The sequence below is a fragment of the Geothrix fuzhouensis genome (assembly GCF_024609325.1).
Taxonomy (GTDB): domain Bacteria; phylum Acidobacteriota; class Holophagae; order Holophagales; family Holophagaceae; genus Geothrix; species Geothrix fuzhouensis.
The window spans coordinates 500,314-557,174 of sequence record NZ_JANHMQ010000002.1; the positions used below are offsets into that span (position 1 = coordinate 500,314).

Here is a 56,861-nt window from a genome sequence, read left to right on the forward strand (position 1 = left end):
GTTGGTGGACCGGCGGGATCTGGTCCGAGAGTGATCCCGTTCGGCTGGAACGGTCACGCCGGAACTTGCATCGGAATCGCCTACGCCTTCCTTGGGAACAGCTTCTCGAACTCGGGCTCGTCGTGGAGGAGGGCCAGATCGGGATCGCGCCAGGCCCAGTCGGAGTCTCGGTAGCCCACTCGCCAGGCTTTGCCGAGCGCGTCGAGCGCGTCGCCCTTCTGGTGCATCTTGCAGAAGGTGCAGGCCGCGTTGTAGAGGATCAGCGGTTCGTTGGGGCGGAGGGTCATGGCCAGCATCGCCTCTCGTTTGGCTTCCTCGGCACGCCCCAGCTCGGCGTAGTAGGAGGCGACGAGGCCGCGGGCCCGGGCGTCCTCGGGCACTTCCCGCAGATGGGCCTCAAAGGCCTGGACCGCCCGGATCCTCAGGTTGCCCAGAGCCTCCTTTTTGGCCAGAGCCCCCAGCGCATTCATGATGGGAGGGTAGACGTTGTAGTCGGTTCCGCTGGCCTCGATCGCCTCCTCGGCCATGGCGGCGATCTCCTGGTACTGGCCTGATCCGAACAGGCAGCGCAGCAGCAGGTAATAGGCCCCTTCGCAGTCACGCTTCCGGGAGACCACGCCACGGACGATCTGGGCCGCGTCGAGGTTCTCGCCCCTGGAGTAGAGGATCCAGGCCTGCGCCACCATGACCTCGGGCAGATCGGGCCGCAGCGCCACCGCCTTCTCCGAGGCTGCGCGGGCCCGCTCGATCCAGGCCGGCTCACGCTCGTACAGCCAGTAGCACTGGGCGCAGACGTTCGCGATGGCCGCGTGGGCCTGGGCGAAATCGGGATCCTGTCGCACCGCATCATTGAACATCTCGAGCGCAAACTCGAGGTCCTGGCGGGTCAGGCGGCGGGCGTAGCTCCGCCCCCTCAGGTAGTGGTCGTAGGCCTGGAGGTTTTCCGTCGGCTTGGCCGCAAGGGCTTTCTTCTCCTGTGGGGTCAGCTTGACGCGCAGTGCCTCGGCGATCTTCCGGGCGATCTCGTCCTGGACCTCGAAGACGTCCTTCATCTCGCGGTCGTAGCGCTCGGACCAGACCGGGTGGTCCGTGTGGGTATCGACCAGCTGGGCGTTGATCCTCAGGCGCTCGCCCGCCCGCCGGATACTCCCCTCCAGCGCATAGGCCGCGCCGATCTGCTGGCCGATCTGGGCGGTGGTCGCGGACTTGTCGCGATACCCGATCACCGTCGATCGGGAGAAAGTCTCCAGCCCTTGGATCTTCGAGAGCTCGGTGATGATGTCCTCAGTGATCCCGTCGCGGAAGTATTCATCCTCTTTGGCGCCGCTCAGGTTCTGGAAGTAGAGGACCGCGACGGAGCGCTTGGCCTGGCCCAAGCTTCCGCCCTTTGAGTCGGTCAATTCAGCCAGGTGTCGCTGGCCCGAATCGAGATCGCGCTTCAGGCGGAGCAGGTCGGTCTTCAGATCGGTAGCGGTCTGGTAGCGCAGGTTGCGGTCCTTCTCGAGCGCCTTGCTGATCACCTGTCCCAGGGCGGCCGGCATCTCCGGTCTGACCTCGGCCAGGGGCTGCGGATCGCGGTTGAGGATGGCGTCGAACACCACGGCCTGGGTGTCACCCTGGAACGGCAACTCGCCGGTAACCATCTGGTAGAGGATGGCACCCAGCGAAAAGAGATCCGTGCGGGCATCGGTCAGCTGCCCCCGGGCCTGTTCCGGGGACATGTAATGCATGGTCCCCAGCACCATCCCGGTGAAGGTGAGATCCCCACGGTCCACCTCGGTGGCGAGCCGGGAGTCCTGGTCCGCCGCACCCAGGTGGTTCGTCAGGGTCGAGATCTTCGCGAGCCCGAAATCGAGGATCTTGATCTGCCCGCGGACGTTGAGGATGAGGTTCAGGGGTTTCAGGTCGCGATGGACGATGCCCTTGGCATGGGCTGATTCCAGCGCATCGGCGATCTGGATGCCCAGGTCGAGGGTTTCGGGGAGATCCAGCGCCCGGTGGCTGATCCGCTTGGCGAGGGTCTGCCCCTCGATCAGCTCCATGACGATGAAATGCTGGCCTTCGTGCTGCTCGATGGTGTGCACGGTGCAGATGCCGGGGTGGTTCAGGGTCGAGGCTGCCCGGGCCTCCCGCTGAAAGCGCTCCAGGATCGAGGCATCACGCTGCAGTTCCTCGGACAGGAACTTCACCGCCACGTGGCGCCCGAGGTGGGTGTCCTCGGCCTCATAGACGATCCCCATCCCCCCCGAGCCGAGTTGGCGCGTGATCCGGTAATGCGCCACGGATTTCCCGACCAGTGCGTTCACCACCACCATGGGAGCCTCGACCCTTCACCAAGTTGCCTGTCTCTACATATGCTCCGTCACCCCCCTGTCAAGGGGCAGGCTATGTCTTGGAAGGCCTTTTCAGAAATCGACCGCAGGTTTTGAAGTGGCCTTGTTTTTCTTGGGCAAGGCAGGTTTCTTCACGCCGGGTTGCCCCCGGAGATGTGACTGATGGCGCTGTAGCCACCTGAGGCCGGGAGTAGGCTGGGGGCAGATCGCCACACCCACAATCACCACGACCTGCTTTCCGGGAGGACGACCATGGGCCAGAGCCCCTTCGCCACGGGTCTAGACAAGAACCAGGCCAACCATGTCCAGCTGTCGCCGCTCACCTTCATGGAGCGCGCCGCCATGGTCTTCCCGCGCAAGAAGGCCATCGTCCATGGCGACCGGTCCATCACCTGGGGCGAGACCTACGCCCGCTGCCGGCGCCTGGCCTCGGCCCTCGTCCGCCGGGGCGTGCAGCCCGGCGACACCGTGGCGGCCATGCTCCCCAACGTGCCCGCCATGTTCGAGGCCCACTTCGGCGTGCCCATGGCCGGGGCCGTGCTCAACACGCTCAACACCCGCCTGGACGCGGAGTCCATCGCCTTCATGCTCAAGCACGGCGAGGCCAAGGTGCTCCTGACCGACCGGGACTTCGCCCCCACCATCCGCCGCGCCCTGGAGCTGCTGGAGGGCCGGGAGATCCTGGTGGTGGACGTGGACGATCCGGCGGCCAAGGGCGACCTGCTGGGTTCCATCGAGTACGAGCAGCTCCTCCGGGAGGGCGATCCGGACTTTGCATGGCAGCTGCCGGCGGACGAGTGGGACGCCATCTCCCTCAACTACACCTCGGGCACCACGGGCAACCCCAAGGGCGTGGTCTACCACCACCGGGGCGCCTACCTCAACGCCGTGGGCAACGTCCTCAGCTGGAACATGCCGCCCCACTCGGTCTACCTGTGGACCCTGCCCATGTTCCACTGCAACGGCTGGTGCTTCCCCTGGACCGTGGCCGCCCTCTCCGGCGTCAGCGTCTGCCTGCGGCAGGTGGAGCCCAAGGCCATCTTCGACCTGATCCGGCGCCATGGCGTGACCCACTTCTGCGGCGCCCCGGTGGTCCTCGGCATGCTCATCAACTCCGCCCATCTGATCCCCGAGGGGCTGGGCCACCCGGTGTCCGCGGCCGTGGCCGGAGCCGCGCCGCCGGCCGCCATCATCGAGGGCATGGAGAAGCTGGGCGTCAGCATCATCCACGTCTACGGCCTCACGGAGACCTACGGTCCCGCCGGAGTCTGCGTGAAGCGCGAGGAGTGGAACGACCTGCCCCTCGGGGAGCGCGCCCGCCTGAACGGACGCCAGGGCATCCCCTACCTCCTGCAGGAGGCCATGACGGTGATGGACCCGGCCACCATGGAACCCGTGCCCGCCGATGGCCTGACCATGGGCGAGATCATGTTCCGCGGCAACATCGTCATGAAGGGCTACCTCAAGAACCCCACGGCCACGGCGGAGGCCTTCGCCGGCGGATGGTTCCACACCGGGGACCTGGCGGTGCTGGAGCCCGATGGCTACGTGAAGATCAAGGACCGCAGCAAGGACATCATCATCTCAGGTGGCGAGAACATCTCATCGCTGGAGGTGGAGGATGTGCTCTACCGCCATCCCGACGTGCTGGTGGCCGCCATCGTGGCCAAGCCCGATCCCAAGTGGGGCGAGGTGCCCTGCGCCTTCGTGGAGCTGAAGGAGGGCGCCACGTCGAAGGAGGAGGACATCATCGCCCACTGCCGGGCGCACCTGGCGCGCTTCAAGGTGCCGCCCATGGTGGTGTTCGGCCCCATCCCCAAGACCTCCACGGGTAAGATCCAGAAGTACGTCCTGCGCCAGCGCATGAAGTCCACAGATGCGCTGAGCTAGCCCCGGTCACTCGTAACGGAGCGCTTCGATCACATCGAGGTTGGCGGCCTTCAGGGCGGGTAGCAGCCCGGCCACGACGCCCACCAGGCCGCTGAAGCCCAGGCCCAGCAGGATGGCCCAGCCCTCCGTGACCGCCGGGATCTGGAGGCGTCCCAGGATCGCCACCGCCACCAGGGCGAGCGCGATGCCGAGCAGGCCCCCCAGCACCGAGAGGACCACGGTCTCGGCGAGGAACTGCCAGAGGATGGTTCGTTTCGTCGCGCCCACGGCCCGTCGCATGCCGATCTCCTGAGTCCGCTCGGTCACGCTAACCAGCATGATGTTCGAGATGCCGATGCCGCCGACAACCAGGGAGATGCTCGCGGCGACGGCAAGGAGCGCCGTCAGGATGCCTGCCTGCCGATTCATGGCCTGGACCATCTCGTCCTGCTTCCGGATGTTGAAGGGCGTCTCCTGGGAGGCGGGCACTTTCAGGTGTTGCCGGAGCAGCGCCGTGATTTCCGCCTCGGCGAGTCCCGCCTCACCCTCGTGCGCACTGACCATGATCCGCTGGATGGTGTTTCTCCCCATGACTTTCCGCATCACTGTCGTGTAGGGAGCCACGACGAGGTCGTCCTGGTCGCCCCACATGCCGGCTCCCTTACGTTCCAGCAACCCGACGATTCGGAAGGGGAGCGAGCCGACGCGGATCGTCTGTTCCAGGGGCTCGTCTCCGTAAGGGAAGAGGGTGGCTTTGACGGTCTGGCCGATGACGCAGACCTGGGCCTGACCCTTCACCTCGCCCTCGGTGAAGAAGCGCCCAGCCTCCAGTTCCCACGCCCGGATGGTCTGGAATTCGGGCCCAGTCCCCTGGACGTGGGTGATGAAGGTCGCGTTTTGGTAGATCACCGGCCGCGTGGTCTGCACCTGCGGTGTCGCGGCATGGACGCTGGAATCCCGCAGTTCGGTCTGGATCAAGGCCGCGTCGTCATCCCTGAGGATTTCTGCGCTGCCCATGGCCTGGGGCCCATGGTGGGTGTGGGTTCCGGGGGCTCCCGGGAAGATGGTCAGCATGTTGGAGCCCATGTTGCGGATGAGCGCGACGGAGGCCCTTTTGGACCCCTCGCCGATGCCGATCATCGCGATGACGGCGCCCACTCCCACGATGATCCCGAGCATGGTCAGGATGGCCCGGAGTTTGTTCCGGGTGGTGGCTGCCAGGGCCTCCTTGACCAGTTCGAGAACCCCCATGGGTGCCCCCCGGGTCTCCCCGTTGATCACCATTCTATCGTTTTTGTCCAGCCAAGGCCGGTTCCGGGGTCCGGAACCGCGCCAGCAGCAGCCCCGCGGCTAAGGCGATGCCGAAGGTGGCGAACCACACCACCCGGGGACCGACCTTGGCGTAGGCCAGCACGCCCAGCCAGGGGCCCAGGGCCAGCGCCGCGGCGAAGCAGAGGGACAGCAGGCCCATGTATTCGCCGCGGCGGTCCGGTGGTGCCAGGGTGGCCACGGCGTCGCTCATGGCGGGGAAGAGCGTCATCTCGCCGAACGTCCAGATCACGGTGGTGAGAATCAGTGTGATGCGTCCGGTGGCCCAGGCCGTGAGGCCGAAGCCGAAGGCGAGGAACAACGCTCCCAGAAAAAGCTGGCGGCCGTGGGGCCAGCGGGCCATGGCCAGGTTGAGGGCCACTTCCAGCGCCACGATGAGCAGGGTGTTCACGGTGAACAGCAGGCCGTAGAAGCGGCTCCCCAGGTCCAGGTCGCGCACCACCCAAAGCGGCAGCGTGCCTTCGATCTGAAAGAACACCATCAGCATGGGAATGAAGGGCAGCAGGAGGAAAGCCAGACGGCGATCCCGCCAGGGACTCGCACCTGGCATGTGGCCATGGGGCACGGCAGGCCGGGGGCGCGTCTTCAGCAGCAGGCCCAGCATCACCGCGCCAGCCAGGGTGCTGAGGCCATCGGTCCAGAACACCCAGGTGTAGCTGTGGTGGGCGATGACGCCGCCCAGGGCTGGGCCCACGGCCATGCCCAGGTTGGCCGAGAGGCGGTGCAGGGCGTAGACCGCCTTGCGCTGCTCCGGCGCGGCGAGGTCCGCCAGCAGGGCCATGGCGCTGGGCCAGAAGGCCTGGGTGAGGCCGGCCCAGAGGAAGATCAGGGCGAAGAGCACGGGTTTCGTGGTGGCGAAGGGGATGACCAGCAGCAGGGCGCCGGAGGCCCACAGACTGGCCCTCAACACCTGGACATGGCCCAGCCGGTCCGCCAGCCGGCCCGCGAAGGGGCCCGCCGCCAAGGCGCCGGCTCCGTAGACCATCATTCCGAAGGCGGCTTCTTCCGGTGTCCAGCGGCGCCCTTGGGTGAGGTAGAGCACCAGGAAGGGCAGCGCCATGGTGCCCAGGCGATTGACCAGGGTGCTGGCACAGACCAGCCAGACTTCGCGGGGGAGGCCACGCAGGCCTTTCCAGGGGTTCATCGGCTGGCCAGATCCTCAGGGGGCGGGAGGTGGGTGCCGATCTTCGGCCGGACGCTGCGACACCACTCGCTCCAGCTCCCGACATAGAGCGCGGCGCCGCGGAGGCCGGCGATCTCCAGCGCGAGCAGGGTGTGGCAGGCGGTGACGCCGCTGCCGCAATGGACCGTGAGGCGGTCCGGTGGCGTGCCCGCCAGGAGGGCCTCGTATTGGGCGCGCAGTTTCTCGGGCGACTTGAAGCGGCCATCGGGCCGGAGATTGTCGGTCCAGGCCAGGTTCAGGGAGCCGGGAATGTGACCGGCCACGGGATCGAGGGTTTCACTGTCTCCCCGCCAGCGTTCGGCGGCGCGCACATCCAACAGCTTGCGGGTGGCATCGCGACGGACCGCCTCCACGACGTCCATGCCGCACACGGGGAGGTGCCAGTGATCCGCCGGGTAGGGTGCCGCCTGATCTGCGGCAGGCCTTTCGACAGTGAGTGTCAACCCGGTTTCCAGCGCGGCCTGGAGACCGCCGTCGAGCACCAAAACGTGCTCGTGCCCCAGGGCCCGCAGCATCCACCACAGGCGTGCCGCGGCGTTACCGCCGCCACTGCCGTCATAGACCACCACCTCAGTGTCGGGGCCAATGCCCCAGGTGCCAACCTGGGCCGCGAAGCGCGCCACCGGCGGCAGAGGGTGGCGCCCGCCTAGGGCCGGGTTGTGGTCGGGGTCCAAGGCTGTGCTGAGGTGGCGGTTCAGGTCGGCGTGGAACGCTCCCGGGAGATGGCCGATGGCGTACTCCGCTGGATCCTGACGGGCATCCAACAGGCGGATTGAGGCAAGGCGATCGCGGAGGGAGGCGGCGGAGATCAGGGACATCCAATCAGTATGAAGTGGCCGGCCGGGGCATTACCCTGAAGACTTGAAAAGGGGCGCTCCCATGTCCGATACCTCCGTTCCGGAATCTCGCTGGCGCACGGCTGGCGCTGCTGTCCTGGTGATCGGTGGTCTGCTGCTCGTGGGCGTCGTGGGCGTGAAGGGTGTGTTCGGCGGGGGCAATGGCGGCACCTCCGTGGGCACGGACGTGAGTCGGGTGGCCTTCCGCGATGCGGAGGGGCGCCGCCACACCCTGGCGGACTACAAGGGCAAAGTGGTGCTGGTGGATGTGTGGGCCACCTGGTGTCCGCCCTGCCGCAAGTCCCTGCCGGAGGTGGCGGAACTCCAGAAGGCCGGCGGCGATCGCTACGTGGTGCTGCCCATCTCGGTGGACGGGAACGGCTGGGCCGACGTGACGCCCTTCCTCGCGAAGAATCCCCAGCTGGGGCTCACGGCCTACCTGCCGGATGGCGCCGGGGGCCTGCAGCCTCTGGGGGAGATCCGCGGGATTCCGACCACCTTCATCATCGACCGCGAGGGCCGGGTGGCGAAGAGCTGGGCGGGCTACGGCGAGGGCATGGCGAAACGGGCCTTGGATGAGGTTCTGAAGGGGCGCTGACGTGGCCACCGCGGCTGGGCCGGTGGAAGGCTGGGCCGTCTGGGCCCGGCCCCTGGGCTGGCTGGCGCTGATCCTATTCGGCCCCCTGGTGCTCCTCCCCACGCCCCTGTCCCCCCTGGCGGTGACCTGGTTTGTGTTGCTGCTGCTGGGGGCCTGGACCCTCCTCGTAGCCGCTTTCATCGGTGTCGTGGCCGGTGTGACCACCCCAGTGACGGTGTGGCTGGAGGGCCGCCTTCGCGCCTGGGTCGCCCGGTTTGCACTGGATCCGGAAGCCCTCTGGCTCCACTGGGCCCGCCAGGCCCATCGCACGGAGATGGCCCACCACTGCCTGGATCGGGCGGCGCGCCTGGGTGGGGCCGTGGCCCTGTTCGAGGAAGGGCTGGCCTTCCTCGAGGGAGGCTTCGGGGCTGGTGGCCAGGCCACGGGCGTGGCCCGCTTCCGCCGGGCAGCCGAGTTGGGTCATCCAGAGGCGGCCTTCCGGCTTGCGGAGGCCCTCCGGACCGGGCACGGCTGCCCACGGGATCCGGCCCAGGCCGAGGTCTGGTACCAGCGAGCGGCCACAGCCGGGTGCGGACCAGCGGCGATCTGGCTGGCTCAGGCCTATGCCGAAGGGGATGGCGTGATGCCGGATGCCGAACACGCCCGTCATTGGTCCGGGGTGGCGGAGCGCTTACGTCCCCATGCCCCCCTGAGATGCAGCCTCCTGCGCCATGATGCGGCTCCAGAGGATGTGCTGGTGCGCGCCGGCGCCCAAGCCGCCGCCCACGTCGAGGCCGCCGCCGGGTTGGTGGTGGCCCACCGGACCGGGCGCTGGGTTCTGGGGCTGGGGGCGATGGTCCTGGCCTGCCTGAGCCTGGGCACGGTGGGGATCCTCTTCTGGGCCGGCTCCTCAGGCCTCTTCCACCTGCCGCTGCTCATGCTGGCGCCACCGGCGCTGATGTTGGCCTGGCAAGCCTGGCGCCTGCGCCGCGAGGGGCCACGGGAGGGGCGGGATCGGCTCCACGAGGCGGCGGAGGGCGGCGACCCGGAAGCCTGTTACCGGCTGGGGCTGGCCTACCAGAGCGGCAGCGGCCACCGGCCCAAGGATGGTCTCAGCGCGGCGCTTTGGTACCGCCGAGCCGCGGAAGCCGGCCACCGAGGGGCGATGGCGGCGCTGGCCGAAGCCTATCTGGGCGGGCATGGCGTCCTGCGGGATCCCCGGGAGGCCGCGCGTTGGCGAGAAGCCGCGCGTCAGGAGTTGCCAGGGTGATGGAGGGAAGGCCTCAGACCCTCACTAGGGCGGTCACGCAAGCCACCACCTGCTCCGGCGCGGCATCAGTGGGCAGGCTGGGATGATCCCCCGGCACCGCCTCGCCCACGCCCAGGAAAGGCAGACCCGCGGCTTGGGCGGCGGCGAGATCGTGGGGGCGGTCGCCCACGTAGAGGTGGGGGCCGGGGCAGCCCTGCAGGGCCAGCCGCAGCAGGTCGGTGCGGTCGTGGCGGGGCAGGGAGCCCAGACGGGGAATGGCCGGGTCGATGCCCAGGACATCGGCCTTGAAGGCCAGCAGCCCCGGGGCGTTGCCCGAGACCAGCCAAACCCGGTGGCGCTCCGCCAGGTGATGCAGGGCACCGATGATGCCTGCATAGGCCACGGCCTCGCGGCCCCCCCGCGCAAAAGTCGACCGGAAGCGGCCTACACAGGCGGCCTGATAGGCCTCGTAGCCGGCCTCGTCCAGGGCCGAGCCGAACCGCAGCCGGTGCAGCTCGGCCACGATTTCCCAGTCGGTGGAGCCCAGGCAGCGGCCCAGGTCTTCTGTCGTGGGGGCCGAGCCCCAGAGCTCGCCCAAGGCCTCCCGCAGCAGCACGAATCCGGAACTGAAGTGGCCCAGGGTACCGTCAAGGTCGAAGCAAAGCGGCATGGCCCAGGATCGCATGAGATGGCATCCTCGAAGGTGTGGATGGTGGCTCCTTGATCCGATTGGCGTTCCTTCTGGCTCTTTCCCTTCCCGCCTTGGCCCAGGAAGGCCTGCGGTACCGCATGCAGCTGTGGATGCGTGGCGAGCCCGCGCCCATGGAGACGCGGTTCCGCCTGGTGGCCACCGAAGGCACCACCAGCCACAACCGGGTGAAGAAACCCCGCATGGGCGGCTGGCGGCTGGAGGCTGATCGCACCCAGGGCACCCCCTACTCCCAGGCCCTGCTGCTGGGCCGGGCGGAGCGGCTGCTCTACCTGGCGGGGCCTTCGCCTCAGACGCACGCGGAGCCCATCGCCCTGCGCTTCGGCACCCGGAGTGTACCGGTGTGGAGCCTCGAAGCGCCCAGCGGACTGCAGATCTCCACGGTCCTGGTGGAGGTGGCGCCGAGGCTCCTGGCCCTCTGCGACCTCAGCGCCCGCTTCGAGCGCGGCGACCTGGCGCGGATCGAACTGCACCTTGAGAGCCTGGACGGCACCGACTCCCTGGCGCCGGCCGAAGATGGCACCGTGCTGCTCACCACGCTGCGGGCCTGGGCTCAGGAGGCCCGCAAGGATCCCGACGACGGCACGACAGTGCGCTAGCCGCACGCATCCGGCTGAGAGTGGTGGGTTTCAGCATCCAGGCTGGGGGTTCCGGTTCGCGAGGGTTATTCTGGAGGACTCGGAGGAATCATGCCGTTCAGGGACGAATGTGGGGTGTTCGGGATCTGCCCCCAGACCGAAGCGTCACGGCAGACCTACCTGGGCCTCTACGCCTTGCAGCACCGGGGCCAGGAGGCGGCTGGCATCTGCTCCGGTGACACGGAAGGTCTCCACCTGCACAAGGCCCTGGGCTATGTGGCGGATGTGTTCTCCGAGACCGTCCTCGACAGCCTGCCGGGCGATGCCGCCATTGGCCACACCCGCTACTCCACCACGGGTGGCAACGTGGCCTCCGCGGCCCATCCCTTCCTCATCCACGGCCGCTTCGGCCAGGTGGCCCTCTGTCATAACGGGAACCTGACCAACACCGAGACCCTGCGCGCGGCCTTGATCGCGGATGGTCACACCTTCACCAGCCCTTCGGATTCCGAAGTGCTGCTGGCCCTCATCAACCGCGCCAAGGCGGACACACTGGAGGACGCGGTCGTCTCGGCCCTCCGCCAGGCCGAGGGCGCCTATTCCCTGCTCATCCTCACGGAGCACACCCTCATCGCCGCCCGCGATCCCCACGGCTTCCGGCCCCTGGCCATGGGCCATATGAACGGCACCACCGTGTTCAGCTCCGAGACCTGTGCCTTCGACTTGGTCGGCGCCGCCTACATCCGCGACGTGGCCCCCGGCGAGATGGTGGTGGTGCCCCGGAATGGCGGCACGCTGCATTCCCTCTTTCCTCTGCCCAAGGTGAATCCGAAGCCCTGCGTCTTCGAGCACATCTACTTCGCCCGGCCCGATTCCCTGGTCTACGGCCGGAGCGTCATGGTGGCGCGCCGTGAGATGGGCAAGCTCCTGGCCCTGCGCCATCCCGTCGAGGCAGACCTGATCGTACCCGTGCCCGACAGCGGCGTGAGCGCGGCCCTGGGCTACTCCGAACAGTCCGGCATCCCCTTTGATTTCGGCATCATTCGCAACCACTACGTGGGCCGCACTTTCATCGAGCCCAAGCAGAACATCCGCAGCTTCGGCGTGAAGGTGAAGCTGAACCCGGTGCGGCATCTGCTTGCGGGCAAGCGGGTGGTGCTGGTGGACGACAGCATCGTACGCGGCACGACCAGCAAGAAGATCGTGCAGATGGTCCGCGAGGCGGGCGCGAAGGAAGTGCACCTGCGCATCGCCTGCCCACCCACCACGCACTCATGCTTCTACGGCATCGACACGCCCAAGCGCCAGCACCTCATCGCCTCGTACATGTCGCTGAAGGAGATCGAGGCCTTCGTCGAGGCCGACAGCCTCGGTTACCTCGACCTGAAGGACCTTGAAGCAAGCATGGGGGATGATGGCCACGGGTATTGCTACGCCTGCTTCACCGGCGACTACCCGGTGGTGCCGGAGCCCAAGCAGTAGCAGCGCCTATAGAATCACGCTGCAGCGGGTGGTGTCCTTGGCACTGAAGGGCTTACCCAGGGCGGCGCCCTGTACCTCTGCCTGCTCGTCCAGCACCAGCAGCCGGTTTTGGCTGCGCTGGAAGCGCTGGCGGATCTCGATCTTCGTCCAGACGCTGGCCACGAGCATCACCCGGGCCTTGATCTCGATGCGGTGGATCATGGCCAGGGGCAGGCCGTCCTGGCCAATCCAGACTGTGGCCTCATGCTCGGCCTTCTTCAGGTGGCTGCGGGCTTCGGCATCCAGCTCCAGGTCGAGGGCCAGTTTCAGGCGCCGGGCCGGCCGGCCCTCGTAGGTATCCACCTTCTCCTCCAGCACCCGGGCCTTTTCCAGTTGCTCCAGCAGACCCTCTGCGGGGCGCAACTCGTCGTGGAACTCGGCGGAGCCCTTCTTGGCCGATCCGGTGCCCTTGGAGGTTCCCTTTCCCTTCCCCTGGACCTTCGCCGGCACGGCCGCCGGACGGCTGTCCTCGAGGATCCGGATCCCCTCCGGCCCATCCTCCACCAAAGTGGAGCGGTGCTCGGTGACATCCTTCCCGGACGCCCGCTCCAGGCTCTCCGCCTCGATCTTCACCCGTACTTTCGCGGGTGCCGGAAGGCCGCGGAGGGCGGCCTTCAAGTCCGAGAGGCCGTCGGCCTGGAGCAGAGAGCCGCAGAGGGCCAGGATGGCGAGGGGGAGGGCAGGGCGCATGGGCGGATCCTTGGATGGGAAGACTACGGGCTCCTCCGGCAGCGGTTGAGCCGGGCCTATGATTAGGGCCTGTTTTCAAATTGGGGTGCGGCCGCGCAAGGGGCGCCGCCCAAGCGAGACAAGGAGAACGACGATGGCAATAGCGGCACTATTGGCGAGGAGTTCGACGCAGTATCGCGCCGGGCGCCGCCCCTTGCCCTTCGGGACGAGGCCAGCCGCACCCCTGGCTGCGTTGGCGGCCTCGAACGATGTCCCGCATCGCCCTTCGGCCCCCGCCTTGCCATGGGCGCGGCTGGCCGACGTCGCGGCTCACACCCAATTTGAAAACAGGCCCTAACCATGTGCCTCATCGCGCTCGCCTACCGCGCCCATCCGGAATTCGAACTTGTCATCGCCGCCAACCGCGATGAATTCCATGCCCGTCCCACCGCACCCGCCGGGGCCTGGGAGGATGCTCCCGACGTGTTCGGCGGGCGCGATCTGTCGCAGGGTGGCAGCTGGCTCGCCCTATCGAAGCGGGGCCGGCTGGCCTGTGTCACCAACGTGAGACGCATGGCGGTACCCGATCCGGCCGCGCCGTCCCGGGGTGGGCTGGTGGCCTCCTTCGTGCGAGGGGGGCGGCCGGCCCAGGCCTTCTCGGATGAGCTCGCGGGCCGGGCGCTGGTCTTCGCCGGGTTCAACCTGCTGCTTTGGGACGGGGCGGACCTCCGCTACCTGAACAATCACCCGCGGTTCGTATCGCGGGAGGTGCCGCCGGGGGTGCACGTCGTCTCCAACGCGGATCTGGATACGCCGTGGCCCAAGACCGAAAAACTCCGGCGTGTGATGGCGGACTGGGTCGCCGCGGGCGAGGAAGACGAAGCGCCCCTGGTCGTCGCCCTGGCGGACCAGACGCCCGCCGCCGATGCGGACCTGCCCGACACCGGCGTGGGGCTCGATCTGGAGCGCCTGCTGTCGCCGGCCTTCATCGTCAGCCCGCGGTACGGCACCCGCTGCACGACGGTTGTCGCCGTTCGCCGGGATGGCTCGGCGCACTTCTCCGAATGGCGCTTCGATCCCTCCGGACAGCTGGCCGGGCGCACCGATACCCGGATGAGCCCTGCGCCCAAAGGCGGTGCGTCATGAGCGGGTCTGGCCCCTCAAGTGCCTCCCAGGGCCGGTTCGAGGACGGCCTGCGCTTTCTCGCCACGGCGCTGGCGCTGGACATCGACCGCCGCCACAGCGCGGCCATCGTGACCGCCGCCTGCGACGCCATCCAATGTTTCCTGGTGGTCTTCGAGACCGCCGCCCAGCGCCACTTGTCCGATCCTGAAGGCGAGACCGCCCGGCTGCGGGGCCAGTTGGAAGCGCTGCTTACGCCCCGGCAGTCCCCCGAGGATGCCGCCCGCAACGCCTTGGAGGCCGCCCGCCTGGCCAGGGATCAGGCCGCTCTGCTGCTGCCGAGGCTGATGGAATAAAACCACCTGCTTATCGGCGAGCCTCAGCCTGAAAGTCTGAAACCGCAGAGGTCGCAGATGGGCGCAGAAAAGCGTACATACGCGGAGGTTTGCGGAGGAGCCGAGGGAAGCGGAGGTAAGGAACAGGCACCTGGCGCTCCAGCTAGGACATCCGGCCCCAGGTTGCACTTCGCGCCGCCCGCTGAGGGATGTCCGCGGTGAGCCGGGGCGCTTCTGTGCCTTCTGAGTTCCTGCTTTTCTGGCTGAGATCCGCCGATGATTAGATAAAACTAAAAGTTGACCCGGCCCAGGGGAACGTTCCGGGGCACGGGGTTGCCGCCGAAACGGTCCACGGGCTGGGTGGCGGAGGCCAGGCTTGCCGATTCGGGGAGGTCGCCGCCAATGGTGCGGAGGAAGCGCCGGAGGTCCTGGCGGAACCAGGCGATGAACTCCTGGAAGGCCACCTGGCGCAATTCCTCCTGGGTCAACTCACCGACCACCTCCACCACCGCCGAGGCGGATTCCGCCGGGGGGGTGAAGGTATGCCAGGGCCGGGTGCCCCCATGGCTGTCTCCCATGATCCGGGACAGGAAGGCGCTATCCTTCCCTGGTTCCGGCGCCTCGGGACGGGGCGCATCCCCGGCGAAGAGGCCGGAGGCGAGGCAGAGACAGAGCAGGGCACGCATGGTTTTGGAGTGACGCCACGGGGGCCGAGGTTCCCAGCCTCCAGACTCAGTAGACTGAACCCATGCCCATCGCGATCCTCGGACCCACAGCCTCCGGCAAGTCCGCCGTGGCCGTGGCTGTGGCCCGTCGGGTGGGGGGCACCGTGGTGAACGGGGATCCCTACCAGGCCATCGCGGGCCTCGCCATCGGCACTGGCCAACCGGACCCGGCCGAGCAGGGCGGCGTGCCCCACCTTGGTTATGGCGAACTGCCCCTCTCGACCCGTCCCAATCCCACGGGTTTTGGCGCATGGGTGCGGGAGAGGCTCTCGGCCTGTCGTGAGCCTGTGCTGGTAACGGGATCTGGCCTTTATCTGCGGGGCATCTGGGACCAGCTCAGCGATCTGCCAGAGGTGCCGGCAGCCCTGGTGGAGCGCGTCCGCCATTGGGAAGACGTGCTTGGCGCGCCCGTCCTGTACCGCTATCTGGCTGCCGTGGATCCGGCCCGGGCCGCCGCCCTGCATCCCAACGACAGCGCTCGCATTCAGCGTGCCCTGGCCCTGCATCTGGGCACCGGGCAGCCCCCTTCGACCTTTCTGTCCGGTCCGGATACGGGCATTCCTGATGGCTGGCGGGTCCTGGTGGTCACGCCCGGCCGCGAGCGGCAGCGGGAGCGCGTGGCCGCCCGGGTGGCCGCCCAGGTGCGCGCGGGGTGGCCGGAGGAGGTGCAAGGTCTGGTGGCTGCGGGCCATGCCGCGGATCTGGTGGCGCTGCGGCCCCTGGGCTATTCAGCCTGGATGTCAGGGGGGCCGCCCGCCATCCTTCAGGCCAGCGTGGTGCAGGAGACCCAGGCCTACGCCAAGCGCCAGGCCACCTGGTTCCGCAACCAGTTGCCCGGAGCGCCCACCTGGGATCCTGACACCGAGCCGCTGGAGGCGGCCTTCGCCCGGCTGGGGCTGGCATGACGCCGACTCTGTGGTACGAGGGAAGGACCTCCCTGGAATTGTTGCGCAACACGGACTGGGCCTGGATCGGACTGCGCTCGGGCGATGGCCTCAACCGTCTGCACAGCGAGCTGCTGGTGGCGCTGGATCGCCTGTTCATCGAGCTGCGCGCTGCCGGCGTGCGCAGGGTCGCGCTCAGCAATGCTGGCTGGCTGGCGGGCCGGGGCCATCACTTCTCGGCGGGTGCGGATCTGCACGAGGTGGGCGCCTTGGACCCCGTGTCGGCGGAGCCCTTCGCGAGGCGGGGCCAACGCGTGATGGGGCACCTGCTCTGGCCGGGCTGGCGCACGCTCACGTTGATCTCGGGCGTGGCCATGGGTGGCGGCTGCGACCTGGCTTTGCATGGCCAGGAGCGCTGGGCCGTGGCGGCGGATCCCATCACAGGCAAGGGGGGCCTGCGCCTGGCCCATCCCGCCGCCAAGCACGGCATTCTCACGGGCTTCGGCGGCACCGTGCGCCTGCCGGAGCTCCTGGGTCGCGAAGGGGCGGACCGGCTCTTCCGGCAATTCGAGACGTGGGGCACGGGCGAGGCGCTGGCCGCAGGGGCGGTGCAACGCGTGATCGAGCCCGAGGCGGCGCGGGCCGCCATGCTCGATTGGCTACAGGCTAGCGTCCCGCAGCCGCGATGATCGCGGGAATGGCCAGGATGGCGATGAGACCACAGCAGCAGAGGAGGATGAGGGGGGTCAGCGCGGCGCAGACGCCCCGCCAGGTGTCAGTCTTGTGCATGCGGGCCAGGCCCATGCCAATGACCACCATGCCGGCGATCTGCACCAGGAAGCCGATGTAGGGGATGAGGCCGCCGATCTGGATGAAGGCGGAGGCGTAGCCGTAGGCGCGGATGGTCTGGCCCATGCCCACACCGGGTTTGAGACCGCCCCACATCCACAGGAAGAGGTGGTTGAAGATCCCTCCGATGAGCATGCCCAGGAAGGTGAAGAGCGGCATGAGCAGGAGGATGGCACCGAAGATGACGGGCATAACGGCGACGATGGTCTTGCCTTCGCCTTTGCCGGTCTGCTCCAGGGCGGCGAGGATGATGCCCATGCCCACGAAGAAGAAGAGCAGGGCCATGATGAGGAACACTGGGATCGACAGCAGCAGCAGGAAGCGCCAGGGGGCGCCGAGACCCTCGGTGGCGGGCACGCGGTCGAAGAGTTCCATGGGGTTGCTGAAGACCAGCCTGAACATGGCGCCGACTCGGGCCCAGAAGCCGGGAATGGCCTCGATATCCTCGAAGGGGATGGGGCGGAGGGGCGGCGCCTCCAGCGGCGGCGGGGCGAAGGTCGGGGGCGGCAGGGCGGGCGGCTCGTCCAGCTGAATGGCCGGGGGCAGGGCATCATTGGGGCCAGTGATTTCGCTCATCCGTCGCTCCGGGAATGCGCTCAAACCTATCACGCTTCGCGGAAGTCCTTGGGCCTCAAGCCCAGCTTTTCCAGGCGTGAAAGCAGGGTGGAGGGGGGCAAGCCGGCCAGAGTCGCGGCGCCTTCCGTCCCGGTGATCTTGCCGCGGGTGTGGTGGAGCAGGCGTTCCAGGTAGGTGCGCTCCTGAACTTCCCAGGTGAGGGGACGGCCGGCCCGCTCGCCGCCGCCTCGGGCGGGCAGGGCGCCGGGGGGCAGGCGTAGCTCGCGGCCGGCCGAGAGGATCGCGGCCCGCTCCAGGACATTGTGCAGTTCACGCACGTTGCCGGGCCAGAGGTAGGCCTCCAGCTGCTCCCGCACCCCTTCGGGCAGGTGGATGGGGGGGCGGCGGTTCTCCCGGGCGAAGCGATCGAGGAAGGCCTCGGCGAGGACGGAAATGTCATCGGGCCGCTCGCGCAAGGGTGGGAGATGGATAGGGAAGACGCTGAGCCGGTAGAAGAGGTCTTCCCGGAACCGCCCCTCGGCCACGGCCCGACGCAGGTCCGTGTGGGTGGCTGCCACGAGGCGCACATCCACTTTGCGGGATTTCTCAGCGCCCAGGGGATCGATCTCCTTCTCCTGGATGGCCCGCAACAGCTTGGGCTGGAGCTCCAACGGCAGGTCGCCGATCTCGTCGAGGAAGAGGGTGCCGCCGTCCGCCAGCTCAAACCGCCCTTTCCGGGCAGAGGCCGCACCGCTGAAGGCGCCTTTCACATGGCCAAACAGCTCGGATTCGATGAGCGTGGCGGGCAGGGCGCTGCAGTTCACCTTGATGAAGGGCTTCTCGCGGCGGGGCGAGAGATGGTGGAGAGTCTGGGCCACCTTTTCCTTGCCCGTGCCTGTCTCGCCCGTGATGAGCACCGTCGCCACCGTGGCGGCCACCTGGCGCAGCTGGTCCAGGATGGCGCGCATGGCGGGGCTCTCGGCCCGGAGAGGTTCCTGCAGCACGTCCCGCCGCTGGACCTCGCGGAAGTAGCTGACTTCTTCGGCTAGGCTGCGTTCGCGCTCGGCCAGGCGGGTCAGGTGCTCCGCCTGCTTGATCCCCAGGGCCAGCAGCGAGGCGAAGACGCCCACGTGGTGCAGCACGCTCTCCGGGTACTGGCGGCACACCATGGCATCCAAGGTCATGAGGCCGAAGGTTTCGCCCCGGCTGCGCAGCGGCGCCACCAGGCAGCTGTGGCCGTGGGGCATCTCGAGCAGCCCATGGAAGGTGTCCTCGCCGGGATCGTCCTCTTCGAAGGTGGCGGGTTTGGACCGGGCCTTGAGGGCCTGCAGGAGGCGCAGGTTCCCCCGGATGGGGATGAGGGCCTCCGCCAGCTGCGGCGTGGCCAGGGGCCCCACCGCGTAGGCCACCCGCAGGGCCTCCCCTTCCCGGAGCAGCACCGTGGCCAGGTCATAGGGCACCAGCTGGCCCAAGCGCTCAAACGCGTGGGCCACCATGCGCTCGGGCTCTTCGCCCAGGGTGAGCAGAGCCCCGGCTTCTTCCACCAGACGGGCGCCCGTCAGGGCGGTCTCGAGATCCGGTGTGGCCACGGGCACCTCCGGCCTGATTCTCGACATTTCGAGATTCCGGTCAAGCGATCGGCAGTTAAACGCTTCGCTAGTCCGAAAGGTATACTTCTCAAGATCTGTAAGGACACGCTTGACCCCAGACGCCCTCACCTTCGGTTCCTACCGTCTGCTAGCCCGCCTGGGCGAAGGGGCCATGGGCGAGGTCTGGAAGGCCCTGGACCTCCGGCTTGAGCGGGAGGTGGCCCTCAAGATCCTCAAGGACGCGAATGACCTGCGCCGCAAGGCGCTCATCGGCGAGGCCAAGCTGGCCTGCCAGCTCAACCATCCGAACATCGCCCACATCTACGACGCCGGGGAGGTCGAAGGCACCCCCTACATCGCGATGGAGCTGGTGGAGGGCCGCACCCTCCGCGCCCTCGTGGGCCGGCCGCTGGAGGCGGAGGCCCTGCAGGACCTGGCCCGCCAGGCGGCCTCGGCACTCTCCCATGCCCATCAGAAGGGCATCGTCCACCGCGACATCAAGCCTGAGAACATGCTCCTCGCGGACGATGGGCAGCTCAAGATCCTGGATTTCGGCATTGCCCGCCGGGGCGTCGAGGATGTCCCTCTGGGCCAGACCTCCCACCACCTGACCCTCGTCGAGAGCACCGCGCCGGGGTACAGCCAGGGCACGCCTGCCTACATGAGCCCCGAGCAGGCCAACGGCCAGCCGCTCACAGGCCAGTCCGACCAGTTCAGCCTGGGCGTGGTGCTCTACGAACTCGCCACGGCCACCCATCCCTTCCGTCGCGCCAGCCTGGTGGACACCCTCTACGCCGTGACGCGGGACGAGCCCAGGCCGCTGTCTGAGCTGCGACCCGACCTGCCGCGCACCCTCCAGGGCGCCATCCACCGCCTGATGGCGAAGGCGCCCACGGATCGTTTTCCCAATCTGCAGGCCCTCGCCGCCGGGCTGTCTGAAGACAACCCCACCTCCAACGTGCCCCACCTCAGTCTGTCGGTCGCTCGGCTCCCGAATGCCAGGCGCTGGTGGATCCTGGGGTCCGTGGCTGCCGTCCTGGTCGCCGGGGTGGCCCTAGGGGGCTTCCTGATCCGCCGGTCGCTGGCCACAGGGCTCGGCGAGGCGCGACGGGCTTCCCTGGTGGACTTCACCAAAGGGCGGCGGGTGGTGGCCATCCTGCCCCTGGAACAGCTGCAGCCGGATCCTGAAACCGCCTGGCTGAGCAACAGCTTCGCGGATGCCATGGCCAATGGCCTGGTGCGCCGGGAGGATCTCCTGGTGGTGGATCGCCTGCGGGTGGTCGAGGCCATGACCCAATTGGGCGACACACCGGGGCGCGCCCCGAAGGCCCTGGGCGAGCTCGGCCGCCAGCTCAAGGCCGAGCTGCTGGTCATGGGCAGCTACCAGGTGGTCGGCGGCCAGCTCCGCATGACGGTTCGGGTCGTGGACACGGCCCAGGGGGCCACCCGCCATCAGTTCCAGCTCGACCGGCCCCAAGCCGAACTGCTGAAACTGGAGGATGAGCTGCAGCAGCGGCTGCCGCAGGAGATGGGCCTGGGCAGCGATACCGGCGCCCTCCGGATTCAGGCGAAGAACCCTCGGACCCGCGAGCTCTATACCAAGGCCCTGCAGCTCATCACGGAGGGCAACGGCAACCAGGATTCGGCCCAGCTGGCCAATTCGCTGCTCGCCTCGGCCATCGAAATCGAGCCGGATTACGCCCCGGCCCGCGCCGAGTATGCCTGGAGCCTTGCCGAACTGGGTGCCCTCCGGGCCCTCGGACAGGGACGCTTCGAGGAAAGCCAGGAACTGCTGCGCCAGGGGAAGGCGGCCGCCGAGGCGGCCATCGCCCTGGATCCCAGCGCCTCGCAGGCCTACCGGGCGCTTGGATCGATCCTGCTCCGCCTGGGCGACGTAGAGGGTGCCAGCCGCTCCGCGCTTCAGGCGGTGCGCCTGGATCCAGCGGATCATCGGGCCTACGACGTGCTGGCTGACGTCTTCGCCGGGTTGGAAGGGGAGGACAACCACCAGGCGGCACGCCGCTACTTCGAGAAGTCTCTGGCGCTGTTCCCAGAGGGCTGGCAGGCTCACCACCGCTATGGTGTGCTGCTGCAAAACGATGGCGTGCTGCCGGCGGCCCTCCAGCATGCGGATCGCGCCATCGCCCTGCGCCCCGCCGCCGAGTACGCCTATGTCACCGCCGCGGACTCCCTGCTGTGGATGGGGCGCGCGGCGGAGGCAGAGCCCCGGTTGCGGGCGGGTCTTCGCGAGGTTCCGGGCTCCAACGTCCTGCGCAGCCTCATGGCCTATGCGGCCTGGGACCTCGGGGACCGGAACACAGCCCTAAGCTACATCCGCGAACTAACGGGGGCCTGGCCTCCGGATCACTCCAGCACGTTGCTCCTGGCGGGGGTGAAGAAGGCGGTGGAAGGCGATGCCGCCGGGGCCCTGGCCGTGTTCGAGGGCTACCGGCTGAAGCTCCTGGCTATGGACCTCGCCACCAAGAAGCACAACGAAAAGCGGGTGCTCTCCCTGAACCTGTATTTCATGGCGCGCGTGGCCGCCAAGCTGGGCGATGCCGGCGAAGCCAGGAACCTGGTGGACCTGGCGGATCGCCTGCACCCGGGCAAGCGGCAGGTGGCCCAGCAGGACCCGGTCTTCCGCTAGGCCACGAGCGTCAGGGCTAGGCCGTGCCGCGGCCCTCGGCCCGAAGTGTTTCAATGCGGCTGCGGACGTCGGCCATCAGCGACTCCCGGTCCGCGTGGGCGGCGGGATCCACGGGCTCGCCCACCACCACCACGTAGGGGCCAGGACGGAGGCGGAGGCTGTCCGGGGGGAGCACCTCACGACCCCCCACCGTGGCCATGGGGACGATCGGCACCCTTGCGTCCATGGCCAAGGCGAAGCCACCCTTCTTGAAGGGCAGCATGCCGTCCGTGCGGCTGCGGGTGCCTTCGGGGAAGATCACCACGCTCTTGCCCCCTCGGATCTGGTCGGCGGCCGCGCGGATGCTCTTGATGGCCCGTTCCCGGTCGCCCCGATCGATGAAGATGGCGCCCGCGACCCAGGCCGCCCAGCCGACGAAGGGCAGGTACTTCACTTCCTTCTTGGCGATGTAGACCGCTGGAATCGGCAGGGCACCGATCAGGATCGGCGGGTCCATCTGGCTTTCATGGTTGGACATGAAGATCACCGGTTGGCGCCCCTCCCGGATGGCGTCGGGCAGCCGTTCCCAGCCTTTGAGGGTGAAGGGGATGTGGCAGAACCAGGCCATGCCTCGGGCATACATCGGCCCGATGGTGAAGAAGGCGCGCCTCCGCCCCAGGAAGGGGATGGCCAGCAGAATGCCGATCACGACAGCCGGGACCAGGATCATGCCCCAGACGGCCATCACAGCCGCCCCCCCCACTGTGTTCCGCCAGCTGGCCACGAAACCTCCGTATGCTATTCAAACTAGCAGTTCTGGAGGTCACTCATGGGTATCACCGAGCAGATCCTGACTGACCATGCCGCGCGGAAGGACCACGACGGTGTCACCTGGTTCACTGTGGCCGACCTGGAACGGCTGGGCATCCACGACCAGCTCTTCACCATCATGCAGACCGTCCAGCACACCCTCCGCATGCGGAAGGCGCGCCAGGTGGTCGAAAGCCATGGCTGCACCGACCGGTGGAGCCTCGAGGACGCGCACTGATCCGGATCCACGCTCAAAAAGCAAGGATCACCACCAAGGCACCAAGAACGACCTTCTCTTTTCTTGGTGCCTTGGTGGTGGAAGGTTCTTTTCCCGCCTTGGATGCTTCCTGATATCAGGCCTGGACGCCGGCTTCCAGGGCCACGGCGCGTGGGTGGAGGATCTGATTCTCCAGGTAGATGTGCAGGTGGAGATCCTGTTCCAGGGTCTCGAACCCGTCGTAGAGGGCGCGGAAGGTGGCACAGCCGTCCGCAGGCACGGTATAGGTGCCAGTGATCTCACGCAGCTCGACCAGCAGGGCCCCCACAGCTTCGTGCTCCAGCTCCATGACACGGATGGGGCTCTGCACAGTACCGAAGCAGGAGGACCCTGACTGGCCCTGCTCCAATTGGCCGATGAAGGGAAAGAGGATCTGTTCTTCCTTCATCATGTGCGGCATGAGGTCGGCCACCAGGGCCCGGTAGAGCTCAGTGACGCGACCCAGTTCGGGATGCCGCTCGCCGTGGGCCCGGAGCACCTTCTCAAGCAGCAGCTCCAGCCGGGGCATCTCCTCGCGGAGGTAGTCGTGGTGCGTGGATACGATGTGCTGCGTGAGATCCGCGAGGGGGGCCTGGGCCCAGTCGCGGGGGGACGAGACGCCCGCCATGAAGGGTTCCAGGGTCTCGAGGCCCTTCAGGATGTCAGCCGGAGCCTGGTTTGCCACGTGGCAGGCCTCCTCGAGGCTGCGGTGCCCGCCACAGCAGTAGTCGATGCCCAGGCGCTCGAAATAGCGCATGGTTTCGGGCCGGGCCAGGACCAGTTCGCCCACCTTGGTGTTCAACTCCACGTTCATGCCGGCTCCTTGGTGGGGACAACCCCAGGCTTCCAAGATGGAGCTTCATGGCCGTGAGGGGGGTCACATCTTGACTAAAAAGGTCAGATTATCTTTAATACTTCGAATATCTAATTTAAATCGTTTGTTATGATTTATTTAATCCACCGTGATGGATTTGGAGACGTTCTTGGGGGCATCCGGATGGACCCCATGATCGGCCACGGTCAGCCGGTTCAGATACTCCATCTTCAGCACCGACATGCGGAAGGCCAGACGCTGCAATGCGACCGTGGCCGCGAAGGCAAAGAGGTTGGCATCGCCGCTGGCGGGGACCTCGATGTACTTCGACCAGTAGCGTTCCTGGCCCATGGGCTTGCCGGCCACCGCGAGGGCCAGCTCGGGATTCTTCTCGGCGATGAGCAGGATGTCGGCGCCGCGGATCTTGTGGGTGTGGATCTGGCTGATGGTGATGCGTACGTCGCGCTCTTCATTGGGGCACACGAAGACCAGGGGGTAGTTGGAGAAGCGCGTCTCCACCAGCTCGGGCCAGGCCTGGAGGGCCTCGATGCCACCGGCGAAGGGGCGCCCGTCCCGGTGCTGCTCGTAGACCTCCAGCAGACTCGCCAGGTCCTGGATGGAAAACAGGGTGTTCTTGCCGAGGATGGTGTTGGGGCCGTGCTTGAACTCGGCGGCGTCGTAGCCCTCGGCGTGGTTCAGCACCACCTCGCGAATCTTGAGGGCGCCTTCCCGCGCCAGACCGATGAGGCCCGTGCCGAGGATGTGCAGCGAAGGCTCAAGGTAGAGGCGCTTCGCAGCCTCTTCCACATCGGCCTCGCTGATCCGCAGGGTCTCCGTGATGAGGTCCTTGGCCCGCTCCAGGTTCGCGGCGACTTTGCGCTCCGTGAGCGAGAAGGTCGCCGCCAGCACGTAGAGGATGGCCACCTGGTTGAGGAAGCTCTTGGTGGCGGCCACGGCGATCTCAGGGCCGCAGAGGATGGGCAGGTAGAACTCGGACAGCTCCTGGGGGATGCGGCTGTTCTCGTTGTTCACCAGGGAAATGCGGCGCAGGCCAGGCACGCGGGCCCGCACGTCCGTGAAGATGTCCACCAGGTCCTTCGTCTCGCCGGATTGGGTGATGCCAACGAGGAGGTCGTGCGGCTGGAGCGTATTCAGGTACATGGAGCGGAAGATGCCGGGGTTGCAAGGGAAGACGGCCACGCCCGCCAGATTGTTGAAGAAAGTCCCCGCCACCAGAGCCGCATGGTACGAGGTGCCCGAGGCGACCAGGAAAATGCGGCCGCCCTCTTTCCCGGCCTCACGGATGGCCTGCACCAGTTCCTGGAGGTGGCGCGTGACCCGGCGCTGCTTCTTCCACACGATGAGGAGATCGAAGAGCGCCAAGGTTTCCAGAGCCTGGGGGGCCAGGCGGCCGAGGTCCGCCAGCAGCTGCCGCTCGTCGGAGATCGGCTGCCCCCGGTGGGCGTGCAGCACCTCGGCGTGGGGCCGCACGCGGGTGGCCAGCTCCTGGTGGACGGAATCGAGCAGCAGCGTCTCGAAGGCATTGGCCAGGGCGGCTTCGTCCGCCGCCTCATACAGGGCCAGCACTTTCGCCACCAGGGCCTTGCAGAGGTCTTGGCGGTCCTCGAAGGCGGCGAACAGGCTCTCGGTCTCGGGGGTGCGGAAGTAGTAGCGCAGCACCTCGTCGAGGTTGTCGGGGGCCGAGGCGATCTCCTGCTCCATGAAGTAGTGGAAGGGATCCCGCAGGCCGGTGTCCCGCACGTTCAGCTTGGAACGCTTGGGGCGCGGCTTGGAAAACGCGAGCCTCCCGCCCAGCGTGAACACAAGGTATTCACGCTCGGTGAACCAGATGCCTTCGCCTTCGGAGAGGGGAATGAGCATGCGGGTCTTGGAGAGCACGGAGGTGAGGTCGCTGGAGACCACCACGAAGTCGCCATGGGCGTCCGTGCCGATGCCTGCGTACAGGGAGGAGCCGGATTTCACGGCCACCACGCCGGGCACCTTGGGGTCGGCGAAAGCCGCGGCGTACGAGCCTTCCCCGCGAGCATCGGCGGTGCGGGCGGCGTCCAGCAGGAGAAAGGCGCCGTCCGGAATCGCGGCATTCAACGCGGCAGCCGCGCAGGCAGCGCGACAGGCGGCCAGTGCCGGCCCGGGATTCGCCAGGTTGGCGGCGTAGGCGTCCTCGGTGAGGTGCGTGATCATCTCCCCGTCATTGTCCGAGACCACGGCATGGCCCTGGGCGGTGAGGGTGGGCTTCAGCGCATCCGTGTTCGAGATGTTGCCGTTGTGAGCACCCACCAGCTCCACTTTGCAGCGCACGTGGTGGGGCTGGCTGTTCACGTCCGAAACCGCGCCGTAGGTGGCCCACCTCACCTGGCCGATGAAGCGCTGGCCGCCCTGGCGGTCGATGCCCAGCTCCGGTACCACACGACTGGGGGCGCCCACCTTCTTGAGGAGCGTGATGACGCCGTCTGCGTCGATGAAGGAGGCGCCCGTGGAGTCGTAGCCCCGGTACTCCAGCCGCTTCAGCAGCTCACCGGCCTCGTGGCCCATGGCGGCGACTTCAGTGGCATAACAGAGCGAGACGATTCCACACATAGGGCGACTCCAGCGGATTAGTCCAAATGACCATCTTGGTGAGTTTCGCCGTAACCTTCAAATCTTGGAAAAGCTGGAAGATCACCACCACCACGCCAAGACACCAGGAAAGACACATCTTTATCGGTGTTCATCTGTGTTCATCGGTGGCTGCTTTCATCTTTTTTCCCACGAGCCACCGAGCCCACTAGGGAAAGATAGAACACCGATGAACGCCGATCAAAGCTGATGAACACCGATAAAAGAAAGTCATTCTTTGGTGGAGAATTTTAGGGAACGGGATCGATGCCGCCGCTCGTCAGGGGCGAACAGCGGATCAGCCGCCAGGTGGTGAGCAGGCCGCCCCGCAGGGTGCCGTACTTCTGGATGCAGGCCAGGCCATAGTGGCTGCAGGTGGGCGTGAACTTGCACTGGGTGGGCAGGTGACTGGAGAGTGTGACCTGGTAGGTACGGATCGCGCCCCGGCAGACCCAGGCGGTGGGCTGGAAGCGCACGGGCAGGAAGGCTTCCAGCACCAGGAAGAGCCCGAAGGCCGCCAGGGGGTGGGCCGCCAGCCAGTCCAAAGACCTAGGCCTTCGCCGCATCGGCCTCGGCCTTGACCTTGCGGGCCTCCTCCAGGAAGGCGGGGACGAGGTCCTCCTCCTTCACCTTCCGGATGAGCTCGCCCTTGCGGTAGATGAGGCCCTCGCCCGCGCCGCCGGCCACGCCGAGATCCGCGTCCTTGGCTTCGCCGGGGCCGTTCACCACGCAGCCCATCACCGCGTAGGTGATGTTCTCGTGGTTGATCAGCTTCAGGCCTTCCTCGATCTCGTTGGCCACCCGGTTGAGGTCAATCTGTACCCGGCCGCAGCTGGGGCAGCTCACCATGCGGAAGCCGCCGGAACGCAAGGCCAGGGCCCGCAGCAGCTCGTGGCCCACACGGCATTCGTCCTCCCCGTCACCGGTGAGAGAGACGCGGATGGTGTCGCCCAGGCCCTCGGCCAACAGGATGCCCATACCAATGCTGGAGCGGATGGTGCCACCGAAGGGCGTGCCGGCCTCCGTGATGCCCAGGTGGAAGGGGTAGTCCACCTGCTTCGCGAGCAAGCGGTAGGCCTGCACGGTGCGGATCACGTCGCTGGCCTTGAGGCTGATCTTGATGTCGCGGAAGCCCTCGCGCTCCAGCACGTCGATGTGGCGCAGGGCGCTCTCCACCATGGCTTCGGGGGTGGCCGTGCCGAACTTCTCCAGCAGGTCCTTTTCGAGGCTGCCGCCATTCACGCCAATGCGGATGGGGATGCCCTTCGACCCGGCCTTGTCCACCACCGCCTTGACGCGGTCCTGGCCGCCGATGTTGCCTGGATTGATGCGCAGGCAGGCGGCGCCGCCGTCCGCGGCCACCAGGGCCAGGCGGTAGTCGAAGTGGATGTCGGCCACCACGGGAATGGGGCTGCGGTCGCAGATCTCGTGGAAAACCTCACCGGCCTTCTTGGTGGGGACGCTCACCCGCACGATCTCGCAGCCGGCATTGGCGTAGTTGTAGATCTGCTGGACGGTGGCCTCCACGTCCCGGGTGTCCGTCTTGGTCATGCTCTGGACGGTGATGGGGGCGTCCCCGCCCACCGGCACCTTGCCCACCAGGATCTGGCGGGTCTTCCGGCGGGGGGCGAGGGGCTGGAGTTCCTGGTCGGACATGGGGCCTCGGAATCAAAGATTTCAGTGTACCCACCTATGCCCTGGGCCGGAGGCCCCCGGGCGTTGGCCCGGCTGGCCCTTGGAAATGCCTCACGTGGCCTCGGATTCCTGGAACGGGGGCCTCCCATGCCGGATGCTTCCAGGCGGTTCCAGGCTTGCGCTGGGTCTTGGCAGGCTTGCTACACTGGCCCCTCACCCCGAGGCCCCCATGATCATGAACACACGCAAGCACAACGACGTGCTGATCCTCTACCCGGAGGGAAAAATCACCCTGGGCGATGGCGATCAGGAACTGGGCGAGGCGGTCCGCACTTCACTTGTCGAGGGCGCCCGCAAGATCGTGATCAATTTCAGCAAGGTGAGCTACCTGGATTCCTCAGGTGTGGGCGAGCTGGTGGGCTGCTTCACGTCGATCAAGGGCAAGGGTGGCGAGCTGCGCATCTGCGGCATGAGTTCGAAGATCTTCAGTCTCATCAAGATGACCAGCCTGCACTCGGTTTTCGAAGTGAAGGACACCGAGGAAGAGGCGTTGGCCGGATTCTGAGGCGGTGCGATCCCGCGCCGCCCTCGGGTACAGCCTCCTGGCCCTGGTTCCTGCCGCGGGCCAGGAGGCTGCGTCCGCTCGCCCCGTGACGGCCATCCGGGTTGAGGGCGGCGACCTGGATGATCGGCGTTTCGCGGAAGCCGCCCTCGGGCTGAAGGTGGGCCAGATGGTGGATGCCGCGGGCTTCCAGCAGGCCCTGGCCGCGGTTCGCCTGGTGGACCGATATCGCACGGTGGAGGGGAATCTCGGTGGGAATGGCGAGATCCTGGTGCGCCTGGACCCTCTGCTGCCGGTGGCCACGTGGCGCTGGGAGGGTGATCCCCTGCCTGAGAAACTGCGCAAGACCCTGCTTCCTGAACTGAGAAAGGGCCAGCGATTGGGCCCCCAGCACCTTGCGTTCCTGGAGCGGAGCGGCGAGCAGCGTCTGCGGGAAGCCGGGTTTCGCCAGGCCGACGTGAAGGCGACGGTGGAAGCGGGGGGGCGGCAACTCCGGCTGATGCTCACCCTTGGTGCTCCCAGGCTCATCCGGGAGGTTCGCCTTGAGGGAGACCCCGCCCCCTACACGCGCGAGTACTTGCTGAAGACCGCGGGCATCACGCCTGGCCGGACGCAATGGACACCGGTGGTCCAGCGCGAGGCCCAGCGCCGATTGCGACAGCGGCTGGTGAAGGATCGCCGGCTGGAAGGGTCCATCCGCCTCGCCCCCGCCGAGGGTGACAGCGGCACCCTCGTCCTGGAGGTCCGGCCGGGGCCGAAGGTCAAGCTGAAGGCCAAGGGCATGGACCTGCTCGGCCCACTTTGGGGCCGTCCGCGGCTGACGGAGTTCGTGCCTCTGGCCCGGTCTGAACGCTACGCACCGAGCCTGCTGGACGAGGGTGACGGCCGGATCGCTGCCTACTTCCGCGACCAGGGCTATCCCGAAGTCCAGGTCTCCCATGATCGCGTCGTCACCGCAGGCACGGCCGAGCGGCCCGAGGCGGTGACCATCACCTTCACCGTGGCTCAGGGTCCCCGCCGCGTCCTGGGCACGGTGCGGTTCGAGGGGAACCGCGAACTGTCCGAAGAGGAATTGCAGAAGGCCGTGCACCTGCCCAAGCGGTTTCTCATCCTGCCAACCCATGCCAAGGCCGAGGCCATGAAGGCCATGGAGGACCGGCTCACCACCTACTACCTCCAGCGGGGTTTCCCTGAAGTGCGGGTGCGCCGCCGGGTGGAAGGTGTCAAGGGCGCCGCCGTGGAGGTGCGCTTCATCATCCGGGAAGGGCAGCGGCGCTTCCTGGATGCACTGGTGTTGGAGCTGCCGCCAGATCCTGCTTTCCCCAGAGACCGCTTGACGCGGAGCCTGCTGCAAGTGCTGTCGGATCACCCCGTGGCAGTGCGGGGAACCTCCCGTTACCGCTCGGACCGGCGTCATCTCCAGGGCTTCGCAGGCACCCTGGAGACCACGCCCGAAGGGGCACGCCTGACCTTCAAGCCGGCCTTGCCGTTGGTCCGGAACGACCTGGCCCTGGTGGTCTCCGACTTGCGGCAGCGGCTCTCCTCGGCGGGATCGGCCGATCCCAAGGTGAAGCTCACCTTTGAGGACGACGAAACCCATCCAGTGGTGCGTTTCCAGGTACCGCCCCAACCCCTCGACCGCACGCGCCGGCTGGTGGTGCAGGGCAGCGACCGGACTCGCGCCGAGGCGGTACTGCGTGAAGCTGGACTGGCCCCGGGCTTCCCGTTGGATCCCGCAAAGCTGGACAATGCCCAGGTCCAGCTCGGCGGACTGGGTGCCTTCCAGCGGGTGGACCTGCTCACCTTGAAGGAACTCCCTGGTCAAGAGAAGGAGCCCTGGCAGCGCGGAGATCTGGCCCTGCGTCTGCAGGAGCGGAATCCCTGGGTGTTCACCGAATCGTTCGGCTATGACAATACCCAGGGCTACCACTTCGGCCTGAACGCCCAACGCCTGAATGTCGGCGGCATGGGGCGGTCCCTGGATTTCGGCCTGCGGGCCGGGGATCAGACCCTCGACAGCCCCTTCCTGCGGCGGGCCTTCCCCACCGGCGATATCAAGCGATCCGTGGACAGCTACAGTGTCGGCTATACCGATCCCTGGTTCCTTCCGGGTTCGCTGGACTCTCTGCTGGCGCCCCGGACGCGCTTCCGGGTGGAAGGCGCCTATATCGAGGAGGCCCAGGCCGCCTTCTTCGCCCGTCGTCGGCGCTTCACGCCGAGCCTGGAATGGAAGATCAGCCCCGTGCAAGTGGTCCAGTTCGGGTACCGCTTCGAGCGGGTCGAGGTGGCGTCCAACACGGACAGCAATAATGTGCCCTTGCTCGCGGATCAGGATCTCTTCCTGCTGGCGCGGACCCCGGCCCGGAGCATCATCTCCGCGCCCTACCTCCAGATCGCCGTGGACCGCCGCGACCGGCCCTACGATCCCACCCAAGGCACCTTCTTTCTGGGGCGGTTGGAACTGGCGAATCAAGTGTTTGGAACCTCGACCAACAGCAGCTTCGTGAAACTCGACCTCCGGCACCAATGGAATTGGCCCGTGGGGTTCCACGCTGAGTACGGGGTGATCATGGCCAGCACCCGCCTGGGTCTCGCCCGCCCCACCGCGCAATCGGCCAAGGATCTCCCCTTGTCCGAGCGGTTCTTCGGCGGAGGCTCCTTCACCGTGCGTGGCGTGGAGCCGGACATGCTGGGCGATATCCAGCGCTCGGACTCACTCGGCAACAAGCTTGCCCAGCCCATCCCCCTGGGAGGCCAGGCACTGGTGGTCATGAACCTCGAGTACCGGTTCCCCTTCTTCGGCATGCAGAGTGTTTGGGCCGAAGTCTTCGTGGACAGCGGCCAGGTCTATCGCAGCCTGACCAGCCAAACCGACCCGATTACCCAGGAGCGTGTTCCCCCCTCTTTCCCCGCCCTCCGGACCACCCTGGGTGTCGGAATCATCCTGAAGTTGGGCTTCCCCCTCAAACTCGAGTACGCCGCCGACTGGAAGCGCATCATGGGACGCCCCCGGAGCCAGGACGAACGTGACACCCAGCTCAAGAGCGTCCTGATCTCGGCGGGGTTCCAGTTCTGATTGGCCGCGGAACCGGCGGGGAGGGTTGTTCGAGATGAAAGTCATGGGCATCGTTGGTTGGAGCGGAAGCGGGAAGACCAGCCTGTTGATCCAGGTGCTGCCGATTCTTAAGGAACGGGGTCTCCAGGTCTCCACGATGAAGCACGCCCACCATTGGCTCGACGTGGACACGCCCGGCAAGGATTCCTTCCGGCACCGGGAGGCCGGCGCCTCGGAGGTCCTGGTCGTCACGTCCTCCCGGTGGGTGTTGATGCACGAATCTCGGGAGGAGCCCGAACCCAGCATCGAGGCGCTCATCGACCGCATGACGCCGGTGGACCTCCTTCTCATCGAAGGCTTCAAGACCCACCCGCATCCCAAGCTGGAGATCCACCGCCAGTCGGAAGGGAAACCCCTGCTCTGTCCCGAGGATCCCGGGATCGTCGCCGTGGCCAGTGACCGACCGCTGCCAGGACTGGCGGTCCCCGTGCTGGACCTGAACGATCCGGGCGCCATCGCCGAATTCATCCTCGGGCACCTGGGGTTGCGCCGGGATTAAGGGGGCGGCGGTTCGGATCAGCCTGCCCGCCGGACTTCCTCGGCGGCCCGAGACCGCTCGGTGGGAGGTATCACCAAAGGCCGCAAAAGCGGCCTTTGGCTGGTTGGCGCGGGCGGTCTTGACCATCCGACCGAAGCCGAGCGAAGGGAGGATAGGACGGAATCCGCGGAGCGGATTGCCGCCCGAAGGGCGAGGGGCGGAGCCCCGAGTCAGCCTGCGTCCGGCTGGGCACGGGCCTGATCGCTTCCGGCGCTCCACTGGAGCGCCTCCAGCGGGCCCTACCTGCCCGCCGGACTTTCTCGGCGGTCCGAGACCGCCCGGTTGGAGATACAGAAAAGGCCGTAAATGCGGCCTTTGGCTGGTTGGCGCGGGCGGTCTCGAACCATGCGTCCGGCTGGGCACGGGCCTGATCGCTTCCGGCGCTCCACTGGAGCGCCTCCAGCGGGCCCTACCTGCCCGCCGGACTTTCTCGGCGGTCCGAGACCGCCCGATATTTGGACATGAAAAAGGCCGCAAATGCGGCCTTTGGCTGGTTGGCGCGGGCGGTCTCGAACCGCCGACCCCTACCGTGTCAAGGTAGTGCTCTACCCCTGAGCTACGCGCCAGCGCGAAGGTTCATTCTAGCGGAACAGGGGCTGATGTCGAGCCTCCAGGCGGGGTGGCGGGTCGTTTCAGCGATTCCAGTACCAGAGCAGCAGGGCGGCTAAGGTGCCGATGGCCACCAGGGCCCATTCACCGGCGTAGGGATGGTCCAGGGCGAACCGGGTCAGGGGCACCTGGGGATGAAAGTGGGGATGGCCATGAGGATGGGGATGGGCATGGGTGGTCATGGGAACCTCCAATCCTGAGGACCACGGTCCGACTCAAGCATGGGTCCCGTTTCCACTCGGCGCCAACACCTCACCCGGGCTCCCGGGCGGGTCAGTGGGGCGTGGCCGGCCAGAAGAGCCAGGCGAAGAGTGCCCCGACCAGGACCAGGAGCCAGTCCAGCGAGGGGTCGTGCGCAAAGTCGTGATGGCGGAGGAAGTGGGCAGCCATGGCAGCCTCCATCCGGGGACGACCGTCCAAGCCGAAGATAGGGCCTGCCCGGGGAGCCGCTGTGACTTTCCTGGAAAATCTGGAGGTCGGGTTATTCCACCGTCACCGACTTGGCCAGGTTGCGCGGCTGATCCACATCGCAGCCGCGCAGGACCGCGATGTGGTAGGCCAGCAGCTGGAGGGGCACGGCGTAGACGATGGGGGCCAGCCAGGGGTGGACGGCCGGCAGTTCCAGCACGTCCTCCGCGATGCCGGAGAGCCCCGTATCGCCTTCGGTCACCAGGGCCAGGATGCGGCCGTCACGGGCGGCGGCCTCCTGGAGGTTGCTGAGGGTCTTCTCGCGGTGGGCGTCCCGGGGCATGAGGGCCACCACGGGCAGGGTCTTGTCGATGAGGGCAATGGGGCCGTGCTTCATCTCGCCGGCCGGGTAGCCCTCGGCGTGGATGTACGAGATCTCCTTTAGCTTCAAGGCTCCTTCCAGAGCAATCGGATAGCAGGGCCCGCGGCCCAGGTAGAGGAAGTCCGTGGCGTCTTTCCACCGCTGAGCCCACTGGATGATCTGGGGCTCCAGGCTGTTGAGGCGTTCCAGGTGGGCGGGCAGCTCCCGCAGGCCCTGGAGCAACTCGGCCTTGAGCACGGGATTCACGCTGCCCTTGGCCTCGCCCAGCTTCAGGGCCAGCAAGGTCAGCACTGCCAGCTGGGTGGTGAAGGCCTTGGTGGAGGCGACGCCGATTTCCGGCCCGGCATGGGTCAGGATGGTGGCCTCGGCCTGCCGGGTGGCGGTGGAGCCCATGACATTGCACACGGCCAGGGTGCGGGCCCCGCGGGCGGCAGCTTCCTTCATGGCGGCCAGGGTGTCGGCGGTCTCGCCGCTCTGGGTGATGCCGATGAGCAGCGTGCCGGGCTGGATCACGGGTTCCCGGTAGCGGTACTCGCTGGCGTAATCGACTTCGACGGCCACGCGGCTCAGCTGCTCGATGAGGAACTTGCCCACGAGCCCCGAATGCCAGCTGGTGCCGCAGGCGACGATGTGGATGCGGTTGAGGTCTGCCAGCTCCTGGACGCTGAAGGGCAGATCCAACGGAATCGTTTCCCCATCCAGGGGCAGCCGGTTCAGCAGGGTGTTCGAGAGGGCCTGGGGCTGTTCGAAGATCTCCTTCTGCATGAAGTGCTTGTAGCCACCCTTTTCCGCGGCGATGGGATCGTAGGGGATGGTGTGGATTTGTCGCTGCACCTCGCTGCCGTCCAGGCGGAAGATGCGGGCGCCGTCGCGGGTCAACTCCACCAGATCGCCGTCCTCCAGGAAGATCACGCGGCGCGTGTGGGGCAGGAGAGGCACCACGTCCGAGGCCAGGAAGGTTTCGCCTTCGCCCAGACCCAGCACCAGCGGGGGTCCGCTGCGGGCCGCAAGGATGCGGTCCTTGTCCGCAGCCTGCAGGCACGCCAGGGCATAGATGCCCCGCATGCGGCCCACGGCCTCGCGGAAGGCGTCCAGAAAGGTCATGCCCCGCTTCATGAGGTGGGACACCATGACGGGGAAGCATTCCGTGTCGGTTTCAGAGCGGAAGGTCTCTCCCGCGGCTTTCAGTTCCGTGCGCAGTTCCAGGAAGTTCTCGAAGATGCCGTTATGCACGGCCACCACCATGCCGTCGCTGCTGCGGTGGGGATGGGCGTTCTCCTCCGTGGGCCGGCCGTGGGTGGCCCACCGGGTGTGGCCGATGCCGAGGGGCGTGGGATCCGCGAGATCAACCTTGCCCGCGAGGTTCGCCAGTTTGCCCGAGGCCCGGATGACGTGGAAGCCATCCTTGGGATCCGACAGGGCCACGCCCGCGCTGTCGTAGCCGCGGTATTCCAGACTCCTTAGGCCGTTCACCAGGATGCCTGCCGCGCCCTGCTGGCCGATGTAACCGACGATTCCGCACATGGGGGACTCCGATCCAACCATCCTGACCATAGCTGGCTAAGCCTGAGGTTCCAATGTGGTGGCCAGCACACGCTCTGAGGTGGGCCGGGCACCACAGGTGTGGCGCGAGGGACGCGGTCCCGGTACCGGGCCGGATCAGCCTCGGATCTGCTTCTCCAACAATTTGCTCCGGAGCTGCAGCATGGCCTTCGTGTGCAGCTGGGATACCCGGGACTCGGTGATGTTCAAGAGGATCCCGATCTCCTTCATGGTCAGCTCATCGAAATAATAGAGCTGGACGACGAACTTTTCCTTGTTGGGCCGCCCTTCGATGGCGGTGCGCAGGATGTCCTTGATCTCAGCGGTCTGGAAGATCTGATGGGCATCCTCGGCATCCGGATCCGGCACGAAGCTGATGAGACTCTCGCCCTCGCCGTCCTCGCCCACCTCCACGAAGGTGCCGATGGTGACGCCCTTGAGTTCATCCAGGTTCTTGTGCAGCTCGTCGAGGGGGATGTCCAGGTGGCGCGCCACCTCGTCGTCCGTGGCCGCCCGCCCCTTCTCCTGTTCGATGAGGTGATAGGCATTCTCGATGTCCTTCTTCTTACGCCGGAGGCTCCGGGGAACCCAGTCCAGCTCTCGCAGGCCGTCCAGAATGGCCCCCTTGATCCGGAGTTCGGCGTAGGTCTTGAACTTGATGTTGCGGGTGGGCTCGAACTTTTCGATGGCATCCATCAAACCCAGAATGCCGCTGTTGATGAGGTCATCCAGCTCCACATGGGCGGGCAGACGCGAGGCGATGCGGTGGGCCACGAATTTCACCAGGGGCACGTAGTCCTTGATGATCTGTTCGCGATTATTCCGGTCGAAGGGCTCCGGCGGCTCGGCACTGCCTTCGCTGGAGGCGGTGGCCGCTTCCTTGGCCTGAGTGCTGGCCGCGAGCAGGGCCGCCCAGGGCCGGAGAGCGGCCGGAGCCGCCGCGATGGCACGGGCCACTTCGTCATCGTTCGACTGACCGGTACTGACGGGCTGGTCTGGAGTCGGGACCATTCGGGTTCCTAGGGCGCGGGTAGTCTCCAGAATGCCCCAAAGTCCTCCGGCTGCAAGGAAGCTTGGCCAAGCAGTTGCTGAACGACGGCCCCGAAGGCTTGGGCGGCAGGACTGTCGGGGAAGAGCTCCACCACCCCCCGCTGCTGGCGCACGGCTTGAAGAATATGGGGGTCGTTGGGGATCATGCCCAGGACTTTGAGTGTTTTGCCGAGGAAGCGTTCGGTGGCCTCCTGGAGCTGATCGATGGTCTCCCGGGCCTCCTCGGCACTCTGGCCGTTGTTCACCAGCAGCCACAGCGGTTTGGATGGTTCCCGCAGGTGCAGCACCTTGACCATGGCGTAGGCGTCCACCAGGCTCGTGGGTTCGGGCGTGGCCACGAGGATGACTTCCTGGGCGGCCAAGAGGAGCTTGAGGACCGATTCGTGGATGCCTGCAGCGGTGTCGATCAACAGCCAATCCACCGTCTCAGCCACCCTCTGGAGGCCCTGGACCAGGCGCAGTTCACTCATGGTGTCGAGCCGGGTCAGCTCCTGGATGCCGCTGCTAGCGGGCAGAATCTGCACGCCATTGGGGCCCTCCAGCAGGATCTCCTCCAGAACCTTCTCACCGCGAAGGACTTGCTCAAGCGTGTATTTGGGAGAGAGGCCCAACAGGATGTCCATGTTGGCCAGGCCGAAATTCGCATCCATGACCACCACCCGCTGCCCCTGCCGGGCCAGGGTCATGGCCAAACCAGCCGTAACGTTGGTCTTGCCCACCCCTCCCTTGCCGGAGGTGATGGCCACGACCCGGGCGGCGAACAAAGGGGCCGCCGCCCCCTGATCCAGGGGCCGGCTATGGAGCCGGGGAGCCGTGTCGTTGTTCATTTCGACGCCTCCACCAGCCCCGCCGCGGATCCATGAGCGGCGGTACCACCCCGCCTGGTTTGGCGGGCCCATGATGGCCATAGACAGTCCTGGAAGGTCAACATACCGACACCCGCCGGGTGCGGGGCGAGGCTTGTGCCAAGCGGGCCGTCAGCCTCGGCACTCGTCCGGAAGTTCGTCGATATGAGTTGATCGCCGGTAGCTGGTCGCTAATCCCGAATCACCTTCAGTCCGTCCCAGCGTTCTGGCGGATGGAATTTCCAGCGCCAGCCGGCCCAGCTCACGCGCTGGAAACTGACCTGGCCAGGCCAGGGGACCCGGTCCAGCCAGCTCCGGAGGGCCCGCTGGAGTCGGAGCCGCTGCTCCGGTTCCAAAGCGATGTCGGCCCCGACCCAGGCCCCGGGGCGCCGGGCCTTCACCTCCAGGAGGCGCAGTTCCGGCCCCCGGCTCAGGAGGAGGTCCAGTTCGTACCGGCCCACCTTCAGCCGCCAGGCCACCAGGTCCCAGCCCCGGGCCCACAACAGCCAGAGTGTCAGCCGCTCGACCCGCAGCCCCAGGCGTCGGGCAGCTTCACCGCGTCTAGATAGCGACATGGGGTTGGATCATTTTCCGCATGGATTACTCATCCCGTCGGGGCAGCAGCAGGCTGCGCTGGACGCGCTCGAGGTTGCCGTGGAGCCGGACGATCTTCCAGGCCAGGATCATGGCATAACCAAGCCATACCCAGAGGATGCGCGGATCCACCGGAGTGCGCTTGAGGACCTCCGTGCCCAGGTCGAGACGTAGGCCTTGGAGGAACCAGGTCACTGCTCCGAAGGCGATGATGAGGTGACCCCAGCGGATCCAGAAGGGCCGCAGTCCCTCCTTCACCTTCCAACGCAGGAGCAGCCAACGGTCAAAGCGATCGCTCTTCTCCTCAGCGAAATGCAGGGCCAGCAGCTGGTCCACGAGGGGGGCGTAGCGATGGACCTTCAGCTCCTGGATCTCCTCGTCACCATTCACCTTGCGCAGGAAGGCGCTGCGGATCTTTCCGATGCACTCCTCCCAGGGGGCCTCTTCCCGATGGATGGCCAGGTGCAGGCGCACCAGCCCCACCCAAAGCAGGGCCTGGGCCAGCAGCACGGCCCACAGGGACCAGCCCTGCCAGCCCTGGGTGCGGACGAGATCGAGAAAGCGGGTGAGATCCATGGGGGTAGCTTACGACAGGAGACACCAGGCTCCAGCCTGCTTCAAACCTTGTTCCAGGACACCTCGCCGGCCGCGAGGAAGGCTTCGCCGTCCATGCCCTTCTCCTCGGCGCGCTGCAGGAGGTGCTGGAGGGCCTCGGCAGTGGCTTCGGCATCCTGGAGGGCCCGGTGAGCCCGGGTATTGGTGATGCCGAGGAAAGTGCAAAGCTCGGCCAGGCTCCGTCGAGGCAACTCGGGGATGAACTTCTTGGCCAGCAGGCGGGTGCAAATGAGGCGATGGCGGCGCCAGACACCCTCCGGCAACCAGGCTTTGAGGAAGCTGCCGTCATAGGGTGCGTGGTGGGCCACCCAGATGCGGCCTTCCAGTTTCGGCACCAGCTTCAGGGCTACCTGCTCCCAGGAGGGGGCGCCCGCCAGCATGGGGAGGCTGATTCCCGTCAAGCGCTGGATCTCTTCGGGCAGGAAGCCTTGGATGGCCGCCAGGCTCGACCAGCGGTCCTCCACCACGGGGCCCGCAAGGCGCACCATGCCCACTTCGGTGATTTCCGAGGGCTGGATGAACCGCCCTTCCTTGTCCCACCGGGCCTTGGGGCTCCCCCCCGTGGTCTCCAGGTCCAGCACCGCGAAGCGCAGCTCCCGCAACGCAGGGGAGCTGGTTTCGAGGAGAGGTTCCTGGGTCATGCGCTGACCAGGGTCTTCAGACCGTCCCTGAAGAGCACATCCACCTTCTTGCCCATGCGTCGCTGCACGCGGCCGAGGCCGAAGCTGGGATGGTCCATCCAGGCTCCCTCCTCCCATGTCTCCGCCACCGAGTAACGCCGGGCCTGGGCACCGCCCTGCTCCCGGGCAAGGGCCTCCTGGAACTGGGAAAACAGTGAGCCGGGCCGCGGGCCGCCGGCCTTCGCCGCGGAGGGGATCCGGGGGACACGGGGCAGGGGCTCGGGCTTGGCCGCGCGGAACTTGTGCACGGATCGGCAGTTCCCGCAGATCAGCCGGTCAGGCACACCGTTGGTCACAGTCAGGACCTGATGGCGGGTCTCGCCGCCGCAACGCCCGCAGGGCGCATCCACATCCTGGCCTGCATAGTAGGTCTTCGTCATGACTCAAGACTAGCACCCGGGAAGCGGGACAGAACGAATGGGGCCGGGCCGGTAGGTCCAAGGTGCTAGAGCTGCTTCCATAGTTGTAACTATATAATAATATGTGATTTAAGTCATATGGCGCAACCATGACACAGATCGTACCGTCGGTCATATCGGCGTCCGTGGCTTCTTCGTTTCCTGGGCGTCCATCCCCATCACGCTCCACCCCTTCCTGGGAGGACCCATGACTCGGACTGCCTTCAAGACCTTCGCCGGCGCCGTGTCCGCCCTGGCGCTCGCAGGCCTCATCGCCGCCTGCGGCGGCTCGAAACCGGACGCCCCGGCGACTTCCACCGCGTTGAATCCGGAACAGCGGGTCCTGCCCAACCGGACCGGTTCCTCCGGATACGTGGTGCTGGCCTGGAACGACCTCGGCATGCACTGTCTGAACCCCAGCTACGACGCCGCGGTGATCCTGCCCCCCTACAACACCGTGCAGGCCCAGGTGGTGAAGCGGGGCAATCCGCCCCAGCCCGTCACCTCGGGTGTCACCGTGAGCTACCGGATCCTCAACAACACCAAGTCCTCGACCAAGGGGAGTTTCGGGCAGTTCTGGGCGAACATGCAGAAGCTGTTCGGCGTGTCCCTTCCCGTGGACAAGGGCCTCAATCTCGACGATCCGTCCGTGAACAATGGCCTCTCCGGGACCATGTTGGCCAAGGGTGACCACTTCCTGGCCTCGGGCATCCCGTTGACGCCCATCGATGACAAGGGCGTGTGGAACCCGTATCAGGTGGGCGAGATTACGGTGAAGGACGCCAGTGGCAAGGTGGTGGCCCAGACCACGACCACGGTGCCCACCTCGGACGAGATCAGTTGCTCGAAGTGCCACGGCAGCGACGCCCTGAACGAGGTGCTCCGGAAGCATGACGCGGCCCACGGCACTCAGCTCTTCGCGAACAAGCCCGTCCTGTGCGCCAGCTGCCACGGCAGTCCGGCCCTCGGCACGTCGGGCCCGGGATCCTCGGGGATGTACCTCTCGCAGGCCGTGCATGGCTTCCACGCCACCCGAGGCGCCGCCTGCTACGACTGCCATCCCGGCGCCACCACCAAGTGCAACCGGAGCCTGGCCCACACCGCGGCCGACGGGAACTGCACGACCTGCCACGGAGACATGGCCAACGTGGCAAACACCATCAAGAGTGGCGCCCGGGTGCCGTGGGCCAACGAACCCAAGTGCGTGACCTGCCACAGCGGCGTCGCCGAGGTGGACACGGGTTCCGCGCTCTACCGGAATGCGCGGGGCCACGGCAACCTCTACTGCTCCGCCTGCCACGGCAGCCCCCACGCGATGGTGCCCACCTCCCAGGCCTCGGACAATGCACAGGCCATCCAGTACCAGGGCAAGGCCAAGGCCATCGCCAGCTGCGCCGCCTGCCACAGTTCCAACCAGGGCGGAGGCTTCAGCGAGTTCGCCCACAAGCACACTTCCGCGGGTGACAACCAGGCTTCTGCCTGCAACGTCTGCCACACGGGATTCCAGGATGTCACTCAACAGGCCAAGTGGCCCCACCAGTTCCAGTGGAAGGCACGCGGGGGCTCGGGCGGCGGCGACTGAACCATTTCCCGGCCACCGAGTAGCGCCGGGCCTGGGTACCGCCCTGCTCCAGGGCAAGGGCTTCATGGAAGGTCTTCACCGTCATCGTTTCAGGTGAGCAGGCCCGAAGTAGTCCAGATGTAAAGGAAGGCGGGGGCCGCGGGGCCCCCGCCTTCATCCGATCCAGCGTTTACTGTTTCGTATGGTCCAGTAGGCCGGTATTCATGAAGTCGAATCCATCGTTCCTGCTGCGGAGCACATTGATGTAAGGGAAACTGACATCCGTGTGCACATGGATCCCGGGCGCCATGACCGCTTGGTAGATCAGCGTCCGCTTATCGACGCCGTAGTAGTTGGTGACGTGGCTCGTGCAGTTGAAGATGATCTGGTTTGACGTGTTGGAGAAGCTGCCCACATGGACGGCCTCCACCAAGCCGTAGGGGCCACTGGTGGCGCCGAAATCCATGGCCAGGAAGTAGGAGAAAGTACCGTCGGCATTGAAGGTGTATTGCGCCGACGCATTGGAGTAGTCCACGGGATTGGGCACGCCGACGAAGAGCCATCGGCCGACCAGCGCGGCGTCGAAGGGCTGATTGACGGTGACGGTGCAGGTGGCGGAGAGGGCGCCCTTGGTGGCGGTGATGAGGGCCGTACCTCTCCAGACAGCGGTGACAAGGCCTGCGGCATTCACCGTGGCCACATCCGGGGCATTGGAGGTCCAGGTGACCTGGGCATCATAGGGGGTCACGGTGGATCCGTCCGAGAAGCGGCCCGTGGCGGTGATGTCCATGGTCTGCCCCGCGGTCCCCGTTGCGGACGTGGGGTTCAAGGTGATGGATGTGAGGGTTGGTGCCGTGGCGCTCACAGTGATGGCGGCCGTGCGCGACACGTCGTTCAAGCTCGCGGTGATGGTGGCCGTTCCTGCGGCGACTCCGGTCACCACACCACCGGCGTTCACGGTGGCCACTGTCGGTGCCGAACTCGTCCAAGTCAGGTAGGAGTCGTAGGGGACCGTGCTGGTGCCGTTGGACCAGTTCACGGTTGAGGTGATGTCCACAGTTTGGCCGACGTTCAGCGCGGCGCTGGTGGGATCCAGCGAGATGGAGACCACCGTGGGGCCGGCGTTGACGGTGATGGCCGCTGTGCCGGAAACCCCCGAGGCACTGGCTGTGATGGTGGCTGTGCCCGCGGACTGGGCCGTCACCACCCCGATGGAATCCACCGTGGCCACGGCTGGGGCGCTGGAGGTCCAGGTCACCCGCGTGTCATAGGGGGAGTCGGTGGTGCCGTTCGAGAGGTGCCCGGTTGCTCCAATGTCCACGGTTTGCCCGATGTTCAGGGCACTGCTGATGGGGTTGAGGCTGATGGAGGTGAGGGTGGGACTGGAGGAACTCACGGTGATGGCGGCCGTGGTGTTGCGGCCGTTGGCGGAGGCCGTGAGGATGGCGGATCCGGCGCCGACAGCCGTGACCACGCCCGCCGAATTCACGATGGCGACACCGGGGGTGTTGGTGGACCAGGTCACGTTGGCGTCGTAGGGCGTGGTGATGGTGCCGTTGGACCAGTTGGCGGTGGCGGTGAAATCCGCCGTCTGTCCCACATTCAGCGTCACGCCCGCAGCGGGGTTGAGGGTGATGGAGGTAAGGGTGGGACTGGAGGAACTCACGGTGATGGCAGCCGTGGTGTTGAGGCCATTGGCGCTGGCCGTGAGGGTGGTGGATCCGGCGGCGACGGCTGTGACAACGCCCGCCGAATTCACCGTGGCCACGCTGGCAAGGTTGGTGGTCCAGGTGACGCTGGAATCGTAAGGGACCGTACTGGTGCCGTTGGACCAATTGGCGGTGGCGGTGAAATCCGCCGTCTGCCCCACGTTCAGGGTCACGCCTGCGGCGGGGGAGAGGGTGATGGAGGTAAGGACCGCGGAGGAGGCATTGACGGTCACGACGGCGGAACCCTGGATGGTGCCCTTGGTCGCGGTGATGGTGGCGGTCCCGGCCGCCACTCCGCTCACCAGGCCGCTGGCGGACACGGAAGCCGTCCCCGGGGCGCTGGAGGTCCAGGTCACCGAGCTGTCGTAGGGCGTGACCGTGGTGCCATCGGAAAAGTGGCCTGTGGCCTGGAGATCTGCCGAGGCGCCCACATTGAGGGTGGGCCCCGAGGGAGCGAGGGTGATAGAGGTCAAAGTCGCCGTGGCTGTTGGCGGAGGCGACGACGGGGCGGAACTGCCTCCGCCACTTCCGCCGCAGGCCAGCATCAGGACGGCCGCAAGGCAGGCACCCATGGCCCGGAGGGGCCGGTTCCGGCGCAGCGCGGGCGATGGGGAGTGGGCGTGCATGTCGGGCATGGTGACCTCCAGAGAATCGCCTTCAGGCTGGCCACGACCTTGAAGGGCTGGCAGGGCCACTTTGGTGATAGGGGGTGGGCCACCCCCTGGGGGGCCGGGCCCAGGTCCGATACTCCAGGTCCCAACAACATTCCTTTGGTCGGGTGGATCCCGTAGACTGGAAGCCCCTCCCGGAGCCAGCCCTGAGCGCACGGACGCCCACCGTCTTTCTCGATCCCCAGAGCCGGGAGCCGGTCTATCTCCAGATCGCGCACTCCCTCATGCAGGAGATCCACCGGGGCCGCCTCCACCCCGGGGATCCCCTGCCCGGGTACCGGACCCTCGGCGAACGGCTGGGTGTCAGCCGCAACACCGTGATGGCGGCCTATCGGGAATTGCAGGCCGAGGGTTGGGTCGTCTCCACCCCGGGAGAGGGCAGCCTCGTGGCTCCTGATCCGCCGACCCGGATGCATGGGCAGTCTCCGACCACTGGTGGGGGCTCCGAGGGGACCATCATGGGGTTCGATCTGGCTTCGGGGCTGCACGAAGCGGCGCCCAAGGGAGCTCCCGGCCTCCTGAAGGTGGGGAGTGGCCTGCCGGATCCCCGCCTCCTCCCTGGCGCGGAACTGGCCCGGGCCTACCGGCGGGCCCTGGTCCTGAACCGCCAGCAGAACCTCGAGCTGGAGGATCCGCAGGGGCATCCCATGCTCCGCCAGTCGCTGGCCCGGATGCTGGGCGAGTCCCGGGGCATCGCCGCCTCGCCCGAGAACATCCTCGTCACCCGGGGCAGCCAGATGGCCCTCTTCCTGGTGGGCCAGGCGCTGCTTTCTGCGGGAGAGGCCGTGGCGGTCGAGGCTCTGGGTCACCCGGGAGTCTGGGAAGCCTTCGCCCGGGCTGGCGCGCGCTGCCTGCCCGTTCCCGTGGACGCGGAAGGCATGCGCGTCGGGGCCCTGGCCCAGCTGGCGGAATCCGAGCGGCTGCGGGCCGTCTACGTCACGCCGCTGCGCCAGTACCCCACCCTGGTGCCCCTTACCAGTGACCGGCGCCACCGGCTGATGGCCCTGGCCCAGTCCCACCGGTTCGCCATCATCGAGAACGACCAGGACAGCGAGTTCCTGTTCGAAGGTCGGCCCCGGGCTCCCCTGGCGGCCGAGGACCGCTCCGGGGTGGTCATCCACGTCGGCACCCTCAGCAAGATCTTCAGCCCCAACCTCCGCTTGGGTTACGTGCATGGACCAGCCCCCCTCATCGCCCGCATGCGCGCCCTGCGGCAGGCCCTGGACCGCCAGGGGGACATGGTGCTGGAGCGGGCCTTCGCCGAGCTGCTCGACGATGGCGCCATCCACCGCCACCTCAATCGCATGCAGCTGGCCTACCGGACCCGCCGTGATGTCCTCTGCCGGGCGTTGGAGCGGGCCCTGGGCGATAGCCTGAGCTTCCAGGTACCGGAGGGCGGTCTGGCCCTGTGGGCCCAGGTGGCGGAGGGCGTGGATGTGGACCGCTGGGCCGCCCGCGCCCTGGAGCATGGCGTCGCCTTCCAGCCCGGTCGCCGCTTCGCGTTCGATGGCAGCGCCGTCCAGGGCCTGCGCCTGGGGTTCTCCAACTACCCTGAATCGGATCTGGAGGAAGTCGCCATCCGCATGCGCGCCGCGTTGGGCGAAACACGATGAGCCTGCTGCTGAGTTCCCTGGATGGCCGGATCACCCTGAAGGGCGTCCTGGGCGTCGGCGGCATGGGCGAGGTCCACCGGGCCTGGGACGCAGGGCTGGAGCGCCCGGTGGCGGTGAAGTTCGTCCGGAGCCAGGATCCGCAGGAGGCCGATCGCCTCCTGCTGGAGGCGCGCCTCCAAGCCCGCGTGGAGCACCCGAACGTGGTTCGCGTGCACGACACGGGCACCCTGGAGAGACGTCCCTGCATCCTCCTTCAGCTGGTGGAGGGACGGACCTTCGCGGACCTCCGCGCCAATGGGGATTGGCGGGTCGAGGTCGCCCTCGCTGCCCAGGCGGCCCGGGGCCTGGGGGCAGCCCACCGGATGGGTCTTGTCCACCGTGATGTGAAGCCGGCCAACATCCTCGTGGAGGACACCGAGGAGGGCCCCCAGGCCCGCCTGACGGATTTCGGCCTGGCGCGGGATGAAGAGGGCGGCCTTACCCGCTCGGGCCTGCTGATGGGCACGGTGGATTTCATGGCCCCGGAGCAAGTGTCGGGCGCCGCCCCGGTGGATTTCCGGGCCGACATCTACGGCCTCGGCGCCACCCTCTATGCCATCCTGGCTGGCCGCCCGCCGTTCCGGAATCCGGTCGGATCCACGGCGAAGGCGCCGAGCACCCTGGACCTCCATGGGTCTACCGCCGCGGGGGACCTGCATCCGGGCGACCTGTTGCGCCGGGTGCTGGAGAAGGACCCGCTTCCGCTCACCGCAGCGGTCACGGGCCTGCCGAGGGACCTGGCCACGGTCGTGGCCAAGGCCATGGAGAAGGCGCCGGAACGGCGCTATGCCACCGCCGAGGCGCTGGCAGACGACCTGGAGCGGGTGCTGAAGGGCCAGGCCATCCTGGCCCGGCCCATGGGGTGGCTGGAACGCGGCCTGCGCTGGTCCAAACGCAACCCTGCGGCCGCGAAAGCCCTTGGCGCGAGTCTCACGGTGATGCTCGCCACGGGCGCCTTCGCCACCTGGAACAGCCGCCGCAGCACCCTGGCCGCCCTTGAGGCGGCCCAGATGGGAGGGGAGGCCAAGGCCCTGGAGCTGCGCATGGGCATGGCCCACCTGGCCCCGGCCCACGACATCCGGCCAGTGAAAGCGGAGCTTCGACTGGCACTCGCCCGATTGCAGGCGCGCAAGGGGGCCGCCGAGGCCCCATCTGCCTATGCGCAGGGGCGCATCCACCTGATTCTTGAGGAACTGGAGCCGGCTCGGGTGTCCCTGGAACGCGCGTGGGTTCTGGGGTTCAGGGGTCCCGATCTGGAAGAAGCCATGGCGACCGTCTACAGCCAACTCTACGAGCAGGCCCGCCAGGAGGCGGAGGGGCTGAAGGAACCGGCCTACCGGACACGGCGGCTGGCGGAAGCGGATCTCCGTTTTCACCAGCCGGCCCTTCGTCACTTCCAGGGGGCTGGATCAGATCGGGTCCTGCAGGCGCGGCTCGCCATGTTGGAGCAGCACGACGAGAGGGCGCGCGATCTCGCCCAGGCTGCTCGCCGGGCCGACCCGGAACGAGCGGAAGCAGGTCTGATCGAAGCGCAAGCCTGGATGAACCTCATGGTGAAGGCCTATGACCTTCAGCATTTTGAAGAAAGTGAGCGCTGCGCACGGGAGGGGCTGGCCATCACGCAGGCACTGGCCCGGGTGGTGCGAAGCGACCCTGCGGTGCATCACCTGGCGGGCCGATTTCACGCCTTCCTCACAAGTCTGGCCCAACGACGGGGCCTGCCCCTGAGTGCCGATGCCGAGGCGGGTTTTCGGGAGGTGGAACTCGCCCTGAGCCTGGATGCCGATTCGTCTAAGCCCTGGTTGAACAGGGCCCTGATTCTGGCGAACCTCAGCCGGGCCCCGAAGGCGCCCGGGGATCCCTCCCGATTGGACTACTGCCTGGCCGGAGTGGAGGCCTGTCGGACGGCGGCCCGCCTGGCACCTGATTCAGCCCGGCCGCTCGCCCGCTTTGCCTACGCGCTCTACGACCTCGGAGGTGCTCAGGAGGATGTGGGACAGGACCCGGGTCCCGCCCTTCGGGAGGGGCGCGCCGTGGCGCTCCGCCTGGACGCGATGGAACCCTGGGACCCTTCGGGGTTGAGATGGGCCTTCGCCTGTTCCGAAACGGAGGCCCGCATTCTTCTGGACCACCAACGGGATGCCTCTGAACCCCTCGCCATGACCCAGTCCCTGGCGGAGCAGATGCAGGGCAAACCTGGGGTCACTGCAGCCAACCTCCAGGAGAATGTCAAAAACCTGGAATTGCTCCTGGCCCTGGATGCCCAGGCCAGGGGCAAGGACCCCGAGGCGCATTTCCACCGTTCCTACGAAGCAAGTGAGGCACTGCGACGCCTTGAGCCTGACCAGACGAATCCGGTGTTCTTCACTGGCTGGACTGCGATCCGTTGGATGGAAGGGCGGATCCTCCTTGGACGACCAGTGGAGGATGTACTGGACCGTGCCCTACCGGTGGTGGTGGCTGCCCATGAACGCTGGCCGAAGGAACCTCAGTTGATGATCCATCTTGCCAAGATCCTCGGCTTTGGTGTCAGGGCCTCTCTGGACCTCCCCCAAGGCGTTGATGCCGGCAGGCTCCGGGCGGCAAGGGTGGCACTCAAGGCGGCCCGGGCACAGATCACGCCCACCGAATCGGCCGACCTAGAAGGCTGGTTGGCTCTCGCCGCCTCGGCGTCGCCTGGGCCAGGACGGCAGGCGGAGGCCAAGGCGGCCCTGGCTTACTTCACCTCCGCGCTTCATCGCCATCCCACCGACCTGGGCGTGATCGAAGGCCTGGTGAGAGCCCAATGCGGCCTGGGAAGGCCCTCTTCGGCGCTGCGCCTCCTTGAGTCCATGGAACCGGCCCTTGCCAAGAAGCCAGAGATCCAATGCCTGAAGGTTCGGACCCTGCGTGCCCTCGGGCGTCACGCAGAAGCGGATTGCCTCGCCACAGAGGCTCGGGTGGTCCACCCGGTATTCGCCCAGCACGTGGCCCTGTCCTTGGGGCCTCGTCTGGCCACCACCCCCGCCCCATGATCGACCTCCGCCGCCACACCCTCCAGCTGGGGTGACGGACCCTCCAGCGGCTGCAACAGCCGGGTGAAGCCTAGCCCTTTCCCTGGTCCTGCAGGTGCCTGATGCGGACGCCCGCCGTCCATTCAGCGGGAGTTCCCGGGACCATGATGTTTCAAGCGATGGGAAACACCTCCGTTCCCAGCATCCCGCTTTCAAACAAAGGCATGGGCCCCCTTGGCCGATCCCGGGAAGAGGTGGCCCAGCCCCTTTCTGCAAAGCGTGCCTGGGCTGGACCGGAGGGGGGCGCCAACCTGGGCCAACCTCTCTGGAGCCCCCATGGCCGCCCATCCCGTTCCTCGCCTCCTCGCGCTGGCCCTGTCGGCCGCACTCGTCCTGGGATGGCTCACCGCCTGCGGCGGGGGTAGCGGGAGTGGCGGGAGTGCCGCCGCCCCGCCACCGCCCACGGCGAAGGCCTGGGGCGTGGCCGCGCTCATCGAGACCGACAATGCTGGCCCAGCCTATCTCCCGCAGGTCGCCATGGATGGCAGCGGCAATGCCCTGGCGGTATGGCAGCAGCACGATGGCATGCGCTTCAACCTGTGGTCCAACCGCTATACGGCCGGTGCTGGTTGGGGGGTGGCCACCCTCATCGAGACCGACAACGTGAGCGATGCCTCCGACCCCCAGATCGCCGTCAACGCCAGCGGCAATGCCCTAGCGGTATGGGCTCAGCACGACGGCACGCACCGCAACATCGTGGCCAATCGCTACACGGTCGGCACCGGCTGGGGCACCGCCGTGCTCATCGAGACCGACAACGCCGGCAACGCCAACCAGCCCCAAGTCGTCATGGACGCCAACGGCAATGGCTTGGCGGTATGGACTCAGGATGACGGCACGTACCAGACCGTCATGGCCAACCGCTACACAGCGGGCAACGGCTGGGGCACCGCCGCGACCCTCGAGAACGGCATCGTGGGGGATGCGTTCGAACCCAGGATCGCCATCGGCGCCAATGGCAACGCCCTGGCCGTGTGGGTCCAGTCCGACGGCACGCGCCTCAATGTCTGGGCCAATCGTTACACCGGCGGTTCCGGCTGGGGCACGGCAGGGCTGATCGAAACCGACAACGTGGGAGATGCTTACAGCCCCCGGATCGCCATCGATGCCAACGGCTATGGCCAGGCGGTGTGGTGCCAGTACGATGGCACGCGCTTCAACATCGTGACCAACCGCTATATCGTCGGCAGTGGCTGGGGCACGGCGACCATCATCGCAGGGGTGGGCAACGGCGGGACCGCCTCCCAGATCGCCTTCGACCCCAGCGGCAATGCCCTGGCCGTGTGGAGCCAATCGGACGCGGGGCGCTCCAGCATCTGGTCCAGTCGCTACATTGTAGGCACCGGTTGGGGCACAGCGGCGCTCATCGAAACCGACAATGCGGGTGATGCCGGTAGCCCCAAGATCGCCTTCGACGCCAGCGGCAATGCCCTGGCGGTGTGGGGTCAATCGGACGGCACGCGCATCAACATCTGGACCAACCGCTACACCGCCGGCAGCGGCTGGGGCACGGCCGCACTCCTCGAGACCGACAACGCGGGTGACGCCAATGAGCCCCAGATCGCCGCCGGCATCAACGGCCAGGCGCTGGCGGTGTGGTACCAGTCCGACGGCACACGCAGCAATATCTGGTCGAACCGCTTTCAGTAAGTCGCAGCTGAGCCAATTCCACCCTCCTTTCCTCCTGGAGTTCCCATGTTCAAACCGCTCGCCATCGCCATCCTGCTGGTTGCCTCACCGACCTGGGCCCCGGCCCAGCCAGTGACACACCTGGGCGTTCCCGCCGCCAATCTCATAGCTGTGGATATCAGCACGCGCTCGGATCTTTCCACCGGCACGGTGACGACGGATGTGGGAACCCTTGAAAATGGGGTCTGGGTCTGGCAGTTCGGGGTGAAAGGCTTCGAAGTCCCCAAGGGCCGGACGCTCATCGTCACCGATGCCCAGGCCTGGGTGCTCCACGAGCCGGGGACCGGCACGCCGGCCTCCCTCGAACTGATGCTGGAGCACCCCTCGGCCGGCTATTCCGGCAGCATGGCCCTCTTCACCTTCGCGGACATCCCCGCCGACGCCATGGGGGTGAAGCGCCAGACCTGGACCAGCGGTTTCATGGTGCCTGAGGGCATGAGCGTGAAGATCTGGGCCCAGCAGTTCTATCCCAAGAGCCTGATGTCCATGGCCCGCATCATCCTGCATGGCTACTACCTCTGAGTGGGTGAGGGATCCATGCGCCAGAATCTGATCGCCGGTACGCTGCTCTGCCTCCTCGCCGCTTGTGGCAGAGGCGGCGATGCCACAACCCAGACCCCGGCCCCTCCACCGGCCCCGGCCTGGCAGGCGCCCGTGGAACTCGCCAATTCCAGCTACATGGGCGGCGCCCTGCTGGCGGGGGACGGGAAGGGCGCCGTTCTCGCCGCCTGGATGCGGACGGGCGTCGACGCCGGGGGCACGCCCTACTGGGAGCAGGTGGCGGCCCGACTGCGCGCCGACGGCACCTGGGAGCCTCCCCAGACGCTGGATGGGGCCAGCGGCATCAACGGCCTCCAGTTCCCCGTGGCGGCCCTGGATGCCCAGGGGAAGGGTCTCATCGCGTGGTTCGACGCCGTGCCCCGCAGCACCACCACGCGCCTCCAGACGGTGCCGGTGGACCTGGGCTCGCCCACGCCCTTCGGCGCGCGGGCCACCGCCCTGACGGTGGATCTGAAGGCCCCCACGAACCTCCACCTGGCCACCGGCGCCGATGGCAGCGCCCTCGCGGCCTGGTCGGGCCTCCGCATGGACCCCACGCTGGGGGTGGACTTCCCCACCGTCCAGGCGGCCCGCCTCGAGGCGGGCGGGGCCTGGGGCACCCCCCAGTCCCATCACCTGAACATGTACTCGAGCCAATTCCTCCACGACCTGGCGGGCGATGGCCGAGGGGCCTACACGCTCGACTTCTCCACGGGCGACGATGCCTCGGTGGAGAACGAGGCGGTGGATTACGCCATGGGCGCCAACACCCCGGTCGGCATCGCGGGGTGGGGCCCGCTCTCCCAGCAGACCCTTCCCACTGGCCATCCTTCCGTCTGGTCCCTGGATGCGGAGGGCCGCCTGGAGACCTGGCTTCTCTATGGCGTGGCCAGCGAGGGGGATGCCCAGCGCCAGGCCTGGCCCCGCAGCCGCGCCACATCGGGCGCCTGGACCGTGGGGGACAAGGTGAGCCTGCCCCTGCCCGCCCGCAGCCTGGTCGCCTTCCGTGCGACCGGCGACACAGGCTGGATGGCTGGGCTGGGATCCGAGGGCCTCTGGGTGGCGCCCCTGTCCGGCGCGGCGCCCGGCACACCCCGGACTCTCCTGCCGATGTCCACCACGACCGAAGTCATGGTGGGAACCCGGGACGCCTCGGGCCGCCCAGTCCTCTTGTGGATCCAGCGCGGAGCGGGCGGTGTCCATGAAGGCGTCGGCTTCTCTCGGTGGGATGGCGCCGCCTGGACGGCTCCGGCGCTTCTTCCCGGAACGGCCGGGAAGACCATCCAAAGCCTATTCGCCGTGCCAGGCCCCAGGGGCCTCCTGGCCGGGTGGGTGGAGGTGGGCGATCGCGTCCTCCTGTTCCGCACCGCGCTCTGGAAGTGAAGGCAGCGGGGTGGCCCAGCCCCTTTCCTGGAAGTGTGCCTGGGGCGGTCCGCAGTCGGGCCGCACGCTGGGCCATTCCCCGAGGTTTGTGAAGAGAGATCCCATGGCCCTCCGATCCCTCCGCATGGCCCTCCTTTCCACCACGATCCGACCTCCCCAGGAGCCCCGAGTGATCCGATCTGTGCCAGTGTCCCTCCGCCTGTGCTTGGCCAGCGCGGCCCTCGCTCTCGTCCTTGCCTGTGGGGGCGGTTCCGGCTCCAGCACACCACCGCCTGCCAGCATCACCGGCCCCCGCTTGACCACGCCACCCTCAGCCCAGGCGGGCTACCGGGGGGATGTGGTGACCTTCCGGGTGGCGGCGGAAGGAACGGGCAACAGCTACCAATGGTTCCGGAACGGCACCGCCATCGCCGGGGCCGCCACCGATTCCTACGCCCTGCCGGTCCAGGCGGTGGATGACCAGGCCCGGTTCAGCGTGCGGGTCACGGCTTCTACCGGCGGAGCCACCACCAGCCCCGACGCCCTGCTGGATGTGCTCTACGCGGACCCGGCCGTGGTGGCGGGCCATGACCATGCCCTGGCGATCACCACCAAGGGGCGCGTGTTCGCCTGGGGCGTGGGGGGCAACGGCCAGCTGGGCCTTGGGGACTACCAGGCCCGCATGGCGCCGGTGACCGTGCCTCTGCCCGGCCCTGCCGTGCAGGTGGCGGCGGGCTGGGGACATTCCCTGGCCCTGCTGGCCGACGGCCGCGTCTTCTCCTGGGGGAACAACACCTCAGGCCAGCTCGGGAACGGCACCACGACCATGAGCAACAGTCCGGCAGAGGTGCCGGGGCTGGCCAGCGTCGTCTACATCACCTGCGGGTACAACCACAATCTTGCTGCCAAAGCAGACCAGTCCGTCTGGATGTGGGGTTACAACTCTCACGGCCAGCTGGGCCAAGGGGACAAGACCAACCGCCTGAGCCCGGTCTCGATTCCGGTTGCCGCCTCCCAGCTGGCTGATGTGGCCCTGGGTGAGCTGCACACGCTGCTGGTGGACACCTCCAACAACCTCTATGGCTTTGGTGACAACGGCTACGGCCAGCTGGGCCTGCCCTACTCGCCCACGGCCGAATACCTGACCATCACCCAGCTCCAGAGCGGGGGCGTGAAGGCGGCCCGGGCTTTCTCGCTGTATTCCGTCCTCCTCGGCACGGATGGCCTGCCCTACGGCAGTGGCGAGAACGGCTATGGCCAGCTGGGGGATGGCAGCCAGGTGACCCGGTATGGCTGGGTGCGCATGAGCACGGCGGGCCTGCCCTCCGGCACCGCCCTCGACAGGGTCGTGCCGGGGCAGTACCACACGCTCTTCCTGGGCGGGCAGGGAGCCGTCGCCTCGGTGGGCTACAACTGGTACGGCCAGCTGGGGCTCGGGTCCGCCACGACCACATCCGCCACCGCCTCCCAGGCCATCGCCGGGCTCACGGCCATCCAGGCGAGCTCGGGCTACTGCTCCTCCTATGCCCTGCTGCCGGATCTTTCGGTCAAGGCCTGGGGCTACAACAACAATGGGCGGCTGGGCGACGGCACCGCCACCGACCGCCCCTCGCCCACGACGATCCCCGGCCTCTTCCTGGGGCCCATCCCCACGGGGGTCACGCCACCCGCACCGGTGCCGCCCGGCGGCCTGGGGAAGAAGGGACTGGCCGATAGCTGAAGGGTCCGTCTATTGGAGCAGCGCCTTCACCTGGGTGAGGCGCTGCTCCTTTTCTTCGGCCTGGCCGCGCAGCTTGGCCACGGCGGCCTCGGGGGCCTTGGTGACGAAGCTGTCGTCGGCAAGGCGGGCACGGAGGGGTTCCAGTTCCTTCTCCAGCTTGGCCAGTTCCTTCTCCAGCTTGGCCTTCTCGGCGACAGGATCCTTGAGGCCCGCCAGTTCCAGGGCCACGGCGCCACCCGCCACCACGGCTACCGTGCGGGTGGGCGAGGCGAGGTCATCCTTCGAGAAGGTGACCGACTCCAACCGGGCGATGGACTTCAGAGCCTCGGTGAAGGGCTCCAGCTCCGTGATGGAGCAGAAGGCGGGCACCCGCTTGGCGGGGTCCACGCCCTGCTCGGCCTTGAGGCGCAGGAGGGCCGAGAGCACCTCCTGGAACCGGGGGATGATCGTGGGGTCGCCGCCCTGGACGCGGAGGATCGCATCGTCCATCGGCCAGCTTCTCAGAGCCAGCAAAGCCGGCTCTGAGCCCGGCAATCGCGAGGCGATGACCGCTTCGTGGATCTCTTCGGTGAGGAAGGGCACGAAGGGATGGAGAGCCCGCAGCAGGATGTCGAGGAAGTGCAGGATGGCGGCCTTCTGCGCCTGGGTGCCGCTCTGGAGCTGAACCTTGGCCAGCTCGATGTAGGTGGCACAGAAATCGTCGTAGACCAGGTGGTAGAGCAGGTCCGCGGCCTCGTGGAAGCGGAACTCCTCCAGGGCCCTGGTGGTGGCTTCGAGGCCCTCGCGCAGGCGGCCGATCATCCAGAACTCAGCTTCGCCGAAGGCCGGCTCCGTCTCTAGCGTGATGGACTCGTCGAGGTTCATCTGGACGAACCGGGAGGCGTTCCAGAGCTTGTTGCAGAAATTGCGGCTGGCCTCGAGGCGGGCGGGGCTCATGGCGATGTCGGTGCCCGGCGCAGCCATGATGGCGAGCGCGAAGCGGAGGGCGTCCGTGCCGAACTCCTCCATCACCTCGAGGGGATCGATGACATTGCCCTTAGTCTTCGACATCTTCTGACCGCTGGCGTCGCGCACGAGGCTGTTGAAGTAGACCTTGCGGAAGGGCACATCGCCCATCCAGGTGAGGCCGGCCATGGCCATGCGTGCCACCCAGAAGAACAGGATGTCGTAGCCCGTGATGAGCACGCTGGTGGGGTAGTAGCGCTTGAGATCCTCGGTCTGGTCGGGCCAGCCGAACACGCTGAAGGGCCACAGGGCCGAAGAAAACCACGTATCCAACGTATCGGGGTCCTGAATCAGTTTTTCGGCTCCGCAGGCGCAGCATGCGGAGGGCGCCTCCATCTCCACATGGAGCTTCCCGCACGACGCGCAGGTCCACGCGGGGATGCGGTGGCCCCAGACCAGCTGACGGCTGATGCACCAGTCCTGGATGTTGGTGAGCCAGTGCTCCCACACAGCGGCGTGGTGCGAGGGCGTGAACTGGATGCGCCCGTCGCGAACAGCCTCCAGGGCCTGGCCGGCGGCGTCCTTCACGTCCATGAACCACTGCTCGCTGACGAGCGGTTCCAGCACGGCGCCACTGCGGTCGCTGAGGCTGATCTTGTGGACGTAGTCCTCCACCTTCACGAGGAAGCCCTGTTCCTCGAGGTCGGCCACCACGCGCTTGCGGGCCTCGAAGCGGTCCAGGCCCGCGTAGGCGCCGGCGGCGGCGGTCATCTTCGCGTCAAAGCCGATGATGGTGATGGACTCCAGTTTCAGGCGCTGGCCGGCGGCGAAGTCGTTGGGGTCATGGGCCGGCGTCACCTTCACGCAGCCGGTGCCGAAGGCGGGATCCACGAAGCTGTCGGCCACCACAGGGATCTGGCGGCCCGTGAGCGGGTGGTCCATGAGCTTGCCGATCATGCCCTGGTAGCGCTCGTCGTCCGGGTGCACGGCCACGGCGGTATCACCCAGCATGGTCTCGGGGCGCGTGGTAGCGACCACCACATTCCCGCTGCCGTCCGCCAGGGGGTAGCGCAGGTACCAGAGCTTGCCCTTGCGCTCCTCGTATTTCACTTCCAGGTCGCTCAGCGCCGTCTGGAGGGCGGGATCCCACTGGATCATGCGAGGGCCGCGGTAGATGCGGCCGGCCTTGTAGCTCTCCACGAAGACTTTGCGCACGGCCTTGTTGAGGGCCGGATCCAGCGTGAAACGGTTGCGGGTCCAGTCCACGGAGCAGCCCAGGCGCTTGAGCTGGTGCTCGATGGCGCCCTGGTTCTTCTCCTTCCACTCCCAGATGCGCTGCTCGAAGGCATCGCGGCCCAGCTTGTGGCGGTCCGTGCCTTCGGCCTTGAGCTGGCGTTCCACCATCATCTGCGTGGCGATGCCAGCGTGATCGGTGCCCGGAACCCACAGCGCGTCGTAGCCCTGGGCCCGCTTGAAGCGCGTCAGCACGTCGTGCAGCGTGTTCACCAGGGCATGGCCCATGTGCAGGTTGCCGGTGATGTTCGGCGGCGGGATGACGATGGACCAGGGCTCCTTGGCACTTTCCGGCGCCGCCTCGAAGGCGCGGGATTCCTCCCACACCGAGTACCAGCGCGTCTGCGCCGTTCTGAAGTCGAAAGCCTTGTCCATCTCTCGCATTGCCATCCTTGCCTTGCCTTTCCCGACTCCAAATCGGCTTTGCCGTTTTGGAGTGATATGAACGGAACTGCATCTGGAGCGGCCAGCCCAATGGATCAGTTTACCCATGGGGGCACTGGCCATCCAGGCGGGAGACCAAGGGGGAAGGCCCTTGAATGTAATGCGATATCATGGTCATCATTGTCATCACGGCACGGATGGGAGGCTGCATGCGTCTTCTTCGGATGGGGATCCTGGGGCTGGCAGGACTGCTGGCGGCCGGGGTCGGCCTGGCCCAGGAACGGCCGCTGCCGGCGCCCCACGTCAAGGCGAAGCTGATCTGCCACGACTGCCACCAGAAAGAGAAACCCACCACCGCGGCGGTGCCGGACGAGGCCTGCATGGTCTGCCACGGGGACTATCCCGCGATGAAGGCCCTGACCAAGGACGCCAAGCCCAACCCCCATGCCCCTCCCCAGGCCTCGCCCCACGAACCCTACCCCTGCACGGACTGCCACCGCCAGCACAAGCCGTCCGCGGTGAAGTGCCTGGAATGCCACGAGGGGAAGTTCACCTTCAAGATCAAGTGAGCTCTGGGAGCGAGTGATCGCCACCTGCCGCAGATTCCTGGCAGGATTCCTCCATGGGATCCTCAGCCGCTCCTGAACGCCACTTCGACCTGCAACCGGATGGTGCGGCGCGCCTGGCGCTGGGGACCATGCGCCTGCTGGACTGGCGTCTGGACCCAAGGGCCCTGGCTCACTTCCTGGCCGAGGCGGCGGACGCGGGCGTGGGTGTCCTGGACACGGCCGACATCTACGGCGGCGGGGAGGTGGAGCCCGCGCTGGGAGCGGCCTTCCGGGAGGCGCCAGGTCTGCGCGACCGCCTCCGCCTCGTCGGCAAGTGTGGCATCCGGCTCCGGGTCGGGGGCGTGGCCGTCAAGCACTACGACACCTCCCGCGCCCATGTGACGGCCTCGGTCGACCGGACCTTGCGGTGCCTCGGGACCGACCACCTGGACCTCCTGCTCCTCCACCGGCCCGACCCGCTTCTGGACCCGGACGAGCTGGCCGGGACCTTCGCGGATCTGCGGGACTCCGGCCGGGTTCGGTCTTTCGGCTTGTCCAATTTCCAGCCTGCCCAGGCGGACCTCCTGCGGGCCCGCCTGAGCCTGCCGCTGGTTGCGCACCAGGTGGAGGCCTCCCTCTGGCATCCCGACCCCGTTCTGGATGGCACGCTGGAGCATGCCAGCCTTGCCAGCTTGGTGCCCATGGCCTGGTCGCCCCTGGGAGGTGG

The 56,861-nt window shown here is 67.3% G+C and carries 48 protein-coding genes and 1 tRNA gene (2 of these 49 only partly in view); 24 read left to right on the forward strand and 25 right to left on the reverse strand.

Translation table 11 applies throughout. The features are described 5' to 3' along the window. On the forward strand, window positions 1–34 hold the final stretch of the coding sequence (locus NOV74_RS09545) for a hypothetical protein (protein ID WP_257311536.1). Its footprint begins 377 nt before the window's first position; only the last 34 of its 411 coding nucleotides appear in the window; its start codon lies off the left edge, out of view; it ends in the stop codon at window positions 32–34. A 46-nt stretch (window positions 35–80) separates the two neighbouring features. On the opposite strand, the gene NOV74_RS09550 is transcribed toward NOV74_RS09545, so the two are convergent. Further along, on the reverse strand, window positions 81–2,315 hold the full coding sequence (locus NOV74_RS09550) for a protein kinase domain-containing protein (RefSeq protein WP_257311539.1): 2,235 nt from the start codon (window positions 2,313–2,315) through the stop codon (window positions 81–83). 270 nt (window positions 2,316–2,585) lie between these two features. Here NOV74_RS09550 and NOV74_RS09555 point away from each other — a divergent pair, with 270 nt between their 5' ends. Further along, window positions 2,586–4,223, forward strand: coding sequence for an acyl-CoA synthetase (locus NOV74_RS09555; protein WP_257311542.1), 1,638 nt, complete (start codon window positions 2,586–2,588; stop codon window positions 4,221–4,223). Between the two features lie 6 nt (window positions 4,224–4,229). On the opposite strand, the gene NOV74_RS09560 is transcribed toward NOV74_RS09555, so the two are convergent. The 3 genes from NOV74_RS09560 to NOV74_RS09570 are packed head-to-tail and all read right to left on the reverse strand — an operon-like array spanning window position 4,230 to window position 7,532. Beyond that, a complete protein-coding gene (locus NOV74_RS09560) occupies window positions 4,230–5,453 on the reverse strand; it encodes an ABC transporter permease (protein ID WP_257311546.1) in 1,224 nt (407 codons plus the stop codon). 34 nt (window positions 5,454–5,487) lie between these two features. Further along, window positions 5,488–6,675 carry an MFS transporter gene (locus NOV74_RS09565; RefSeq protein ID WP_257311549.1) on the reverse strand — a complete coding sequence of 396 codons (1,188 nt, stop codon included), beginning with the start codon at window positions 6,673–6,675 and terminating at the stop codon, window positions 5,488–5,490. Next, window positions 6,672–7,532 (reverse strand): sulfurtransferase, encoded by an 861-nt coding sequence (locus NOV74_RS09570; RefSeq protein ID WP_257311552.1) that lies wholly within the window; start codon window positions 7,530–7,532, stop codon window positions 6,672–6,674. The genes NOV74_RS09565 and NOV74_RS09570 overlap by 4 nt, the downstream gene beginning before the upstream one ends. A 61-nt stretch (window positions 7,533–7,593) precedes the next feature. On the opposite strand from NOV74_RS09570, the gene NOV74_RS09575 reads away from it, so the two are divergent. Then, window positions 7,594–8,148: a TlpA family protein disulfide reductase gene (locus tag NOV74_RS09575; protein ID WP_257311556.1), complete on the forward strand. Its 555-nt coding sequence runs from the start codon at window positions 7,594–7,596 to the stop codon at window positions 8,146–8,148. Between the two features lies 1 nt (window position 8,149). Continuing rightward, on the forward strand, window positions 8,150–9,397 hold the full coding sequence (locus tag NOV74_RS09580) for a tetratricopeptide repeat protein (RefSeq protein ID WP_257311560.1): 1,248 nt from the start codon (window positions 8,150–8,152) through the stop codon (window positions 9,395–9,397). A gap of 13 nt (window positions 9,398–9,410) precedes the next feature. Here the strand turns inward: NOV74_RS09580 and NOV74_RS09585 are convergent, their stop codons facing one another. Further along, entirely contained in the window at window positions 9,411–10,061 is a 651-nt protein-coding gene (locus NOV74_RS09585) for an HAD family hydrolase (RefSeq protein WP_257311563.1), read from the reverse strand. Between the two features lie 35 nt (window positions 10,062–10,096). Here NOV74_RS09585 and NOV74_RS09590 point away from each other — a divergent pair, with 35 nt between their 5' ends. Further along, window positions 10,097–10,684 carry a hypothetical protein gene (locus NOV74_RS09590; RefSeq protein WP_257311565.1) on the forward strand — a complete coding sequence of 196 codons (588 nt, stop codon included), beginning with the start codon at window positions 10,097–10,099 and terminating at the stop codon, window positions 10,682–10,684. A 90-nt stretch (window positions 10,685–10,774) separates the two neighbouring features. Continuing rightward, on the forward strand, window positions 10,775–12,145 hold the full coding sequence (gene purF, locus NOV74_RS09595) for an amidophosphoribosyltransferase (protein ID WP_257311568.1): 1,371 nt from the start codon (window positions 10,775–10,777) through the stop codon (window positions 12,143–12,145). Window positions 12,146–12,151: 6 nt separating this feature from the next. Here purF and NOV74_RS09600 read toward each other — a convergent pair whose 3' ends face one another. After that, window positions 12,152–12,874: a hypothetical protein gene (locus tag NOV74_RS09600; protein WP_257311570.1), complete on the reverse strand. Its 723-nt coding sequence runs from the start codon at window positions 12,872–12,874 to the stop codon at window positions 12,152–12,154. A gap of 339 nt (window positions 12,875–13,213) precedes the next feature. Between NOV74_RS09600 and NOV74_RS09605 the strand changes: the two genes are divergently transcribed. Both NOV74_RS09605 and NOV74_RS09610 read left to right on the forward strand, forming a co-directional pair. Next, window positions 13,214–13,999, forward strand: a complete 786-nt coding sequence (locus NOV74_RS09605) for an NRDE family protein (protein WP_257311573.1) — start codon at window positions 13,214–13,216, stop codon at window positions 13,997–13,999. Then, complete coding sequence (locus tag NOV74_RS09610) at window positions 13,996–14,331, forward strand: hypothetical protein (protein WP_257311575.1); 336 nt, start codon at window positions 13,996–13,998, stop codon at window positions 14,329–14,331. Before NOV74_RS09605 ends, NOV74_RS09610 begins: the two co-directional genes overlap by 4 nt. Before the next feature lie 269 nt (window positions 14,332–14,600). Here the strand turns inward: NOV74_RS09610 and NOV74_RS09615 are convergent, their stop codons facing one another. Beyond that, window positions 14,601–14,996: a hypothetical protein gene (locus NOV74_RS09615; protein WP_257311577.1), complete on the reverse strand. Its 396-nt coding sequence runs from the start codon at window positions 14,994–14,996 to the stop codon at window positions 14,601–14,603. A gap of 62 nt (window positions 14,997–15,058) precedes the next feature. Between NOV74_RS09615 and NOV74_RS09620 the strand changes: the two genes are divergently transcribed. Both NOV74_RS09620 and NOV74_RS09625 read left to right on the forward strand, forming a co-directional pair. After that, window positions 15,059–15,940, forward strand: a complete 882-nt coding sequence (locus NOV74_RS09620; protein WP_257311579.1) for a tRNA (adenosine(37)-N6)-dimethylallyltransferase — start codon at window positions 15,059–15,061, stop codon at window positions 15,938–15,940. Then, complete coding sequence (locus NOV74_RS09625) at window positions 15,937–16,608, forward strand: enoyl-CoA hydratase/isomerase family protein (protein WP_257311581.1); 672 nt, start codon at window positions 15,937–15,939, stop codon at window positions 16,606–16,608. Before NOV74_RS09620 ends, NOV74_RS09625 begins: the two co-directional genes overlap by 4 nt. Here the strand turns inward: NOV74_RS09625 and NOV74_RS09630 are convergent. Together NOV74_RS09630 and NOV74_RS09635 are read right to left on the reverse strand one after the other, a co-directional pair. Further along, complete coding sequence (locus tag NOV74_RS09630; protein ID WP_257311584.1) at window positions 16,586–17,344, reverse strand: YIP1 family protein; 759 nt, start codon at window positions 17,342–17,344, stop codon at window positions 16,586–16,588. The two genes, NOV74_RS09625 and NOV74_RS09630, sit on opposite strands and share 23 nt — an antisense overlap. A 29-nt stretch (window positions 17,345–17,373) precedes the next feature. Then, window positions 17,374–18,912, reverse strand: a complete 1,539-nt coding sequence (locus NOV74_RS09635; RefSeq protein WP_257311587.1) for a sigma 54-interacting transcriptional regulator — start codon at window positions 18,910–18,912, stop codon at window positions 17,374–17,376. A 109-nt stretch (window positions 18,913–19,021) separates the two neighbouring features. Between NOV74_RS09635 and NOV74_RS09640 the strand changes: the two genes are divergently transcribed. Next, window positions 19,022–21,559 carry a serine/threonine-protein kinase gene (locus NOV74_RS09640; RefSeq protein WP_257311590.1) on the forward strand — a complete coding sequence of 846 codons (2,538 nt, stop codon included), beginning with the start codon at window positions 19,022–19,024 and terminating at the stop codon, window positions 21,557–21,559. 16 nt (window positions 21,560–21,575) lie between these two features. Here the strand turns inward: NOV74_RS09640 and NOV74_RS09645 are convergent, their stop codons facing one another. Next, on the reverse strand, window positions 21,576–22,322 hold the full coding sequence (locus NOV74_RS09645) for a lysophospholipid acyltransferase family protein (RefSeq protein ID WP_257311593.1): 747 nt from the start codon (window positions 22,320–22,322) through the stop codon (window positions 21,576–21,578). Between the two features lie 45 nt (window positions 22,323–22,367). Between NOV74_RS09645 and NOV74_RS09650 the strand changes: the two genes are divergently transcribed. Continuing rightward, on the forward strand, window positions 22,368–22,586 hold the full coding sequence (locus NOV74_RS09650) for a hypothetical protein (RefSeq protein WP_257311597.1): 219 nt from the start codon (window positions 22,368–22,370) through the stop codon (window positions 22,584–22,586). A gap of 115 nt (window positions 22,587–22,701) precedes the next feature. Here NOV74_RS09650 and ric read toward each other — a convergent pair whose 3' ends face one another. From ric to ispG, 4 genes are all read right to left on the reverse strand, one after another. Next, entirely contained in the window at window positions 22,702–23,418 is a 717-nt protein-coding gene (ric, locus tag NOV74_RS09655) for an iron-sulfur cluster repair di-iron protein (protein WP_257311599.1), read from the reverse strand. A 138-nt stretch (window positions 23,419–23,556) separates the two neighbouring features. Next, window positions 23,557–26,016, reverse strand: coding sequence for an SIS domain-containing protein (locus tag NOV74_RS09660; RefSeq protein ID WP_257311602.1), 2,460 nt, complete (start codon window positions 26,014–26,016; stop codon window positions 23,557–23,559). Window positions 26,017–26,285: 269 nt separating this feature from the next. Continuing rightward, window positions 26,286–26,510 (reverse strand): membrane protein insertion efficiency factor YidD, encoded by a 225-nt coding sequence (gene yidD, locus NOV74_RS09665; protein ID WP_371748439.1) that lies wholly within the window; start codon window positions 26,508–26,510, stop codon window positions 26,286–26,288. Window positions 26,511–26,583: 73 nt separating this feature from the next. Then, window positions 26,584–27,690: a flavodoxin-dependent (E)-4-hydroxy-3-methylbut-2-enyl-diphosphate synthase gene (gene ispG, locus NOV74_RS09670; protein ID WP_257311608.1), complete on the reverse strand. Its 1,107-nt coding sequence runs from the start codon at window positions 27,688–27,690 to the stop codon at window positions 26,584–26,586. Window positions 27,691–27,898: 208 nt separating this feature from the next. Between ispG and NOV74_RS09675 the strand changes: the two genes are divergently transcribed. The 3 genes from NOV74_RS09675 to mobB are packed head-to-tail and all read left to right on the forward strand — an operon-like array spanning window position 27,899 to window position 31,845. Continuing rightward, window positions 27,899–28,234 (forward strand): STAS domain-containing protein, encoded by a 336-nt coding sequence (locus tag NOV74_RS09675; RefSeq protein WP_257311611.1) that lies wholly within the window; start codon window positions 27,899–27,901, stop codon window positions 28,232–28,234. 4 nt (window positions 28,235–28,238) lie between these two features. Beyond that, window positions 28,239–31,307: a BamA/OMP85 family outer membrane protein gene (locus NOV74_RS09680; RefSeq protein WP_257311614.1), complete on the forward strand. Its 3,069-nt coding sequence runs from the start codon at window positions 28,239–28,241 to the stop codon at window positions 31,305–31,307. A gap of 34 nt (window positions 31,308–31,341) precedes the next feature. Next, window positions 31,342–31,845, forward strand: coding sequence for a molybdopterin-guanine dinucleotide biosynthesis protein B (gene mobB, locus NOV74_RS09685; protein WP_257312468.1), 504 nt, complete (start codon window positions 31,342–31,344; stop codon window positions 31,843–31,845). A gap of 530 nt (window positions 31,846–32,375) precedes the next feature. Here mobB and NOV74_RS09690 read toward each other — a convergent pair. The 9 genes from NOV74_RS09690 to NOV74_RS09730 form a co-directional block, all read right to left on the reverse strand. Further along, window positions 32,376–32,450 (reverse strand) — tRNA-Val (locus NOV74_RS09690). A 66-nt stretch (window positions 32,451–32,516) separates the two neighbouring features. Then, window positions 32,517–32,675 (reverse strand): hypothetical protein, encoded by a 159-nt coding sequence (locus tag NOV74_RS09695; RefSeq protein ID WP_257311615.1) that lies wholly within the window; start codon window positions 32,673–32,675, stop codon window positions 32,517–32,519. Between the two features lie 299 nt (window positions 32,676–32,974). Continuing rightward, a complete protein-coding gene (gene glmS / locus NOV74_RS09700; RefSeq protein ID WP_257311618.1) occupies window positions 32,975–34,807 on the reverse strand; it encodes a glutamine--fructose-6-phosphate transaminase (isomerizing) in 1,833 nt (610 codons plus the stop codon). Window positions 34,808–34,942: 135 nt separating this feature from the next. After that, window positions 34,943–35,836 (reverse strand): FliA/WhiG family RNA polymerase sigma factor, encoded by an 894-nt coding sequence (locus NOV74_RS09705; protein ID WP_257311620.1) that lies wholly within the window; start codon window positions 35,834–35,836, stop codon window positions 34,943–34,945. A gap of 8 nt (window positions 35,837–35,844) precedes the next feature. Further along, window positions 35,845–36,702, reverse strand: a complete 858-nt coding sequence (locus tag NOV74_RS09710; RefSeq protein WP_257311623.1) for a MinD/ParA family protein — start codon at window positions 36,700–36,702, stop codon at window positions 35,845–35,847. A gap of 209 nt (window positions 36,703–36,911) precedes the next feature. After that, window positions 36,912–37,295 (reverse strand): YraN family protein, encoded by a 384-nt coding sequence (locus NOV74_RS09715; protein ID WP_257311626.1) that lies wholly within the window; start codon window positions 37,293–37,295, stop codon window positions 36,912–36,914. Window positions 37,296–37,320: 25 nt separating this feature from the next. Beyond that, window positions 37,321–37,890, reverse strand: coding sequence for a hypothetical protein (locus tag NOV74_RS09720; protein WP_257311630.1), 570 nt, complete (start codon window positions 37,888–37,890; stop codon window positions 37,321–37,323). A 41-nt stretch (window positions 37,891–37,931) separates the two neighbouring features. Then, window positions 37,932–38,570: a 3'-5' exonuclease gene (locus NOV74_RS09725; RefSeq protein WP_257311632.1), complete on the reverse strand. Its 639-nt coding sequence runs from the start codon at window positions 38,568–38,570 to the stop codon at window positions 37,932–37,934. Beyond that, on the reverse strand, window positions 38,567–38,989 hold the full coding sequence (locus NOV74_RS09730) for a hypothetical protein (RefSeq protein ID WP_257311635.1): 423 nt from the start codon (window positions 38,987–38,989) through the stop codon (window positions 38,567–38,569). Before NOV74_RS09730 ends, NOV74_RS09725 begins: the two co-directional genes overlap by 4 nt. A gap of 226 nt (window positions 38,990–39,215) precedes the next feature. Between NOV74_RS09730 and NOV74_RS09735 the strand changes: the two genes are divergently transcribed. After that, window positions 39,216–40,589, forward strand: coding sequence for a cytochrome c3 family protein (locus NOV74_RS09735; protein ID WP_257311638.1), 1,374 nt, complete (start codon window positions 39,216–39,218; stop codon window positions 40,587–40,589). Window positions 40,590–40,758: 169 nt separating this feature from the next. Here NOV74_RS09735 and NOV74_RS09740 read toward each other — a convergent pair whose 3' ends face one another. Continuing rightward, window positions 40,759–42,912, reverse strand: a complete 2,154-nt coding sequence (locus tag NOV74_RS09740) for an Ig-like domain-containing protein (protein ID WP_306672398.1) — start codon at window positions 42,910–42,912, stop codon at window positions 40,759–40,761. Between the two features lie 143 nt (window positions 42,913–43,055). Between NOV74_RS09740 and pdxR the strand changes: the two genes are divergently transcribed. The 6 genes from pdxR to NOV74_RS09770 all read left to right on the forward strand — a co-directional run bounded on the left by pdxR (window position 43,056) and on the right by NOV74_RS09770 (window position 52,964). Further along, the gene (gene pdxR, locus NOV74_RS09745) at window positions 43,056–44,561 is read left to right on the forward strand and encodes a MocR-like pyridoxine biosynthesis transcription factor PdxR (RefSeq protein ID WP_257311641.1); all 1,506 of its coding nucleotides are present in this window, start codon (window positions 43,056–43,058) and stop codon (window positions 44,559–44,561) included. Next, the gene (locus NOV74_RS09750) at window positions 44,558–47,614 is read left to right on the forward strand and encodes a serine/threonine-protein kinase (RefSeq protein ID WP_257311644.1); all 3,057 of its coding nucleotides are present in this window, start codon (window positions 44,558–44,560) and stop codon (window positions 47,612–47,614) included. The genes pdxR and NOV74_RS09750 overlap by 4 nt, the downstream gene beginning before the upstream one ends. Before the next feature lie 315 nt (window positions 47,615–47,929). Then, on the forward strand, window positions 47,930–49,303 hold the full coding sequence (locus NOV74_RS09755) for a hypothetical protein (protein WP_257311647.1): 1,374 nt from the start codon (window positions 47,930–47,932) through the stop codon (window positions 49,301–49,303). A gap of 45 nt (window positions 49,304–49,348) precedes the next feature. Then, window positions 49,349–49,864: a hypothetical protein gene (locus NOV74_RS09760; RefSeq protein ID WP_257311650.1), complete on the forward strand. Its 516-nt coding sequence runs from the start codon at window positions 49,349–49,351 to the stop codon at window positions 49,862–49,864. A gap of 15 nt (window positions 49,865–49,879) precedes the next feature. Next, window positions 49,880–51,265, forward strand: coding sequence for a hypothetical protein (locus tag NOV74_RS09765; RefSeq protein WP_257311652.1), 1,386 nt, complete (start codon window positions 49,880–49,882; stop codon window positions 51,263–51,265). Between the two features lie 169 nt (window positions 51,266–51,434). Beyond that, a complete protein-coding gene (locus tag NOV74_RS09770; RefSeq protein ID WP_257311653.1) occupies window positions 51,435–52,964 on the forward strand; it encodes a hypothetical protein in 1,530 nt (509 codons plus the stop codon). Between the two features lie 9 nt (window positions 52,965–52,973). Here NOV74_RS09770 and NOV74_RS09775 read toward each other — a convergent pair whose 3' ends face one another. Beyond that, window positions 52,974–55,577: a valine--tRNA ligase gene (locus NOV74_RS09775; protein ID WP_257311654.1), complete on the reverse strand. Its 2,604-nt coding sequence runs from the start codon at window positions 55,575–55,577 to the stop codon at window positions 52,974–52,976. Window positions 55,578–55,795: 218 nt separating this feature from the next. Here NOV74_RS09775 and NOV74_RS09780 point away from each other — a divergent pair, with 218 nt between their 5' ends. Beyond that, the gene (locus NOV74_RS09780; RefSeq protein WP_257311657.1) at window positions 55,796–56,155 is read left to right on the forward strand and encodes a cytochrome c3 family protein; all 360 of its coding nucleotides are present in this window, start codon (window positions 55,796–55,798) and stop codon (window positions 56,153–56,155) included. Between the two features lie 53 nt (window positions 56,156–56,208). Continuing rightward, window positions 56,209–56,861, forward strand: the 5' portion of a protein-coding gene (locus tag NOV74_RS09785) for an aldo/keto reductase (protein ID WP_257311660.1). It continues 238 nt past the right edge of the window; the window shows 653 of its 891 coding nt (coding positions 1–653); its start codon is at window positions 56,209–56,211; the stop codon falls past the right edge of the window.

What these genes read in the sequence shown, in the direction of transcription:
- NOV74_RS09705 (WP_257311620.1), bottom strand. Translation starts at nt 35,836, where the DNA reads ATGGTCCCGACTCCAGACCAGCCCGTCAGTACCGGTCAGTCGAACGAT.
- NOV74_RS09675 (WP_257311611.1), top strand. Translation starts at nt 27,899, where the DNA reads ATGATCATGAACACACGCAAGCACAACGACGTGCTGATCCTCTACCCG.
- NOV74_RS09660 (WP_257311602.1), bottom strand. Translation starts at nt 26,016, where the DNA reads ATGTGTGGAATCGTCTCGCTCTGTTATGCCACTGAAGTCGCCGCCATG.
- NOV74_RS09575 (WP_257311556.1), top strand. Translation starts at nt 7,594, where the DNA reads ATGTCCGATACCTCCGTTCCGGAATCTCGCTGGCGCACGGCTGGCGCT.
- NOV74_RS09760 (WP_257311650.1), top strand. Translation starts at nt 49,349, where the DNA reads ATGTTCAAACCGCTCGCCATCGCCATCCTGCTGGTTGCCTCACCGACC.
- NOV74_RS09600 (WP_257311570.1), bottom strand. Translation starts at nt 12,874, where the DNA reads ATGCGCCCTGCCCTCCCCCTCGCCATCCTGGCCCTCTGCGGCTCTCTG.
- NOV74_RS09720 (WP_257311630.1), bottom strand. Translation starts at nt 37,890, where the DNA reads ATGGATCTCACCCGCTTTCTCGATCTCGTCCGCACCCAGGGCTGGCAG.
- NOV74_RS09555 (WP_257311542.1), top strand. Translation starts at nt 2,586, where the DNA reads ATGGGCCAGAGCCCCTTCGCCACGGGTCTAGACAAGAACCAGGCCAAC.
- NOV74_RS09615 (WP_257311577.1), bottom strand. Translation starts at nt 14,996, where the DNA reads ATGCGTGCCCTGCTCTGTCTCTGCCTCGCCTCCGGCCTCTTCGCCGGG.
- NOV74_RS09650 (WP_257311597.1), top strand. Translation starts at nt 22,368, where the DNA reads ATGGGTATCACCGAGCAGATCCTGACTGACCATGCCGCGCGGAAGGAC.
- NOV74_RS09620 (WP_257311579.1), top strand. Translation starts at nt 15,059, where the DNA reads ATGCCCATCGCGATCCTCGGACCCACAGCCTCCGGCAAGTCCGCCGTG.
- NOV74_RS09630 (WP_257311584.1), bottom strand. Translation starts at nt 17,344, where the DNA reads ATGAGCGAAATCACTGGCCCCAATGATGCCCTGCCCCCGGCCATTCAG.
- NOV74_RS09730 (WP_257311635.1), bottom strand. Translation starts at nt 38,989, where the DNA reads ATGACGAAGACCTACTATGCAGGCCAGGATGTGGATGCGCCCTGCGGG.
- purF (WP_257311568.1), top strand. Translation starts at nt 10,775, where the DNA reads ATGCCGTTCAGGGACGAATGTGGGGTGTTCGGGATCTGCCCCCAGACC.
- NOV74_RS09715 (WP_257311626.1), bottom strand. Translation starts at nt 37,295, where the DNA reads ATGTCGCTATCTAGACGCGGTGAAGCTGCCCGACGCCTGGGGCTGCGG.
- NOV74_RS09725 (WP_257311632.1), bottom strand. Translation starts at nt 38,570, where the DNA reads ATGACCCAGGAACCTCTCCTCGAAACCAGCTCCCCTGCGTTGCGGGAG.
- glmS (WP_257311618.1), bottom strand. Translation starts at nt 34,807, where the DNA reads ATGTGCGGAATCGTCGGTTACATCGGCCAGCAGGGCGCGGCAGGCATC.
- NOV74_RS09585 (WP_257311563.1), bottom strand. Translation starts at nt 10,061, where the DNA reads ATGCGATCCTGGGCCATGCCGCTTTGCTTCGACCTTGACGGTACCCTG.
- NOV74_RS09550 (WP_257311539.1), bottom strand. Translation starts at nt 2,315, where the DNA reads ATGGTGGTGGTGAACGCACTGGTCGGGAAATCCGTGGCGCATTACCGG.
- NOV74_RS09765 (WP_257311652.1), top strand. Translation starts at nt 49,880, where the DNA reads ATGCGCCAGAATCTGATCGCCGGTACGCTGCTCTGCCTCCTCGCCGCT.
- NOV74_RS09735 (WP_257311638.1), top strand. Translation starts at nt 39,216, where the DNA reads ATGACTCGGACTGCCTTCAAGACCTTCGCCGGCGCCGTGTCCGCCCTG.
- ispG (WP_257311608.1), bottom strand. Translation starts at nt 27,690, where the DNA reads ATGTCCGACCAGGAACTCCAGCCCCTCGCCCCCCGCCGGAAGACCCGC.
- NOV74_RS09740 (WP_306672398.1), bottom strand. Translation starts at nt 42,912, where the DNA reads ATGCCCGACATGCACGCCCACTCCCCATCGCCCGCGCTGCGCCGGAAC.
- NOV74_RS09565 (WP_257311549.1), bottom strand. Translation starts at nt 6,675, where the DNA reads ATGAACCCCTGGAAAGGCCTGCGTGGCCTCCCCCGCGAAGTCTGGCTG.
- NOV74_RS09605 (WP_257311573.1), top strand. Translation starts at nt 13,214, where the DNA reads ATGTGCCTCATCGCGCTCGCCTACCGCGCCCATCCGGAATTCGAACTT.
- NOV74_RS09750 (WP_257311644.1), top strand. Translation starts at nt 44,558, where the DNA reads ATGAGCCTGCTGCTGAGTTCCCTGGATGGCCGGATCACCCTGAAGGGC.
- NOV74_RS09710 (WP_257311623.1), bottom strand. Translation starts at nt 36,702, where the DNA reads ATGAACAACGACACGGCTCCCCGGCTCCATAGCCGGCCCCTGGATCAG.
- mobB (WP_257312468.1), top strand. Translation starts at nt 31,342, where the DNA reads ATGAAAGTCATGGGCATCGTTGGTTGGAGCGGAAGCGGGAAGACCAGC.
- ric (WP_257311599.1), bottom strand. Translation starts at nt 23,418, where the DNA reads ATGAACGTGGAGTTGAACACCAAGGTGGGCGAACTGGTCCTGGCCCGG.
- NOV74_RS09755 (WP_257311647.1), top strand. Translation starts at nt 47,930, where the DNA reads ATGGCCGCCCATCCCGTTCCTCGCCTCCTCGCGCTGGCCCTGTCGGCC.
- NOV74_RS09560 (WP_257311546.1), bottom strand. Translation starts at nt 5,453, where the DNA reads ATGGGGGTTCTCGAACTGGTCAAGGAGGCCCTGGCAGCCACCACCCGG.
- NOV74_RS09625 (WP_257311581.1), top strand. Translation starts at nt 15,937, where the DNA reads ATGACGCCGACTCTGTGGTACGAGGGAAGGACCTCCCTGGAATTGTTG.
- NOV74_RS09775 (WP_257311654.1), bottom strand. Translation starts at nt 55,577, where the DNA reads ATGGACAAGGCTTTCGACTTCAGAACGGCGCAGACGCGCTGGTACTCG.
- NOV74_RS09780 (WP_257311657.1), top strand. Translation starts at nt 55,796, where the DNA reads ATGCGTCTTCTTCGGATGGGGATCCTGGGGCTGGCAGGACTGCTGGCG.
- NOV74_RS09610 (WP_257311575.1), top strand. Translation starts at nt 13,996, where the DNA reads ATGAGCGGGTCTGGCCCCTCAAGTGCCTCCCAGGGCCGGTTCGAGGAC.
- NOV74_RS09570 (WP_257311552.1), bottom strand. Translation starts at nt 7,532, where the DNA reads ATGTCCCTGATCTCCGCCGCCTCCCTCCGCGATCGCCTTGCCTCAATC.
- NOV74_RS09695 (WP_257311615.1), bottom strand. Translation starts at nt 32,675, where the DNA reads ATGACCACCCATGCCCATCCCCATCCTCATGGCCATCCCCACTTTCAT.